Origin of the sequence: Pseudomonas sp. IPO3774, assembly GCF_013386835.1 — a bacterium.
Taxonomy (GTDB): domain Bacteria; phylum Pseudomonadota; class Gammaproteobacteria; order Pseudomonadales; family Pseudomonadaceae; genus Aquipseudomonas.
Map to the genome: position 1 here is coordinate 1 of NZ_JACAQY010000073.1, position 56,178 is coordinate 56,178.

The 56,178-nt window shown below is 62.7% G+C and carries 48 protein-coding genes; 31 read left to right on the forward strand and 17 right to left on the reverse strand.

The window, feature by feature from the left end; all coding sequences use genetic code 11:
• Positions 1-262: 262 nt before the first annotated feature.
• From HYE77_RS31600 to HYE77_RS31615, 4 genes are all read right to left on the reverse strand, one after another.
• The gene (locus HYE77_RS31600) at positions 263-1,771 is read right to left on the reverse strand and encodes an MDR family MFS transporter (protein ID WP_177070512.1); all 1,509 of its coding nucleotides are present in this window, start codon (positions 1,769-1,771) and stop codon (positions 263-265) included.
• The gene (locus HYE77_RS31605) at positions 1,761-2,891 is read right to left on the reverse strand and encodes an HlyD family secretion protein (protein ID WP_177070514.1); all 1,131 of its coding nucleotides are present in this window, start codon (positions 2,889-2,891) and stop codon (positions 1,761-1,763) included. Before HYE77_RS31605 ends, HYE77_RS31600 begins: the two co-directional genes overlap by 11 nt.
• Positions 2,888-4,336, reverse strand: coding sequence for an efflux transporter outer membrane subunit (locus tag HYE77_RS31610; protein WP_003208173.1), 1,449 nt, complete (start codon positions 4,334-4,336; stop codon positions 2,888-2,890). The genes HYE77_RS31605 and HYE77_RS31610 overlap by 4 nt, the downstream gene beginning before the upstream one ends.
• Positions 4,337-4,450: 114 nt before the next feature.
• Positions 4,451-5,194: a helix-turn-helix domain-containing protein gene (locus tag HYE77_RS31615; protein WP_003208174.1), complete on the reverse strand. Its 744-nt coding sequence runs from the start codon at positions 5,192-5,194 to the stop codon at positions 4,451-4,453.
• Positions 5,195-5,355: 161 nt separating this feature from the next.
• On the opposite strand from HYE77_RS31615, the gene HYE77_RS31620 reads away from it, so the two are divergent.
• The 3 genes from HYE77_RS31620 to HYE77_RS31630 all read left to right on the forward strand — a co-directional run bounded on the left by HYE77_RS31620 (position 5,356) and on the right by HYE77_RS31630 (position 8,573).
• On the forward strand, positions 5,356-6,156 hold the full coding sequence (locus tag HYE77_RS31620) for an SDR family oxidoreductase (RefSeq protein ID WP_134327033.1): 801 nt from the start codon (positions 5,356-5,358) through the stop codon (positions 6,154-6,156).
• Positions 6,149-7,975, forward strand: a complete 1,827-nt coding sequence (locus tag HYE77_RS31625) for a glycoside hydrolase family 15 protein (protein ID WP_177070516.1) — start codon at positions 6,149-6,151, stop codon at positions 7,973-7,975. Before HYE77_RS31620 ends, HYE77_RS31625 begins: the two co-directional genes overlap by 8 nt.
• A 136-nt stretch (positions 7,976-8,111) precedes the next feature.
• Entirely contained in the window at positions 8,112-8,573 is a 462-nt protein-coding gene (locus HYE77_RS31630) for a cysteine hydrolase family protein (protein ID WP_008434533.1), read from the forward strand.
• A 208-nt stretch (positions 8,574-8,781) separates the two neighbouring features.
• On the opposite strand, the gene HYE77_RS32795 is transcribed toward HYE77_RS31630, so the two are convergent.
• On the reverse strand, positions 8,782-8,916 hold the full coding sequence (locus tag HYE77_RS32795) for a hypothetical protein (RefSeq protein WP_256347623.1): 135 nt from the start codon (positions 8,914-8,916) through the stop codon (positions 8,782-8,784).
• Between the two features lie 113 nt (positions 8,917-9,029).
• Between HYE77_RS32795 and HYE77_RS31635 the strand changes: the two genes are divergently transcribed.
• Positions 9,030-9,938 (forward strand): alpha/beta fold hydrolase, encoded by a 909-nt coding sequence (locus tag HYE77_RS31635; RefSeq protein ID WP_177070518.1) that lies wholly within the window; start codon positions 9,030-9,032, stop codon positions 9,936-9,938.
• On the opposite strand, the gene HYE77_RS31640 is transcribed toward HYE77_RS31635, so the two are convergent.
• From HYE77_RS31640 to HYE77_RS31650, 3 genes are all read right to left on the reverse strand, one after another.
• Positions 9,916-12,111, reverse strand: a complete 2,196-nt coding sequence (locus tag HYE77_RS31640) for an ATP-binding protein (protein ID WP_177070524.1) — start codon at positions 12,109-12,111, stop codon at positions 9,916-9,918. The two genes, HYE77_RS31635 and HYE77_RS31640, sit on opposite strands and share 23 nt — an antisense overlap.
• Positions 12,108-12,695, reverse strand: a complete 588-nt coding sequence (locus tag HYE77_RS31645) for a biliverdin-producing heme oxygenase (RefSeq protein ID WP_087695343.1) — start codon at positions 12,693-12,695, stop codon at positions 12,108-12,110. The genes HYE77_RS31640 and HYE77_RS31645 overlap by 4 nt, the downstream gene beginning before the upstream one ends.
• 131 nt (positions 12,696-12,826) lie before the next feature.
• Positions 12,827-13,795, reverse strand: a complete 969-nt coding sequence (locus tag HYE77_RS31650; protein WP_177070525.1) for a GlxA family transcriptional regulator — start codon at positions 13,793-13,795, stop codon at positions 12,827-12,829.
• 90 nt (positions 13,796-13,885) lie between these two features.
• Here HYE77_RS31650 and inhA point away from each other — a divergent pair, with 90 nt between their 5' ends.
• Positions 13,886-14,566: an isonitrile hydratase gene (gene inhA / locus HYE77_RS31655; protein ID WP_177070526.1), complete on the forward strand. Its 681-nt coding sequence runs from the start codon at positions 13,886-13,888 to the stop codon at positions 14,564-14,566.
• On the opposite strand, the gene HYE77_RS31660 is transcribed toward inhA, so the two are convergent.
• Positions 14,563-14,904: an antibiotic biosynthesis monooxygenase gene (locus tag HYE77_RS31660; RefSeq protein WP_003208192.1), complete on the reverse strand. Its 342-nt coding sequence runs from the start codon at positions 14,902-14,904 to the stop codon at positions 14,563-14,565. The genes inhA and HYE77_RS31660 overlap by 4 nt on opposite strands.
• 27 nt (positions 14,905-14,931) lie before the next feature.
• Positions 14,932-15,561, reverse strand: coding sequence for a LysE family translocator (locus HYE77_RS31665; RefSeq protein WP_177070527.1), 630 nt, complete (start codon positions 15,559-15,561; stop codon positions 14,932-14,934).
• A gap of 94 nt (positions 15,562-15,655) precedes the next feature.
• On the opposite strand from HYE77_RS31665, the gene HYE77_RS31670 reads away from it, so the two are divergent.
• From HYE77_RS31670 to HYE77_RS31750, 17 genes are all read left to right on the forward strand, one after another.
• The gene (locus HYE77_RS31670) at positions 15,656-16,981 is read left to right on the forward strand and encodes a PLP-dependent aminotransferase family protein (RefSeq protein ID WP_008434545.1); all 1,326 of its coding nucleotides are present in this window, start codon (positions 15,656-15,658) and stop codon (positions 16,979-16,981) included.
• Positions 16,982-17,283: 302 nt separating this feature from the next.
• Entirely contained in the window at positions 17,284-17,586 is a 303-nt protein-coding gene (locus HYE77_RS31675; protein ID WP_003208197.1) for a DUF6124 family protein, read from the forward strand.
• A 129-nt stretch (positions 17,587-17,715) separates the two neighbouring features.
• Positions 17,716-18,231, forward strand: a complete 516-nt coding sequence (locus HYE77_RS31680) for a sigma-70 family RNA polymerase sigma factor (RefSeq protein WP_102369583.1) — start codon at positions 17,716-17,718, stop codon at positions 18,229-18,231.
• Positions 18,218-19,177, forward strand: coding sequence for a FecR domain-containing protein (locus tag HYE77_RS31685; protein ID WP_177040819.1), 960 nt, complete (start codon positions 18,218-18,220; stop codon positions 19,175-19,177). Before HYE77_RS31680 ends, HYE77_RS31685 begins: the two co-directional genes overlap by 14 nt.
• Positions 19,178-19,282: 105 nt before the next feature.
• Positions 19,283-21,769: a TonB-dependent receptor gene (locus HYE77_RS31690; protein ID WP_177070529.1), complete on the forward strand. Its 2,487-nt coding sequence runs from the start codon at positions 19,283-19,285 to the stop codon at positions 21,767-21,769.
• 444 nt (positions 21,770-22,213) lie between these two features.
• Complete coding sequence (locus tag HYE77_RS31695) at positions 22,214-23,653, forward strand: undecaprenyl-phosphate glucose phosphotransferase (RefSeq protein ID WP_003208206.1); 1,440 nt, start codon at positions 22,214-22,216, stop codon at positions 23,651-23,653.
• A complete protein-coding gene (locus HYE77_RS31700) occupies positions 23,653-25,113 on the forward strand; it encodes a mannose-1-phosphate guanylyltransferase/mannose-6-phosphate isomerase (RefSeq protein WP_003208208.1) in 1,461 nt (486 codons plus the stop codon). The genes HYE77_RS31695 and HYE77_RS31700 overlap by 1 nt, the downstream gene beginning before the upstream one ends.
• On the forward strand, positions 25,113-26,024 hold the full coding sequence (locus HYE77_RS31705) for a glycosyltransferase family 2 protein (RefSeq protein ID WP_003208209.1): 912 nt from the start codon (positions 25,113-25,115) through the stop codon (positions 26,022-26,024). The genes HYE77_RS31700 and HYE77_RS31705 overlap by 1 nt, the downstream gene beginning before the upstream one ends.
• A gap of 29 nt (positions 26,025-26,053) precedes the next feature.
• Positions 26,054-26,818, forward strand: a complete 765-nt coding sequence (locus tag HYE77_RS31710; RefSeq protein ID WP_177070531.1) for a polysaccharide biosynthesis/export family protein — start codon at positions 26,054-26,056, stop codon at positions 26,816-26,818.
• Positions 26,819-26,832: 14 nt separating this feature from the next.
• On the forward strand, positions 26,833-28,824 hold the full coding sequence (locus HYE77_RS31715) for an exopolysaccharide transport family protein (protein WP_003208213.1): 1,992 nt from the start codon (positions 26,833-26,835) through the stop codon (positions 28,822-28,824).
• Entirely contained in the window at positions 28,824-30,014 is a 1,191-nt protein-coding gene (locus tag HYE77_RS31720) for a glycosyltransferase (RefSeq protein WP_003208215.1), read from the forward strand. The genes HYE77_RS31715 and HYE77_RS31720 overlap by 1 nt, the downstream gene beginning before the upstream one ends.
• Entirely contained in the window at positions 30,004-31,332 is a 1,329-nt protein-coding gene (locus tag HYE77_RS31725; protein ID WP_008434562.1) for a cellulase family glycosylhydrolase, read from the forward strand. Before HYE77_RS31720 ends, HYE77_RS31725 begins: the two co-directional genes overlap by 11 nt.
• A gap of 8 nt (positions 31,333-31,340) precedes the next feature.
• Entirely contained in the window at positions 31,341-32,558 is a 1,218-nt protein-coding gene (locus HYE77_RS31730) for a glycosyltransferase family 4 protein (RefSeq protein WP_177067861.1), read from the forward strand.
• A complete protein-coding gene (locus tag HYE77_RS31735) occupies positions 32,549-33,652 on the forward strand; it encodes a glycosyltransferase family 1 protein (RefSeq protein WP_177070533.1) in 1,104 nt (367 codons plus the stop codon). Before HYE77_RS31730 ends, HYE77_RS31735 begins: the two co-directional genes overlap by 10 nt.
• Before the next feature lie 2 nt (positions 33,653-33,654).
• Positions 33,655-35,082, forward strand: a complete 1,428-nt coding sequence (locus tag HYE77_RS31740; RefSeq protein WP_032899307.1) for an O-antigen ligase — start codon at positions 33,655-33,657, stop codon at positions 35,080-35,082.
• A 2-nt stretch (positions 35,083-35,084) separates the two neighbouring features.
• A complete protein-coding gene (gene murJ, locus HYE77_RS31745) occupies positions 35,085-36,500 on the forward strand; it encodes a murein biosynthesis integral membrane protein MurJ (protein ID WP_087695333.1) in 1,416 nt (471 codons plus the stop codon).
• 15 nt (positions 36,501-36,515) lie between these two features.
• A complete protein-coding gene (locus HYE77_RS31750; RefSeq protein WP_168197518.1) occupies positions 36,516-37,580 on the forward strand; it encodes an acyltransferase family protein in 1,065 nt (354 codons plus the stop codon).
• 113 nt (positions 37,581-37,693) lie between these two features.
• Here the strand turns inward: HYE77_RS31750 and HYE77_RS31755 are convergent, their stop codons facing one another.
• Positions 37,694-38,275 carry a DUF4174 domain-containing protein gene (locus HYE77_RS31755; protein ID WP_003208227.1) on the reverse strand — a complete coding sequence of 194 codons (582 nt, stop codon included), beginning with the start codon at positions 38,273-38,275 and terminating at the stop codon, positions 37,694-37,696.
• Between the two features lie 164 nt (positions 38,276-38,439).
• Positions 38,440-39,060 carry a glutathione S-transferase gene (locus HYE77_RS31760; protein WP_177070535.1) on the reverse strand — a complete coding sequence of 207 codons (621 nt, stop codon included), beginning with the start codon at positions 39,058-39,060 and terminating at the stop codon, positions 38,440-38,442.
• A gap of 70 nt (positions 39,061-39,130) precedes the next feature.
• Between HYE77_RS31760 and HYE77_RS31765 the strand changes: the two genes are divergently transcribed.
• On the forward strand, positions 39,131-39,346 hold the full coding sequence (locus HYE77_RS31765; protein WP_003208231.1) for an AbrB/MazE/SpoVT family DNA-binding domain-containing protein: 216 nt from the start codon (positions 39,131-39,133) through the stop codon (positions 39,344-39,346).
• On the opposite strand, the gene HYE77_RS31770 is transcribed toward HYE77_RS31765, so the two are convergent.
• Positions 39,343-39,921, reverse strand: coding sequence for a GNAT family N-acetyltransferase (locus tag HYE77_RS31770; RefSeq protein ID WP_008434573.1), 579 nt, complete (start codon positions 39,919-39,921; stop codon positions 39,343-39,345). The two genes, HYE77_RS31765 and HYE77_RS31770, sit on opposite strands and share 4 nt — an antisense overlap.
• 72 nt (positions 39,922-39,993) lie before the next feature.
• Positions 39,994-42,351, reverse strand: a complete 2,358-nt coding sequence (locus HYE77_RS31775) for a DNA polymerase II (protein ID WP_003208233.1) — start codon at positions 42,349-42,351, stop codon at positions 39,994-39,996.
• A gap of 230 nt (positions 42,352-42,581) precedes the next feature.
• Between HYE77_RS31775 and HYE77_RS31780 the strand changes: the two genes are divergently transcribed.
• The 7 genes from HYE77_RS31780 to HYE77_RS31810 all read left to right on the forward strand — a co-directional run bounded on the left by HYE77_RS31780 (position 42,582) and on the right by HYE77_RS31810 (position 51,028).
• Positions 42,582-44,816 (forward strand): TonB-dependent siderophore receptor, encoded by a 2,235-nt coding sequence (locus tag HYE77_RS31780; protein ID WP_177070537.1) that lies wholly within the window; start codon positions 42,582-42,584, stop codon positions 44,814-44,816.
• Positions 44,817-45,010: 194 nt separating this feature from the next.
• Positions 45,011-45,892 (forward strand): LysR family transcriptional regulator, encoded by an 882-nt coding sequence (locus tag HYE77_RS31785; RefSeq protein WP_003208237.1) that lies wholly within the window; start codon positions 45,011-45,013, stop codon positions 45,890-45,892.
• A gap of 120 nt (positions 45,893-46,012) precedes the next feature.
• Positions 46,013-47,119 (forward strand): tartrate dehydrogenase, encoded by a 1,107-nt coding sequence (locus HYE77_RS31790; RefSeq protein WP_087695327.1) that lies wholly within the window; start codon positions 46,013-46,015, stop codon positions 47,117-47,119.
• A 2-nt stretch (positions 47,120-47,121) separates the two neighbouring features.
• Positions 47,122-48,570: an aldehyde dehydrogenase family protein gene (locus tag HYE77_RS31795; protein ID WP_177070538.1), complete on the forward strand. Its 1,449-nt coding sequence runs from the start codon at positions 47,122-47,124 to the stop codon at positions 48,568-48,570.
• A 32-nt stretch (positions 48,571-48,602) separates the two neighbouring features.
• Positions 48,603-49,361, forward strand: a complete 759-nt coding sequence (locus HYE77_RS31800) for an SDR family oxidoreductase (protein ID WP_008434578.1) — start codon at positions 48,603-48,605, stop codon at positions 49,359-49,361.
• Between the two features lie 27 nt (positions 49,362-49,388).
• Positions 49,389-50,360, forward strand: coding sequence for a cyclase family protein (locus HYE77_RS31805; protein ID WP_177070539.1), 972 nt, complete (start codon positions 49,389-49,391; stop codon positions 50,358-50,360).
• An 80-nt stretch (positions 50,361-50,440) separates the two neighbouring features.
• Complete coding sequence (locus tag HYE77_RS31810) at positions 50,441-51,028, forward strand: hypothetical protein (protein WP_102369595.1); 588 nt, start codon at positions 50,441-50,443, stop codon at positions 51,026-51,028.
• Between the two features lie 21 nt (positions 51,029-51,049).
• On the opposite strand, the gene HYE77_RS31815 is transcribed toward HYE77_RS31810, so the two are convergent.
• From HYE77_RS31815 to HYE77_RS31825, 3 genes are all read right to left on the reverse strand, one after another.
• Positions 51,050-51,517, reverse strand: a complete 468-nt coding sequence (locus HYE77_RS31815) for an SRPBCC family protein (protein WP_003208248.1) — start codon at positions 51,515-51,517, stop codon at positions 51,050-51,052.
• A 91-nt stretch (positions 51,518-51,608) separates the two neighbouring features.
• The gene (gene mrdA / locus HYE77_RS31820) at positions 51,609-53,501 is read right to left on the reverse strand and encodes a penicillin-binding protein 2 (protein ID WP_134327049.1); all 1,893 of its coding nucleotides are present in this window, start codon (positions 53,499-53,501) and stop codon (positions 51,609-51,611) included.
• A gap of 195 nt (positions 53,502-53,696) precedes the next feature.
• A complete protein-coding gene (locus HYE77_RS31825) occupies positions 53,697-55,112 on the reverse strand; it encodes an aldehyde dehydrogenase family protein (RefSeq protein WP_177070541.1) in 1,416 nt (471 codons plus the stop codon).
• Positions 55,113-55,213: 101 nt separating this feature from the next.
• Between HYE77_RS31825 and HYE77_RS31830 the strand changes: the two genes are divergently transcribed.
• On the forward strand, positions 55,214-56,104 hold the full coding sequence (locus tag HYE77_RS31830; protein ID WP_087695321.1) for a LysR family transcriptional regulator: 891 nt from the start codon (positions 55,214-55,216) through the stop codon (positions 56,102-56,104).
• The last annotated feature ends 74 nt before the right edge of the window (positions 56,105-56,178 follow it).

The window sequence follows — 56,178 nt, forward strand, 5'->3', positions numbered from 1 at the left end:
GTTAGCCGTCCTGGGCCAGGGATGGCCCATGACGGCGGCCCACGGTCCAAAGCCGGAGTGAGGGCACTCCGAGCCTAGGCGAGGAGCCGAGTGGTGGGGCAAGAGCGTTTTGCTTACTTTTGCGCTTTTCAAAAGTGAGCCGCTGTAAGAGCGGAACCATAAGCGGCCATCACCCAAATAACGGATATGTACCCAGCCCCCCAAAACCATAAAAAACACACCTGAACCATTGCGCTAACTTGAATCCCCCACAGCACTGCCCCTAGATCCGCCGCAACATCAACGCCGCCACCGCACACGCTGCCAACGCCACACACGCCAGAAAGAACGCATCACTGTAGGCCATCAAAAACGCCTGATGGCGCACACTCTGATCCAGCAGGTCCAACACCACCTGATGCTCCGGCAACTGCTCCTGCAGCACCCCGCCAGGCAAGCGCTGTTGCAGCACCGGGTCAAACAGCGTCACCGCCTCCCCGATCCGCGCCGAATGCACCCGCTCGCGCACCACCACCAATTGCGCCAGCAGCGCCGTGCCAACCGCGCCCCCCAGGTTGCGCAGCATCGAGAACACCGCCGACGCCGACCCCGCCTGCGCCTTGGCCAGGCCGTGCACCGCCAGCACCGACAACGCCACCATGATCAGCGGCTGGCCCATGCCGCGCACCACGATCGAGGGCACGATCACATTGCTGGCGCTGTCCGCCGACAAGTGCGCACCCATCCAGCAGCCCAAAGCCATGATCGCGAACCCCGAGGCCACCAGCATTTTGGCGCTGACCCACTTCATCAGGCGCGGCAAAAACGGCGCCATGATCAGTTGCACCAGACCATACGCGATCAGGCTCACGCCAATTTCGCTGGCGTTGTAGTGCTGCAATTGCGACAGGTAGTTGGGCACCAGGAACACCAGGCCATAGGTACTGGCGCCGAAGATAAACATCGCCACGCTGGCCACCCCAAAGTTGTAGTGGCCCAACAGTCGCAGGTTGATAAAGGCGTGCGCGCCCCATAATTGCCGGGCAACGAAGCCGATCAGGCCCACCACCGCCAGCAGTGTCATCCACACGATAAAGGGCGAGCCGAACCAGTCCTTGCGCCCGCCCTCCTCCAGCACGATCTGCAACGCACCCAGGCCCAGCACCATGCAGCCGATACCCAGCCAGTCGCCCTGGCGCAGCAGGCGCAGCTGCATCGGCTGGCGGTCAATGGACCAGGCCACCGCCGCCAGCAACGCGATCCCCGGGAACAGTTGCAGGTAGAAGATCCAGCGCCAGGAATACGCATCGGTCAGCCAGCCGCCAATCGACGGCCCGGCGGCCTGGGCCACACTGTTGGCCAGGCTGAACAAGGCCATGCCCAGCGGGATCTTGCTGGGCGGCAGCTCGGTGATGATCAGTTGGAATGACAAGGGAATCAGCACCGCCCCGGCCGCGCCCTGCACCACCCGGATCAGGATCATCACTTGCAGGTTGGGCGACAGCGAACACGCCACCGAGGCCACCAGGAATATCCCCGAGCCCCACAGCATCACCCGGCGCAGGGAAAACACCTGCACCAGCCACGCGGTGAGGGGAATCATGATGATCTCCGCCACCAGGTAAGCGGTGGAAATCCACGAACCCTCCTCAAACGTCGCGCCCAGTGCACCTTCGATTTCCGGCAGTGCGGCGCTGGTGACGTGCACGTTCATCCCGGCCATGAAGCAGCCGAACAGCCCGCCGATCACCGCGACCCAGGCGCGAAACGGCACACGCCCTTCAGCCTCCATGGACGTGCTCCTGGCTGGCGGCAGGGCGGGTATCAACCGTGGCAATCACCGACATGCCCGGCAGTACCCGCGACTCACCGGGTTCCAGGCGAATCTTTACCGGAAACCGCTGGACGATCTTGGTGAAGTTGCCGGTGGCGTTGTCCGGCGGCAACAGCGCGAACACCGCACCGGAGCCGGGGGCGATGCTTTCCACTTTGCCGTGCCAATGTGCGCCGGCAAAACTGTCCACCGCGATTTCCACCGACTGCCCCGGCGCCATGTGCTGCAACTGGGTTTCCTTGTAGTTGGCAATCACATAGGCCTGCTCCACCGGCACCACCGCTAACAGCGGCAGGCCGGGCATCACGTATTGCTGGCGCCGGACCTTGCGCTGGCCCACCACGCCGTCAAAAGGCGCGCGGATCTCGGTGTCCTTCAACGCATTGCGGGCCAGCGCGAGGTTGGCCTGGGCCTCGCCGATGCGTGCCTGATGCTCGACGATTTGCGCCTGCGCCTGTTGCCGGCGTGCCTGCAAGACCTGCAACTGCGCCTGCTGCCGCGCGACCTGGGCGCTGGCCTGGGCCAGGGCCGCCTGGGCCTTGGCCTGGCTGGCGCTGACGGTTTCCAGGTGCTGGGCGCTGGCCACCTGTTGCGCGACCAGTTCACGATAACGCTGGTAATCGAGCCGCGCGCGCCGGGCTTCGGCCTCGCCACTGCTCAGTTCCGCCCGGGCCTGGGCGATGCGTTGCTGTTGCTCGCCCATTTGCGCGTCGAGGGTTTGCACCGATGCCTGCTGTGCGCTCGCTGCTGCTTGCGCCTGTTGCAGTTGCGCCTGGGCGCTGTTCAGACGCTCGGTGAAATCCCGCTCATCGATACGCACCAGCACATCCCCGGCCTTGACCGGCTGGTTATCGTCCACCAGCACCTGGGCTACATACCCGGCAATGCGCGGGCTGATAGCGACCCAATCAGCGCGCACATAGGCATCGTCGGTTTCTTCAAGAAAACGCCCCCATTGCCACCAGTACCCGGCAAAGGTTGCCAGCCCCACCAGCGTCGCGAGGGAAGCCGTGGTCACCAGGGCGCGACGATGACGTTGCATAACGGTCAGGCGAATGGGTTCAACAGCCTGGTTCATGGTTTGGCTCCATTGACAGCGACAGATAAGGGGGCGGTTGGATCGTCACGCTGCCAGCCGCCACCGAGGGCCTGGAACAGGTCGATCTGGCGGTTGATCAAGCGCAGGTCGGACTCGGCCACGCGGGCTTCAAGGCCCACCAGGCTGCGTTCGCTGTCCAGCAGTTGCAGGGCATCCAGCGCGCCGGAATGGTAGCCGCGGGAGGCCAGGTCGAAGGCGCGGCGGTTGTTGTCCAGGGCGGCGGCCAGGGCCTGCCCACGCTGCTGTTCGCCCTGGTACAGGGCCATGGCCTGCTCCACCTGCTTCAGTGCGTTGAGCACCGTACCGTCAAACCGTGCCAGGGCCTGGCGCGCTTCGGCCTGGCTCTGCCTGACCCGCGCCTGGGCGACCTGCCGGTTGGGAAAGCGCCAGGACACCAGCGGCCCGACGGAATACACCGTGGCGTAGCGGTCCCCGAGTTTGCCCAGGCTGCTGGCGGACGAACCGAGCATCGCGCCGAAGGTGATCCGCGGGTAAAGCTCGGCGCGGGACAGGCCCACCGTCAAGGTGGCTGCGCGCAATTGCCCTTCGGCGCGGCGGATGTCCGGCCGCCGTTGCAGCAGTGCCCAACCCTCGCCCACCGGCAAAGGCGCCTGCAACTGCGGGGCCTGGGTACAGCTGCGTGGCGTGACCTGCTCCGGCGGCAACCCGCTGAGCACGGCCAACTCATACAGCGCGCTGCTGCGCCGGGCCGTGAACATCGGCAACGGTGCCCGGGTTTCTTCCAGCAACCCTTGCAGGCGCGCCAGGTCGAGTTGCGTGGCCGCGCCGGCCTTTTGCAGCTTCTGCGTGACCGCGACGCTCTGCTCCAGCAGCTGCACCGAGTGCGCCTGCACCTGTTCGCGCACACCATAGACGCAGGCCTGGGCATAGGCGCGGGCCGTCTGCGCGGCCACCGTCACCCGCAGCTCATCCTCCAGCGCCCGCGCCACCTGGGCATCCGCCCGTGCCGCAGCGATGCGATAACGCACCTCGCCCCACAAATCGAGGGTGTAGCTCAGGGAAAACTCAGGGGTGTGGCTCCATTCGGCACCGGCATGACGGTTAGTCGCCTGGGCCAGCGTCTGGTCATCGCGGCTGCGACCGTAGGCCAGGCCATAGTCCAGGGAAGTCGACGGCAGGCGCTCGCCGTCTGCCTGTTCCAGCTGCGCCAGCAACGCATCGACATGGGCGGCGGCGGCTTCGAGGTCTTTGTTCTGGTGCAGGGCCCGCGCCACCAGGGCGTCCAGTTGCGGGTCGCGGTACAGCTGCCACCAACGGGCGGGCAACGCCTCGGCCGACTCGGCGGAGAGCCGCGGTGCAGGCTGCGCCGTGACGGTCGACGGTTGACCGGGCACACCAGTGCACCCGGCCAGCACACTCAACAGGGCGATGGGCATCCATGGGTGAAAAGAAGGGCTGTGCATCACAAGGCTCGCTCAAGAAGGAGCCTTGCAGATTAGGCAGATGGCCTGTCCGATTCGCCCGCGTCAGGGCCATGTATCGTCGCTAAACGGACAATAGCGTTACCTGACGCAACACTAAACTCCGGGCCGAAAATGACTTGGCGGATAACCCAGCGACTTGCGAAACATCGCACTGAACGCACTCGGGCTCTGGTAACCATGCTCCAGCGCCACCTCCAGGATCGACACGCCCTGGGCCAGCAACTTCAAGCTCAGGGCCAACCGCGCACGCTTGCGCCATTCACCGAAACTCATGCCCAACTCCCGCTGGAACACCCGGCTCAGGGTGCGGGCGCTCATGTTCAGGCTGTCGGCCCAGGATTCCAGGCTGCTGTCGTCAGAAGGGTTGCGGATGAAATGCGTGCACAGCCTGGCCAGCCGTGCTTCGCCGGGCACCGGCACGTGCATCGCCACCACCGGCGCGGCGAGCAGTTCCATGCGGATCAACTCGATCATGGCCTGCAGACGCGGGCTGTGGTGCCCGGCAATCTGCGTGGCGGCGACGATCAGCTCCCGCAGCAATGCCGACACTTCAATCACCTGGCAGGTGCGCCCCAGCCCCGGCTCGGCCTCGGGCATGAGGAACAGCGTGCGCATATGCACTTCGCCGGCCATGCGGATCTCATGCGGGGTGCCGGCCGGCACCCACAGCGCATGCCCGGACGGCACCAGCCAACTGCCCTGGGCGGTGCTGACCACCATCACCCCGGACACGCCGTGGATCAATTGCGCCTGGGCGTGGCAATGGGGATGCACCACGTCATCGTTGCGGTAGTTGTCGGCGTAGGCTTCAAGCCACGGGCGGGGTGGGCTGTTCATCGGCTGAGGTCTCGCATCAATCAAGCGTCGATTCTAGCGAAAAGTCCTGTGGCAGAAACGATAGATATAGACAGCCATCGTCGCATTCCAGACAGCCGGTGAACTTGTGGGCCGCCCCGCCAGTCAGCTAGTTGGGCACTCTGAAAAAGGTTGGGTGGGCAATGCGCATTTCGTTGGAGCAACAAGTGGCGCTGGTGACTGGCGCCAGTTCCGGAATCGGCGCGGGGGCCGCCAAGGCCCTGGCCGAGGCCGGAGCCGCCGTGGTACTGAACTACAACGCCCAGGCGGCGCCCGCTGAAGCACTGGCGGCGCAGATCAACGCCAACGGCGGCCGGGCCATTGCGATTGGCGCCGACGTGTCGAAAGAGGTCGATGTGGAGCGCCTGTTTGCCCAGACCCTTGATGCCTTCGGGCACCTGGACATCCTGGTGGCCAACTCGGGCATGCAGAAAGACGCCGCTGCCGTGGACATGACCCTCGACGACTGGAACACCGTGATCGGCGTCAACCTCACCGGCCAGTTCCTCTGCGCCCGCGCCGCGTTGCGCATCTTCAACCGCCAGGGCATCCGCGAAGGTGTTTCCCGGGCTGCCGGGAAGATTATCCACATGAGTTCGGTGCACCAGGTGATTCCCTGGGCCGGGCACGTGAACTACGCCGCGTCCAAGGGCGGCGTGGAAATGCTGATGCGCACCCTGGCCCAGGAAGTCAGCCAGCAGCGCATCCGCATCAACGGCGTTGCGCCGGGAGCGATCCGCACGGCCATCAACCGCGCCGCCACCGAAGGCGCGGCCGAAGTGGAACTGCTCAAGTTGATTCCCTATGGCCGCGTGGGTGACGTCGAAGACGTGGCCAACGCGGTGGTGTGGCTGGCCAGTGATGCCTCCGACTACGTGGTGGGCAGCACCCTGTTCATTGATGGCGGCATGAGCCTTTATCCGGAGTTTCGTGGCAATGGTTGATCTGAAAAACGAACCACAAAGTGCCATTGATGCCCACGGCATCATCGGCGACATGCGCAGTGCAGCGCTGGTGAACGACAAAGGCAGCATCGATTTTTTCTGCTGGCCGGAGTTCGACAGCCCGTCCATCTTTTGCTCATTGCTGGACTCCCCCGCCGCCGGGATCTTCCAGCTCACGCCGGACCTGCCCGACGCCCGCCGCGAGCAGATTTACCTGCCGGACACCAACGTGCTGCAAACCCGCTGGTTGAGTAATGATGCGGTGGTGGAAATTACCGATTTCTTGACCGTCAGCGAAGAAGTCGACGACCTGCCGATCCTGATTCGCCGGGTGCGGGTGGTCAGCGGCAAGGCGAGCATCCATATGCGCTGCGCAGTGCGTCATGACTACGCCCGCGCCCAGACCCGGGCCACTCAAGATAATGGCGACGTGTTGTTTGAGGCCGCAGACCAACCCGGCCTGCGTCTGACCAGCAGCCACCCCCTGCAGCTGGATGGCGACGCTGCCGTAGCATCCTTTGAACTCGGCCAGGAAGAAGGCGCCGAGTTTGTCCTCGGCGGGCTGGACGATCTCCGAGTCAAAAACGACTGCACCGACCTGTGCCTGGAGCGCACCCTGAAGTTCTGGCGCGGCTGGATTTCCCAATCCAACTACCGTGGGCGCTGGCGCGAGATGGTCAATCGTTCGGCCCTGGCCTTGAAGCTTTTGACCTCGCGCAAACACGGTGCAATCCTCGCCGCCGCCACCTTCGGCCTGCCGGAAACACCCGGCGGCGAGCGCAACTGGGACTACCGCTACACCTGGATCCGCGACGCCTCGTTCACCGTCTACGCGTTCATGCGCCTGGGATTTATCGAGGAAGCCAACGGCTACATGCGCTGGTTGAAAGGCCGGGTGGGTGACTGCTGCGATCAGCCGATGAAAATCAACATCCTGTACGGCATCGACGGCCGCCAGGAACTGCCGGAAACCGAGCTGAGCCACCTCAGCGGCCACGGCGGCGCGCAACCGGTGCGCATCGGCAACGAGGCGTACGACCAGGTGCAACTGGATATCTACGGCGAGTTGATGGACGCGGTATACCTGGTCAACAAATACGGTGAGGCCATCTCCCACGAGGGCTGGAAACACACGGTGGAAGTAGCCGACCAGGTCTGCGAAACCTGGAACCACAAAGACGTCGGCATCTGGGAAATGCGCGGTGAGCAGCATCACTTCCTGCACTCAAGGCTGATGTGCTGGGTGGCCCTGGACCGGGCGATTCGACTGGCGTCCAAGCGCTCGCTGCCGGCGCCGTTTGCCCGTTGGGACCAGACTCGCCAGGCGATTTATGCCGATATCTGGAGCAACTTCTGGAACGAAGAACGCGGCCACTTCGTGCAGCATATCGGCAGCACCGCGCTGGATGGCTCGATGCTGTTGATGCCACTGGTGCGCTTCGTTGCGGCGACAGACCCGCGCTGGTTGTCGACACTGGAGGCGATCCAGAAAAGCCTGGTGCGTGACGGCATGGTCTACCGCTACCGCAACGACGACAGCCAGATTGATGGGCTACAAGGTACCGAGGGCGCGTTTGCAGCGTGCTCGTTCTGGTACGTGGAATGCCTGGCCCGAGCCGGGCAAGTGGAGAAGGCGCATCTGGAGTTTGAACAGTTGCTGCGCTATGCCAACCCGCTGGGGTTGTATGCCGAAGAATTTGATAACCAGGCACGGCATTTGGGCAATACACCGCAGGCGTTGAGCCATTTGGCGCTGATCAGCGCGGCAACGTTCCTGGACCGGAAGTTGAGTGGGGTGAAGACGGTTTGGCAGCCTTGAGCCCGAGCACAATCTGAAGGCGATTGAGTAACCTTGTGGGAGCTGGCTTGCCTGCTCCCACATGACCGCGCCAGACTTGGAGACGAGGTGTACCCGGTGCACAATGCATGGTCCTTCGATCTATACCAGGATGCCAATGCGCCAAGTCCTACTGATCATCGATGTACAACCCTCCTTCGCCCCGCCCGACTGGCTGGTAATCGGCATCAACGCCCTGCTGGGTCGCATGCCGTCAGTGGCCACCGTAGAGCGCCACGACGAAAACATAACCCCCTTCGCTCGCCAACTCGGCTGGCAACCGGCGCCCGACGACGACAGCCTGATCGCCGCTGACCATATCTTCATCAAACACGGCTATGCGCCCACGCCCGAGACCATCAGCCACCTGAAAAGCCTCGCGCCAGACCGGGTGTTGGTGTGTGGCATCCAGACTGACACCTGTGTGCTGGCGGCTGGGTTTGCGTTGTTTGATGCCGGATTACAGCCCACGCTGATCAGCGATTTGACTGTGGGTTCATCGCTGGATCGCTCGGGGAAACTGGGCGCGGATTTGTGGCGGCATCACTTTAAACACGTCATCACCCACGCAGAGATTTAAGTCAGCCCCTCACTGTGGCGAGGGAGCTTGCTCCCGCTGGGGCGCGAAGCGGCCCTAAAAAGCTCAACGCCATCTAACTAAAAGAACACAGTCAACAAAACCTGGGGCTGCTGCGCAGCCCAACGGGAGCAAGCTCCCTCGCCACAGGTTATTTGGCAAACATCATCGTTACCACAAGGCTCGTATTGATCGGCGCTCTGCCGACGCATTACTCGGCGTCACTGCCAGCCAGGTCGCCGACGGAAACATCAGTCACGTTAGGCGCCACGTTGTATCGCGGGCCAATGGAAGTCGAGGGCGGCGAGTGGATGTGCCAGGTGCGCGACCCTTGGGGTAATTGCATCGGCTTGCGCCAGGCCGGTCTAGACAAGTCAAGCAATTGCAGCCTTTCGAACCACACTCGGTAACCCGCTTGGTCTACAGTTCCAACACTTTCCCTCCACCCTCGGAGCCTCCATGCCTACCCTTCACATCCGCACGCCCATGCTCGATATCGCTTACGAAACCCATGGCCCGGAAGGCGGTGAGGTGGTGATCCTGCTGCATGGCTTCCCCTACGACCCTCGTGGCTATGACGAGATCGCCCCGGTGGTCGCCGCACGTGGCTACCGGGTATTGGTGCCATACCTGCGCGGCTATGGCCCGACGCGCTTTATCAACGATCAGGTGATGCGCTCCGGCCAACAAGCAGCGCTGGCCAAGGATTTGCTGGATTTCATGGATGCCCTGTCCATCGAAAAAGCCACGCTGGTGGGCTATGACTGGGGCGGACGCGCGGCGTGTATCGTTGCGGCGCTTTGGCCTGAACGGGTGCGCGGCCTGGTGACGGGCGATGGCTACAACATTCAGGATATCGCTGCGTCGACCAAGCCTCGGGCGCCGGAAACAGAACATCGGCTGTGGTATCAGTTTTACCTTCATACCCAGCGCGGCGTCGACGGCTTGACCGCCAATCGTCTCGAGTTCTGCCAGTTACTGTGGGCGCTCTGGTCGCCGTCCTGGGCCGAAGGGCCGAGCCTGTATGGCAAGACAGCGCCCTCGTTTGATAACCCGGATTTTGTCGAGGTGGTGGTCCATTCCTACCGGCACCGCTTCATGTACGCGCCGGGTGATCCGGCGCTGGAAAGCATCGAGCAGGCCCTGGTGCAGCCACCGCCGATTTCAGTACCGAGCATCTCGTTGTGCGGCGCTGATGACGGCGTAGGTCCGGCTCCGGTCGAAGATGACGACCTGGAAAATTTCAGCGGGTTTTATCGGCGCGAGGTGTTGGCCGGCGTGGGCCACAACATTCCCCAGGAGGCGCCCCAGGCAACCCTTGAGGCGATTTTCGAGCTGCTGAGCCTCAGCCCCCAGCCGAAATCCTGAAGCTGAACACGCTGCCCTGCCCCACCACGCTTTCAGCCCACAGGGTGCCGCCGTGGGCTTCGACGATGCCGTGGGAGATGTACAACCCCAGCCCGCTGCCGGTGGGGTTGCCCTCGCGTGAGGTCCAGTAGCGGTCGAAAATATACGGCAGTTGCGCCGGGTCGATGCCGATGCCGTTGTCGCATACCCGAAACAGCACTTCGTCCCCCGCCGCCTCGGCAATCACCTCGATCACTCCGCCCACCGGGGTGAATTTCAGGGCGTTGCCCAGCAGGTTGGAAAACACCTGGAACAAGCGCTCCGGGTCGGCCTGGGCACTCAGCCCGTCCACTGAGCGCCAAGTCAGGTCCAAACCCTTGGCAGCCGCCAGCGGTTGCCACATCGAACAGATCTGGTCCAGGGTTGCCGCCACATCGAGCCGTTGCAGCGAAACGCTGTAGCGCCCGGCCTCGATGCGCGAAATATCGATCAGGTCTTCCAGCAGCGTGTTCATGCGGGCGGTGGCGTTTTGCATGGTTTCAATCGCGGTGGAGAGGCGCCGGTTCGCCTTGTTGTCCTCGGCGGGCACCATGCTGCGCATCATGCCGCATTGCATCAGCAGGATGGTCAGCGGGCTGCGCAGGTCATGGGAGACCACCGCCACCAGCTCGTCACGCGCCCGCACCGCAGCATGTTCGCGTTGCACCTGGCGCGCCAGGTCATGCTCCAGGGCATTGCGCCGCAGGCTCTCCACCGCCTGTAGCTCCGACAGCGACCAATACAGCGCCTTGCCGTCGACCTGCTGCTTCCACAACTCAAACGACAGGCGCGGGCTCAAGGTCGTGTTGCCCGGTTCCTGATGTTTGACCGGCTGGCCGCTCCACTCCACCGAGGACTGCACCTCCGGGCGAAACCACATCACCGCGTTGTCCACCGGCTTGGGCAGGCAGAACGCCAACAGGCCGCTGGCATGGGCCTGGTAGGCCGCCGCCGGGGGAAAGTCCACCGACAATTGATGGCTGTGCACCACGCCTTTGCCCTGCCCGCGCACCCACTGGTACAAGGCGTGGATTTCAGCACGTGCAGGGCAAACGCCGAACACATGCAGGCGCTCTTCCACCCGTATCGCCAGGCCACCGGCTGCGGTCAGGTTCAGCAGCGTTTGCGCATAGGGCAACAGGCTTTCCATCACATCGCACTGGTCCGCGGTCATGGCGGCGACCAACTCTTCGACCATGGCGGCCTTGTCACGTTGTTGGCGGCGCTCCTGCTGCTCCTGGAGCAACGTGATCTGCATCGACAACAACTGGCCGATGCTGGTGCACGCCGTGCGCAGTTCATGGGGCACGCGCAACGGCTCACGGTGACCACAGGTGATCAGGCCCCAGAGCTGGTCGTCCTTGAGCAGCGAAATGCTCATGGAGGAACGCACGCCCATGTTCTTCAAATAATGGCAGTGCACCGGGGACACGCTGCGCAACACGGCGAAGCTGAGGTCCAGGGGCTGGCCGTTGTCGGGGCGCAGGGCCGGCAGGATCGGCACCGGCTGGTACTCGGCGTCGGGAATCGCGCGGATCCAGTTCAGCCGGTACAGCTCGCGTGCCTGGGGCGGGATGTCCGACGCGGGAAAACATAATCCCAGGTACGGCTGCATGCCGTCGCTGAGGGCCTCGCCAATCACTTTGCCGTGGCCTTCCTGCTCGAAGCGGTACAAGGTGACCCGGTCATAACCGGTGAGGCTACGAATCTCGGTCACGCTGATCTGGTACAAGCTGTCGAGCGTCTTGGCCGACTGCAAGCGGCGCAGCGTTCGGGACAGCTGCTTCACAGCGCTGTGCTCAAGCGTGAGGCTCCGCTCCAGTTCGAGAAACAGCAGGCCTTGATGACGATGCAGCAGGATGTCGTAGGCGTAGCCATCCAGCGTCAGTTGATGCACGTCCTCCTCAAAGGCGTCCAGGTCTGCCAGGGCACGACTCACCTGTACTGCCGCTTCGCTGCCCAGCACACTGGCTAGCGCCTGGCCCGACAGGCGTTGCGCGTCCAGGCCCAGCGCGACGCTCAGGTTGCTGCTGGCTTGCAGCACCTCAAGCGCCGATTCGCTCAGCGTCAACAACAACCCGTGAGGCTGGATCGAGCCGGGGATATGGATGGGCTCGCTGGCGCAATCGTCGATCAGCGTATCGACCGTGGTCATCGCAGCACCCCGCAGCGGTCCAGCCACTGCTCGAAACACAGGAAGGTCGACTCGGCGACCTTCACCGCCTCCACGCGCTCGTACGCGGTTCGCAGCGGGTAAAGGCACGCCAGAAAACGCTGCCACAGGGCGCTGGTCTCGGCCCCGTACACATTCATGAACGCGCCGCCATTGGTGGAGCCCACGCCAATCTTGATCTCGATAAGGTCGCGCAACACCTGGCCGCCGAGGGTGGCGCCTTCCAGCACATAGAGGGCGCCCAAGGCCTGGGCCACGTTGGTGATGGCGGGCAGTTCGGGACATATCGGCAAGGCATCGATCTGCAGGTTTTCCAGGCCCAGCGCCCGCAAATCCGCCTGCAAGTACGGAGTTTTGCTGCGCCGCCCCCACTCCAGGTCCGGGATGATCTCGCCCCACGGCGCCAGGGCGCGCTCCAGCGGCTGATAGAAGCCGTAGTAGGCGCTCATCAACTCGCGGTACAGCGCCAGGTCCATGCGGGAAAAAGGCAGCCGAGTGTCGAGACGTCGATGCAGTGCAGCGGTCGCCGCGCGTAGTTCGACAAGGACAGGAGGTAGTGAATTCATGAGCTGTGCGCACGCCGGGAAGGTTCAAAACCGCGACGTAGAGGCCTGGGATCAAGACACTGCGCAATGGACTGTGAGTAACATAGCACCTTGATACAAAAACGTACCTATTCGTTCAAACAGGCTCGACCTCAACCGGGTGAGGAAAACCGTTCACGGTAGGCCTGGGGCGTGATCGATACCGCTCGCAGGAAGCTGCGGCGCATGGTTTCTTCGCAGCCAAAGCCGCAGTGCACGGCGATGCGCTTGATCGACGCGCTGCTGTCCGCCAGTTGCCGGCGGGCGGTCTCCACGCGAATCAACTCGACCGCCCGCGCGGGGGTCTGGCCGGTCTCGCTGCGGTAGTGGCGCACGAAGCTGCGCTCGCTCATGCCCGCCTGGGCGGCCAGTGTGGCAACGTTCAAATCGAGGGTCAGGTGTTCGGCGATCCAGGCGTGCAGCTCCGCAAAACGGCTACCGCCCTTTTGCAGGGACAACGTCACGCTGAACTGCGATTGCCCACCGGGGCGCTTGAGAAACACCACCAGGTGCCGCGCCACTTCCAGGGCCACGGCGCGACCCAGGTCCTCCTCCACCAGCGCCAGGCACAAGTCGATACCGGCGGTCACGCCGGCGGAGGTCCACAGGTTGCCCTGCTGGATGAAAATCGGATTGGCCTCCACCGTCAGATGTGGGTACTTGCGCGCGAGTTCTTCGCAGCGCGTCCAGTGGGTCACCACGCGGCAGCCGTCGAGCAAACCGCTGGCGGCCAGCAGAAAGGCGCCGGTGCACACCGAAGTCATGCGTCGGGCCTGGGTGGCTTTTTGCCGAACCCAGTCCACCAGCGCCGGGTCTTCGGCGGCACCGTACACCCCCCAGCCGCCGGCAATCACCAGTGTGTCGCACGGAGCATCGGCAGGCGGCAGTGGCTCGGCCACCAGGGCCAGGCCCGCCGAGGTCATCACCGGCTCGGCCTGCGCGGCGATCACACTGACCGCATAGGGCAACGGCAAGCCCTGCTGGCGCGCCAGGTCATTGGCCGAGGCAAACACTTGCAAGGGCCCGGTGACGTCGAGCACCTGCACATTGGGAAAGGCGAGCACGTTGATGATTCTGGGCATGTTGGCGTAATTCGTGGGCTCAATGGCGTATGCGCCAAAGCCTAGGTGACTAGAGTGAAGCCGTCCATCCCTTTATCAGGAGCAGTCCCCATGACCTTGCAGATCGGCTTTTTGTTGTTCCCCGGCATCCAGCAACTGGACCTCACCGGGCCCTACGACGTGTTGGGATCGCTGCCGGATGTGAAGCTGCATCTGGTGTGGAAGGACATCGCGCCGGTCACCTCCAGCACCGGCTTGGTATTTACCCCCAGCACCACTTATGACGAGTGCCCGACGCTGGACGTGATTTGCGTGCCCGGCGGTTCTGGCGTCGGGGCATTGATGGAGGATGAGCAGACCCTGGCGTTTCTCAAGACACAGGCCCAGACCGCGCGCTATGTGACATCGGTGTGCACCGGCTCCCTGGTGCTGGGTGCCGCGGGCTTGCTGCGCGGGCGTCGCGCGACCACTCACTGGGCCTACCACGACCTGCTCGCACCGCTCGGTGCGATCCCGGTGCAGGAGCGCGTGGTGCGTGACGGCAACCTGTTGACCGGTGGCGGGATTACCGCCGGGATCGACTTTGCCCTGACCCTGGCCGCCGAGCTGTACAGCGAGGCGGCAGCGCAACTGGTGCAGTTGCAGATTGAGTACGCCCCGGCGCCGCCGCTCAATGCTGGCCGGCCGGAAACCGCACCGTCGCATGTACTGGAAGAAGCCCGCAAGCGCACCGCCGAGTCGCGCAAGACCCGGGGTGAAATCGTGGCACGGGCGGCGGCCAAGTTGGGTTAAGCGTTCGCCCGTCCGTGGCGGTCGGCGGGCACCAGATGCCCGATGGTGCCGTCCCCATACGCCCGCTCCACTTTGGAAATCACCACGTGATAACCGCCGTACCAGCGGCGGTATAGGCGCTTGGCTTCCAGGTGGGTCGGGTGGCTGGCAAAGGCGCGAATGGAGGCCTCGTCACGCCAGTAATAACTGGCGTTGATCAACCCGCCATCCGCCGAACGCCACGACTCGGCCCCCACGTATCCCGGCAACCTTGCTGCCAGTGCGTCGATCAGATTCGTGAGGCGCTGGAACTCGTCATCCCGTTCGCCGGGCTTGTAGATAAAGGCTGCGATGTACATGGGTAACGTCCTTTTATGAGTGATGTTTCACGTCGGGCGAGACATCAATGCCAAGCGCACGGCCAGCACCATCAGCACGGTTGCCAGGCCCCATTTCTGTAAGCCTGCGCTCCCCGGTTTGCCGGCAAAAAACCGGCTAACCGCCCCGCCAAAAATCCCCAGCACGGCATGAAACACACCGCTGATCAGCGTCAGGATGATCCCCAGTTGCACCAGTTGCAGCGCGATGGGGCCCGCCTCGGGGCTGACGAATTGCGGCAGGAACACCATGAAAAACAGCAGCGCCTTGGGATTGAGCAAACTGTTAAGCATTGCCCGCACAAACACCCGGCCCAGCGGCACGCGGCTGACGTGGGCCGTGTCCAGGGCGGGCGTTTTCTGCAGGGTCTTGAACACCAGCCACAGCAGGTACAACACCCCGGCGTAGCGAATCAGGTCGAAGGCCGGCGGCCAGCTGGCGACCAGAGCGGTCACGCCGGTTGCGGTCAGTGCCGTGAGCAGCAGGTCCGCCACGCTGATGCCCAACCCGGATGCCAGCCCGCCACGCCAGCCATAGGTCACACCGTGGCTGATGACGAAGGCCATGTTCGGGCCCGGGGATAACAACAGCAGCAGGACTGCGCCAGAGAACACAGCCAGGGTTGCGAGGTCGATCATGCTCAAGCCATCCACCGGGAAAGCCTGTAGATTAATCAGCCCACCTGATACAAACAAAAAATTGATCTAGATACACTTTGCACAGGAACGCACCATGGCTCAGGTTCGCTACAAACTGATCGTCGATGAACTGGCCACGCGGATTCGCGCCGGCCAGTTGCCGCCGGGCACCCAGTTGCCGACCCTGCGTAGCCTGATGAACAGCCATCGCATCGCCCTCGCCACTGCCTTGCGGGTGTACAGCGAACTGGAGGCCAGCGGCCTGGTGGTGGGTGAACCGGGACGCGGGACGTTTGTGCGCGACACCACGTTGCTGCGGGGCATGGGCCTGGTGCAACAACCGCTGCAACCGGGCACCGTGGACCTGAGCCTCAACTACCCCTCGTTGCCGGGCCAGGCCGAGATGCTGCGCGACGGTTTGCGTGCCATTGCCGCCTCGGGCGACCTCGATGCGCTGCTGCATTCCGCGCCGCAAGGTGGCCGCGCCCATGAACGACAGACCGCCGCGCGGCACCTGCGCAATCGGCAGATTCGCGTGAGTGGCGAGCAAGTGCTGATCGTCAACGGTGCGCAACAAGGCCTCGCCGTCAGCCTGATGGCGCTGCTGCAACCGGGGGATGTATTGGCGGTGGATGCGCTGACGTATCCCGGGTTGAAAACCCTGGCCCAGTCCCAGCGCATCGACCTGGAGCCGCTGCCGCAACCGGCTGGGCATACGGATCTGGATGCGCTGGAGGCTTTGTGCAAACGGCGCCCGGTGCGGGCTTTTTATTGCATGCCCACGTTGCACAATCCGCTGGGCACAGTGATGGGTGAAGCCGACCGCGAGCGCCTTGCAGCGTTGGCTGAACGCTACGATTTTCTACTGATCGAAGACGGCGCCTACGCCTTTCTCGCCGAGCCCGCACCGAAGCCGTTGTTTACTTATGCGCCGCTGCGCACGGTGTATGTGTCTGGCCTTTCGAAGAGTGTGGCGTCGGGGTTGCGGGTGGGGTTTATCGTCGCGCCCAAGGCGTGGGTGCCGGCGCTGGAGCAAGCGATCCGTGTCTCGACCTGGAGCACGCCGACGCTCACGGTGAACCTGGCGTGCCGCTGGATAGAATCCGGCGCAGTGGATGCACTGGAAGAGCACAAGCGCCAGGATGCGCGCCAACGCCAGGCGCTGGCCCGGGAGGTCTTGCGAGGGTGTGAGGTGATTGCGCATCCGGCGTCGTATTACCTGTGGCTGGTGTTGCCGGAAGGTCTGCGGGCGGATGCAGTGGTGGCTGCGCTTGAGGGCCAGGGTGTGCGGGTCACCAGTGCCGAGCCGTTTGCCTGTACGGCCCATGTGCCGCATGCGTTGCGGGTGGCGCTGGGGTCGATTGATTTGGCGACGTTAAGAATAGCCTTGGGGAAAATTCGCGAGGCAATTCGGATATGAATAAAGGGCCAGCAGGGTAAATCCCTTTGATTTGCGGGACATTTCCGAGACAATCTTTCGGCCTTGTGCCTGCCGGAACCGGTGGCTAGTCTTCGCCCCGTCACTGCTCATCAGTGATCGGGTTTAGTCGCCCGGATCCGAAAAGGCGCATGTCCCATCATGAGGTTTTATGGTGGCTGTGCGCAGGGCACCTTCGGGTGCGCCGGTTTTTCCTTTTCGGCCGGTCGACTAACCTGCGTACAGCCGCCACCCTACGTTTAGTCGCGAAGGGGTCGGCTCCTTAACCGAAAAGGAGTTACACCATGAATAAACCCGTCCCCGACCCACCCATCGACCTGCTCAAAAACCGCGCTGCCTTCAATCGCGCCCTCGAACATTACCTGCCCTCCCAGGGCTTCCATACCGTCAACGAAGACCTGAGCTTCGAAGACTCCCTGCTCTACACTGCCAGCCTGCTCAGCAGCGCCTCGGCCACCGCCCTCGACTGCGGCGAACTGCTGCAAAGCCCCGAGCGGGCAAAGTTGCTGGCGGTGTGGCATTTGCTGGAAATTGCCAAGACCACCGTCGACCGCTCGATTGAGTGTTTGCACCTGCGCAAGGCTTAGCCGCAACCCCGTCAAGCCTGTGTGGGTTTGTGCATCCGGCCAAATCCACACGGCAACGATTGCCCAATCCTCTGGCCAACGCATAGAATGCGAACCGTTATCAATTAAGACGCCCGCGCCAGGATGCCCATGTCGAGCGACCACCCACTGGATCATGCCGCCATCGGCCAGCTCTACCATGCCCATCATTCCTGGCTGCGCGGCTGGTTGAGCCGGCGTACGGGCTGCCGTGAGCACGCCGCCGACCTGGCGCAGGAAACCTTCGTGCGCCTGCTCAATGCGCGCAAGCAGCAAGCCTTGCTGCAACCCCGGGCCTACCTGAGCAGCATCGCCCGCAGCCTGATGATCGACCAGTATCGCCGCCGCGAACTGGAGCGTGCCTATCTGGAGAGTCTCGCGCATTTCCCGCAAGTCGAGGTGCCGTCGGAAGAAACCCGCCTGCTGATCCTCGACAGCCTGGAGCGCATCGACCGCCTGCTGGACCAACTCAAGCCACGGGTGCGCGAAGCGTTTTTGCTGGCGCAACTGGACGGCTTGACCTGCCAACAGATCGCCCTGCGCCTGGGGGTGTCCAAGGCCACCGTGGAGCGCGACCTGGCCAAGGCACTGCATGCCTGTTATCGGTTGCGTTATGCCGAAGGCTAATCCGCCATTGGTGGACCAGGCGATCCAGTGGATGATCAAGCTGCGGTTCAATATTGCCGATGACGCCACCACCGCTGCCTTCGAACGCTGGCTTGAAACCAGTGGCGATCACCAGCAGGCCTGGCAACGGGTCTCGTCGATGAGTGACGAGTTTGCGCAGTTGCCTGCACAGGTCGGCCGCCATGCCTTGCAAGGTGCCCGCCAACGCATCAGCCGCCGTGAAGGGTTGAAGTTGCTCGGGCTGTTCGCCGGTGCCGCAGGGCTGACATGGTTCGGCCGCGACTACACGCCATTGCCCGGCCTGCTGGCCGACTACCGCACCGCCACCGGAGAGCGGCGTTGGGTCGCCCTCGACGATGGCAGCCGTATCCAGCTCAACAGTGCCAGCGCCATCGACACAGTCTTCAACACCGAAAGGCGTCTGGTGCAGTTGCGCCAGGGTGAAATCCTGATCGACATGGGCGCCGACGGTAGCGCGCCACGGCCCTTCTGGGTGCAAACCCGCGACGGTTATCTGCGCGCCTTGGGCACCCGGTTCATGGTGCGCGAGGAGCCCCACGGCACCTTGCTCGCCGTGCAAAAAGGCAGCGTCGCGGTATTCGCCGACAGCCATCAGGCCAGCGCACGTGGGGTGATACAGCCCGGCGAGCAGGTGCTGTTTGATCGAAACGGCTTGCGTCCACCCGCCACCACGGGCCTGGATCCCTGGGCCTGGAGCGACGGTGTGATCAGCGCTCACAACATGCGTCTGGACGATTTCCTCGCGGAGCTGAGCCGTTACCGCACTGGGCTGGTGCGCTGCAGCGAAGCGGTCGCCGGCCTGCGTGTGTCCGGGACTTACCAGTTGGACGATACCGATCAGGTCCTGACCCTGGTGGCACAGGCACTGTCGGTGAACATCACCTATCGCAGCCGTTATTGGGTGACCGTCGCAGCTCGTGCATGACCTTCCGAAAATAAATGAGGTGAATTCTCATCTTCGCTCGACCTGTAAGGAAAGGCCGATCAACAGGCCGATTCTGTCCACTTCCTTCAGGAGCATTCCGCGGTCATGCAAGCGTTCCCCTCCAAGCGTTCTCCCCTCAAGCATGCGGTGCACGCCGCCCTGCTCGGTGCCTGCCTGAACGGCAGCGCCCTGCCCCTGGCGGTCATGGCGCAAACGCCTGTCAGCGACACCCAGGCCCGTGACTGGAACATTGCACCCGGCCCATTGGCCACCGTGCTCGACCAGTTTGCGCGCCAGGCGAGTATCAGCCTGTCCTATGACGCCACCAGCGTCGCCGGCAAGACCAGCCCCGGCCTCAACGGCGCACTGGACAGCCAACAGGCCTTGAGCCAATTGATCCAGGGCCAGGGTTTGCAAGCCCAACGCCAGAGCAACAACACCTGGCTGCTGTTGCCGCAAGTCGCGGACACCGGCGCGCTGAACCTGAGCGCCACCACCGTGACCGGCGAACACCTCGGCGTCACCACTGACGGCAGCGGTTCCTACACCACCGGCGCGGTGACCATCGGCAAGGGCGCCCACAGCCTGCGGGAAACACCGCAATCGGTCAGCGTCATGACCCGCAAGCTGATCGACGACCAGAACATCACCACCATCGATCAATTACTGGAACACACCCCGGGTATCACCACCTACGACTCACCTATGGGTGGCAAGTATTTCTATTCCCGTGGTTTCAAGATGCTCGGCCAATACCAGTTCGACGGTGTGCCGTTGGACATCGGCAAAGACTACGTACAGGCCGACAGCTTCACCGCCAACATGGCGATCTATGACCGGGTGGAAGTGCTCAAGGGCGCGGCCGGCATGCTCAAGGGCGCCGGCACCGCCAGTGGTGCGGTGAACTTCGTGCGCAAGCGGCCACAAGACAAACCCACCACCAGCCTGTCGCTGTCTGCCGGCACCTGGGACAACTACCGCGCCGACGTCGATACCGGCGGCCCGCTCAATGACAGCGGCACCGTACGCGGGCGCGCCGTGGTCAGCCAACAGAATCGTGGCTCGTACATGGACGTCTCCAAGCGCCAGGACCAAGCTGTTTACCTCGCACTGGATGTTGACCTCTCGCCCGACACCACCCTGGGCATCGGTGCCAGCTACGAAGATGTCGATGCAACGCCCTGCTGGGGCGGTGTGCCGCGCTACAGCGACGGCAAGAGCATCGGCCTGAGCCGATCCACCTGCCTGGGCCAGGCCTGGAACGACTGGCAGAGCCAACGCACTACGCTGTTTGCCGACCTCACCCACCACTTCAACGACGACTGGCAACTCAAGGTCACGGCGGTGAACAGCCGCAACCTGCAAGACATCAAATACGCCGCCAGCCAAGGCACCGTGAAGTACGGTGATCCGGCGCCAACCGCCGAGATGTACGCCGCGCTGTTTGACTACGACCACCGGGATTTCGGACTGGATGCCTACCTGGACGGTAAGTTCGAAGCGTTCGGTTTGCAGCATGAACTCATCATCGGCGCCAATGGCAGCCGTGGCACCCAGGACGATGTCTACGCGATCCGGAGCCTGCCCGACCGGCAAAGTATCTTCCTGCCCAACCACCACTTCCCGCAGCCCGCCAACGATACCTTCTGGCCCAACATGTACCGGGGCGGCACCGTCAAGGAAACCGCCACCCAGTACGGTACCTACGCCACTTTGCGCCTGAGGCTGGCCGAGCCATTGATGGTGGTGCTCGGCAGTCGCGTCAGTTGGTTCGAAAACCGCCGCCAGTCGAATAACCTCGCCTGGGGCGAATGGGCCCTGCAGGATGCACGCACCAAGGAAACCGGTGAAGTCACGCCGTTCGCCGCGGTGATCTATGACCTCGACGACAACCTTTCGGTGTACGCCAGCTACGCCGATATCTTCCAGCCACAAAGCTCCAACGCCACGGTGACCGGCGCCGCCCTCAAGCCCAAAATCGGCGAAAACTACGAACTGGGCATCAAGGGAGAATGGTTTGAGGGGCGCCTCAACAGCTCGCTGGCATTGTTCCGCGCTATCGAGAAAAACGCCGCCGAAACCGACTACACCACCCAGTGCGGTACCTCGGCAGACGGCTATTGCTACACCGACAATGGCAAGGTTCGCGCACAGGGTGTCGAAGCCGAGTTGAGTGGCGAGTTGCTGGAACGCTTGCAAGTGGCGGGCGGCTATACCTACACCCAGACCAAGAACCTCAACAACATCAACAGCGCCGCCATTGGCGCGGTTGCAAACAGCTACGTGCCGCGACACATGCTGCGCTTGTGGGGCGATTATCAGTTGGACGGCACACTGTCGAAATGGAGCGTCGGCACCGGCGTCAACGCCCAGAGCAGCAACTACCGAATTCAAGGCATCAAACTGGAACAAGCCGGTTATGCGGTATGGAATGCGCGGTTGGCGTACCGGGTTGATGACACATGGACGGTGGCGCTGAACGGTAACAATCTCTTCGACAAAAATTACTATCAGACGGTGGGTACGGCCGACTGGGGTAATTTCTACGGCGAACCGCGCAACTTTACCGTCAGTTTGAAAGGCAATTTTTAAGGTTAGTACCGCCTCAATGTGGTGACGGACTCACGTCCTCACCACTCGTCGCTTGTCCCCGAAAAGCCCCGCATCCGACCTCCGTCAAAAAAAGGTTTTCCTCAGCCGCAGGAAATTTCCCAAATTTGTTCCTACACTCCAAAACGCCAGCATTTTGTTCCGGGAAAACCCGGAAATCCGACCAAGACAGTCAACAAACTGTCACGCGGAAGAGCACCTGACGTGTCTAGACCGAAGGTCTTATAAAAAAGTCAAAACCTTGACGAGCAACGAAAAGGGAACCATCATTTAGCCATTACCCCGCAAATTCCCTGCAGATAGATAGGTAATTGCGTATTACCCAGCGAAGTAACCGTTCGTCTGGCGCCACTTATAAAGCAAGCCCTGCCTTTATGGATGAGCAGCCGAACAAGGAAGCCCTGGTGTGCAATGAGGGATGTTTTTATGCGCGAGAAGTCGTCAGTCGACAGCCTGTTTTTGACCCGGGCCGGTTTCATTGAGTTCTTTGTTGTTTTCGTAAAATTGATGCACGGCCTCACCGCCGTTTTTCCAGCACTGATCCTGCTGTTTTATCCTGACCCGATGGCCCCCGAACTGCGCGCGCACTTTCTCGGCTTGCTGCTGTTTTTCGCGATCCTGACGATCATTCTGTTCCAGGCCATGGGGGTTTACTCCGAGGAGCTGTTCAGCAATCGCCTGCGGTTTCGCACCATGCTGGTGGCCTGGTCCGCGGCCTTTTGCATCCTGCTGTTCATGTACCAGATTCTGCTGATGTTCCCGCAGTTGAGCCCGCGCAACCTGGCGTTCTGGTTTATCACCAGCCTTGCGTTGTTCGGGCTGGAGCGGATCGTGATGCTGCGCCTGTTCCGCAACCTGATGGCCAGCGGCAAATACCTGCAACGCACGGTGATCCTCGGCTTCACCGACACCGCCGTGCACGTGGCCGACCACTTGCAGCGCAACGGCGATATCCGTTCCGGACTGATCGGTTTTATCGACGACCGCACCGAGCGCATCCCCAAGGAACTGAGCAACCTGCCGCTGCTGGGCAACACGCGCGACCTGGAAAAGCTGATCCGCTCCGAGCAGGTCAACCAGGTGATGATTACCCTGCCCTGGGCCGCCGAACAGCGGATCAACGGGCTGGTGAAGCGCCTGCGGCAGATGTCGGTCAACGTCATGCTGGTGCCCGACATGGCGGCCCTGCGCTATGGCCACAGCCGCATCACCGATGTCGGCGGCATCCTGATGTTCAACACCTCCCACGTGCCGCTGCGGGGCTGGTCGCCGTTTATCAAGCGCTGTGAAGACCTGATCCTGGCAACCCTGGGCCTGGTGGCACTGTCGCCGATCATGCTGATCACGGCGATTGCCATCAAGCTCGACTCCAAGGGCCCGGTGCTGTTTCGCCAGAACCGGTTTGGCTACAACGACAACGTGATCCGGGTGTTCAAGTTCCGCTCGATGTACGCCGAGATGAGCGACTTCAACGCCGACCGCCAGACCACCCGCGGCGACCCGCGCATCACCCGCGTGGGCCGGATCATTCGCAAGACCAGCATCGATGAGCTGCCGCAGCTGTTCAACGTGCTGCTGGGCAACATGTCGATGGTCGGCCCGCGCCCGCATGCCACCGCGACCAAGGCCGCCGGCGTGCCCTACGAAGTTGCCGTGAGCGAGTACAGCTCGCGCCACCGGGTAAAACCGGGCATCACTGGCTGGGCGCAAATCAACGGCTATCGTGGTGAAACCGACACCCTGTTCAAAATCCAGAAACGCGTTGAGTACGACCTGGAGTACATCTCGAAGTGGTCGGTGTGGTTCGACTTGTACATCGTTTTCATGACGGTCCCGGCCGTCCTTTCGACCAAGGAAGTCTATTGATGAACACCCTCAACGGCTTGATTCCCTGCATCATTTCCGGTGGTTCGGGCACCCGGCTGTGGCCGGTGTCGCGGCAGAACATGCCCAAGCCTTTCATGCGCATGCGTGATGACCAGAGCCTGCTGCAGAAGACGTTCCTGCGGGCCAGTCACCTGCCGGGCGTAGAAAGCGTGCTGACGGTGACCAACCGCGACCTGCTGTTTCGCACCCTCGATGACTACCGCGTGGTCAACAAGGCCCATCTGGCCCTTGACCTGTTGCTGGAGCCGTTCGGGCGCAACACCGCCGCCGCCATCGCCGTGGCCGCCCTGCATGTACAGGAAAACTTCGGCAGCGAGGCGCAGTTGCTGATCCTGCCCGCCGACCATCTGATTCTTGATGAAAGCGCCTTCGCCGATGCCGTCACCCAGGCCCGCGAACTGGCGGAAGCCGGCTACCTTGTGACCTTCGGCATCCAGCCCGACCACCCGGAAACCGGCTTCGGCTATATCGAACAAGGCGAGGCGCTGGGCCAGGGGTTCCGGGTCAAGCGCTTCGTCGAGAAGCCCGACCTGGCCACCGCCCAGGGCTACCTGGACGGCGGCAAGCACCTGTGGAATGCCGGGATGTTCTGCTTCAAGGCCGGTACATTGCTGGAGGAACTGGCGCTGCACGCCCCCGCCGTGCTGGACGCCGCCAAGGCCGCCCTCGAGCACGGCCACAGCCTGAACAACAACAGTTGCCGTCAGCGCGAGCTGAACGCTGAAGGTTTCGGCGCGGCGCCCGACATCTCGATCGACGTGGCGCTGATGGAAAAATCCGCGCAAGTGGCGGTGGTGCCCTGCGACATCGGCTGGAGTGATATCGGTTCCTGGGACGCGGTGCGCCAACTCACCCCCAGCGACGCCAACGGCAACCAGGTCAATGGCCAGGCGATCCTGCATGACGTGCACAACTGCTACATCGACTCGCCCAAGCGCGTGTTGGGCGCAGTGGGCGTGCGCGACCTGATCGTCGTCGACACCCCGGATGCGATCCTGATTGCCGACGCCAAGCGCAGCCAGGACGTGCGCTACATCGTCGCCGAGCTCAAGCGCCAGGACCATCCGGCATTCAGCCTGCACCGCACCGTCACCCGGCCGTGGGGCACCTACACCGTGCTGGAAGAAAGCAGCCGCTTCAAGATCAAGCGCATCGTGGTCAAGCCCCAGGCCTCGCTGTCCCTGCAAATGCACCATCACCGCAGCGAGCACTGGGTGGTAGTCAGCGGCGCGGCGATGATTACCAACGGCGACCGTGAATTCCTGATCAACGCCAACGAGTCCACCTACATTCCGGCCGGGCACAAGCACCGCCTGACCAACCCCGGCATCATCGACCTGGTGATGATCGAGGTGCAGAGCGGCGAGTACCTGGGCGAAGACGACATTGTGCGTTTTGACGACATCTACGGCCGGGCTCCGGCCGAAGTGAAGAAGTGATGCGTACCGCCCTGATCATCCCGACCCGCAACGCTTCCAGCCACCTCGACCGGCTGCTGCCGGCGCTGCGCATGCAAACCCTGCAACCGGACGAAACCCTGGTGGTCGACAGCGCTTCCAGCGATGACACCGTGGCGCGTTTTCGCGAGTTCGGCGTACGGGTCGAAGTGATCGATGCCAAGGACTTCAACCATGGCGGCACCCGCCGCTGGGCCAGCGAGCAAGTCGACGGCGACGCGCTGATCGTGATGACCCAGGACGCGATCCCCGCCGAACCCGAGACGTTCGCCAACCTGGTGGGCGAACTGGAACTGGACCCGCTCAACGGCGTCGCTTACGGCCGCCAGTTGCCGCACCCGGATGCCGGCGTGCTGGGCGCCCAGTCACGCCACTTCAATTACCCGCCGCAAAGCCGCAGCAAAAGCCTGGCGGATGCGCCGGAGCTGGGGATCAAGACCTGCTTCAGCTCGGATTCGTTTTCGGTGTACCGGCGCAGCGCCCTGCAAGCCGTCGGTGGCTTCCCCGCGGATGTGATCGGCAGCGAGGACGCCTACGTCGCCGCCCGCATGCTGCTGGAAGGCTACAAGGTGCGCTACGCCGCCACCGCCCTGGTCTATCACTCCCACGATTACCGTCTCATGGATGAGTTTCACCGCTACTTCGACATTGGCGTTTTCTACGGCCGCGAGCCGTGGATCCGCCAGGCTTTTGGCGATGCCGGCGGTGAAGGTAAACGCTATGTACTGGCCGAGCTTCGAGCGTTACGCGAAGCCGGTGCATTGCACCGCGTACCCGAAGTACTGGTGCGCAGCGCGTTCAAATTGCTCGGCTACCGGCTGGGCCATCTGGAGCGCCAGCTCCCCCTCGCCCTCAAGCGGCGCATCAGCATGTTCCCCGGTTATTGGAGGTGAGCATCATGACCTACAGGAAGACCCCTTTGATGAAACGAACCTTGCTCGTCCTGGCCATGATGGCATTGGCCGCCTGCAATACGCCCGCGCGGATCGTCGCGCCCGATGGCAAGACGGTGGACGAGGGCAAGCAGGCCCTCGATCGCATGGCCCAACTGCCACCGGCGGTGGAGCGGATCCGCATCGGCGACCAGTTGCGGATTGTCCGCGATGCCGGGGAAATGCCAACCCTGTCGGCGTTCAACGTCAGCACGATTTACGAGCTGACGCTGTACACCGTGCAGAACGACGGCAAGATCAACTATCCCTTCCTGGGGCCGATCCAGGTGGCGCGGCGCACGCCGGCGGAAGTCGCCGCCGAGCTGAGCCAGAAACTCGCACCGGTGTATCGCGAGCCTCGGGTGACGGTGAACATCAACCAGGCGCCGGGCAACACGGTGATCGTCGGCGGCGCGGTATTAAACCCGTCGGCTATCTCCATCGCCACGGCCCCGACCATGGAGCAGGCGATTCTCGGTGCCGGCGGCGTGAGCTCGGTGGGCAACGCGAGCATGGTCGCTCTGCTGCGTGAAGATGGCCAAGGCGTCTACCACGCCTACTTCCTCGATTTCAGCCAGTACCTGAAGAACGGCGCAATGGGCCGCAAGCCCGTGGCGCTGCAACGCGGTGACGTGGTGTTTGTACCCAAGTCCAACGTCGGCGAACGGATCCAAGGCGTGGACACTTACCTGAACCAGCTGATTCCCTTCACCAAATCCATTGGTGTGGGCTACAGCTACACCACGAACCACTAAAGGAGCGACATCCCATGATCGAGATCCGTTCTTTTCGTGATCTTCTGCGTCTGTTCTTCATCTTCAAGCACGAGTTCAAACTGGCGGCGATTGCCGCGCTGGTGATCATTTTGCTGGGGGCGTTCCTGCTGCCGGCCAAGTATGAATCCACCGCGCGATTGCTGGTAAAACCAGGCCGTGACTCGACGATGCCGATCGAGGTCGACAACCGTCAGCCAATCGTCATGCCGAGCACCCAGCGCGACCCGATTGTCGACGAAGAGCGCCTGCTGACCGGCCGCCCTATCGTGCGTGCAGTGGCCGAGCATTACCTCGACGTGATGGACAAGATGCAGCCGCCGGAAGGCGTGTGGAAGCGCACCAAGTGGTACGTCAAGAAAGGCATCAGTGCCGTATTTGACGGTGTGCGAGTGGTACTGGAAACCGTTGGCATCGTCGAAGAAACCACCCCGGTGGAACGCCTGGCGAAAAGCCTGGAGAAAAACTTCGAAGTGACCCACGCCATCGGCTCTACGGTGATGGACATCAGCTTCCGCTGGGATGACCCGCAAATCGCCCAGGCGGTGGTCAAGGATTGGGTCGAGACCTACATCGACGAGCGCACCCAGGCGTTGGGCCGCAAGAGCCTGTATGCGTTCTATGAAGGCCAGGTGTCTTCCAGCGCTGCGCAGATCAAGAGCTACAAGGAGCAGATCCTCGCGCACTTGAACGACATCGGCGCCTCGAGCATCACCGATCGCCTGGAAGACTTGTCCGAGCGGATCAACGTGCTGCGTGGCGAGGTGTTCAACTCCACTCGGCTGATCGCTTCCTCCGACGTGGCGTTGCAGAGCACCCGTGACCAACTCAAGGGGCAGCCCAAAGAGGTAACCACGGTTCGCCAGATCGCGTTGAACCCGCAGCAACAAGACTTGCGTCGCCTGCTGAACCAGAAGCTCCTGGAAAAAGCCGACATGATGCGTACCTATACGGATAACGCGCCGCCGGTCAAAGCCCTGGACGCTTCGATCCGTGCCATGCAGGCCCAGGTCGCCGGTGAAAGCGACACGGTGCAAAGCTCCGAGAACCGCGCGCCGAACACCCTGGAAATCCACCTGCAACGGGTACTGCTGGATGAGACCAGCCGCAACCAGTCGCTGCGTACACAGTTGGTGCAACAGCAGAAGCAACTGACTGAACTGGAAGCCCAGCGCAAGGACGCCCTGGCCATCGAGCCGGAACTGGCGCGCCTGGCCCGTGAGTTGAACGGCACCGAGAAAAACTACGCGCTGTATGTCGACAGCCTGGAAAAATCGCGGATCGACCGTGAACTGGACAAGAGCCAGATCAGTAACATCGCGGTGATCGAAGAAGCTACCCTGAACCCTGGGCGCGTCTTCCCGAAAACCCTGCTGATGCTGCTGCTGGCGATCCCGTTCTCCATCGTGGTCGGCCTGCTGGTGATCTACCTGTGCTACCTGCTGGATCAACGGATCCACGACGGCGGCCTGGTGGAAGGCAAATTCGGCCTGCCACTGTGGACCACGCTGCCGGAGCTGGACACCAGCACCGCGCAAAGCACCAACGCCTTCAACGCGAGCATCTATCGCCTGTATGGGTTGCTGCCGCTGGAGCGTATTGCCGAACAGGGCCTGACCCTGGGGCTGACCTCGGCACGGCACGGTGAAGGCGTGAGCTTTATCGTCGAGCAGTTGCGCCAGTTGCTGGAAGAGAACGGCGTGCGGGTGCGGATCGGCGGGGTTGAGCCGGCGATTCCGGGCCAGGTGGTACTGCTGGATGCTTCGGCGCTGCTGGACAATCGTGATGCGTTCATCAACCTGCGCCGTGCCGACCTGATTGCGCTGGTAGTGGAAGCGCAAAAAAGCACGGTACCGGTGGTGGAACACGCACTGTCGATCCTCACCACGGCGTTCGGCAAGGTCGATGGCATTATCATCAACCGCCGCAAGTTCGAGGTACCGGTCAAGGTGCTGAAAACCATCGCCAAATACCGGGGTTCGTTCTGATGCGCATCGCCCTGCTCGCTCCCCTGCCGCCGGAAAAGAACGGGATCGCCGACTACGCGAACCACTTCAAGACGGCACTGGAGCAACTGGGCGTCGAGGTGGCTACGCCCTTGACGGGCGTGGTCGGCAGCACGGCAGCGATCAAGCAAGCCATTGCCGGTTTCGACTGGCAGGGTGTTGACCTGGTCCACGCCGAGCTGGGCGGCGGGCGGCTGGGGGAGTTCCTGGCCCTGCGCGAATTGCGCAAGGCCTACCCCGCCCTGCCGTTGACCGCCACGGTGCATGACCCGGAACGCATGGTCTGGCGGCGCGAACAATTGCCCTTTCCGCTGAACCTGCTGGAATCCTTGCCCAGCCCATTGCCCCAGGCGGCAGTGGTGCTGGCCGATCCCTTGACCCTGCGCGAAGAACGTCACGTCGCCCAGGGCCTGACCCGGCTGGTGACCCTCACCCGCCTGGGCGCCGACTGCCTGACGGCGCGCATGCAATTGCCCGCCGGCAAGGTGGCGGTGATCAACCACGCCAACCTGGATATCCCGCCGGTGGCCTTGCCGCCGCTGGATACGCTGCACCTGTTGTATTTCGGTTTTATCTACCGTGGCAAAGGCATCGAAGATCTGTTGCAGGCCCTGGCCGCCGCCTTCGAAAAAGCCCCCGAATTGCGTGACCGTGTGCGCCTGACCCTGGCCGGTGGCACTGCCGCCGAAATGGCGTTTGGCACAGGCGGCAATTACCTGGAGCAGTTGAACAGCCAGATTGCCGAACTCGGCCTGGCAGGCTCCATCGACTGGCGGCTGAATTTGCCGGCCAGCGAGATCCCGCAGACGATCCAGGCGCACCATGTGATGGTGCTGCCGTATCGCGAATCGAAAAAGCTCGGCCTGCTGGGCCGCCAGCGCGGCACCAGCGGCGCATTGTCCTGGGCTGCCGCCTGCGGGCGCGGCGCGATCACCTCCGATGCCAGGGCGTTTGCCGAGGAAGTCGCCAGCGGCAATGGCGCCATCTATCCACAAGGCGATGTAGCCGCCTTGAGCGAACAACTGCTGCGGCTCGCACGCAACCCGCACATGGCCACGGACTGGGCCGCACGCGCCGCCGCCATAGGCCGCGAACGGTTGTGGCCAGTGACCGCGCAGAAGTTCGCGAGCCTGTTTGAGCAAACCGTTGCAGGAGGCAACCATGGCGCGTAAACGGACTTACCTCGCTACCCTCGCAGTCGTCGCTGCGCTGGGTTTGACCGCCTTTCTCTGGGGCCGCCCGGCCGATGCCGAGAGCCATGTGCTCAAGGGCAGCAAAGAGGTCGTGTGGAAGGACTTCCTGGGGGTGAACGCGCAGTTCCTGTGGTTCAGCCCCGAGCGTTATCAGAAGCAGATCGACCGCCTCAAGGCCCTGGGCCTGGAGTGGGTGCGCCTGGACCTGCACTGGGACCAGCTGGAAACCGCCGAGAACCAGTACAACGTCGCGACCCTCGACGAACTGGTGAACAAGCTGCAGCAGAACCAGATCAAGTCGGTGTTCTACCTGGTGGGCTCGGCGAAGTTCGCCACCACCGCGCCCGCCTCCTCGCCGTACCAGGACCAGTTCCCGCCCAAGGACCCGAATATCTTCGCCAACCGCATGGCATTGCTGGAACAGCGTTACCCCAGCGTGGACGCGTGGCAGGTGTGGAACGAACCGAACCTGCTGGGGTTCTGGCGCCCCGCCGCCGACCCGGCCGGCTATGCGAACCTGTTGCAAGTCACCGCCGCCGCGTTGCGGGTGGTGAACCCGAACAAACCGGTGGTGGCCGCCGGCATGGCATTCTTCAGCGAAATGCCCAACGGCCAGAACATGCTCGACGGGCTGCTGCAACTGGGCGTGCCGAGCCTGAATACCATCATGTCCTATCACCCCTACACCCAATTGCCCGAAGGCAACACGCCGTCGAACCTCGACTTTGTCGAAAAAACCAGCGCCCTCAACCAGAAACTGCGGGCGGCCGGGGTGAATACCCTGTGGAGCACCGAGTGGGGCTGGTCGACCTACAAAGGCCCGAAAGAGGTGCAGGACTTCATCACCACCCAGGGCCAGGCCGACTACATCGTGCGCCGCGTCGCGCTGATGAGCGCGCTGGATTTCGACAAGATCTTCCTGTTCACCCTGAGCGACCTGGACCAGCGCGCCAGCGTGCGCGACCAGAGTTATGGCTTGCTCGACATCGACGCCAACCCCAAGCCGTCGTACACCGCGCTGCAGAATTTCCTGCAGGTGAGCGGGCCCAAATTGACCCCCGGCGACCCACCCACCGCCGATCAGTTGCCCGATGGCCTGTTCAGCATCGGCTGGTCCCGTGCCGACGGGCGCAAGGTGTGGTTTTTCTGGTCGGCCCGTGGCGGCAGCGCGCACTTGCCGGGCATGACCACCGCCACCTTGTATGACCCGTTGCGCGGCACCGAAACACCCTTGAGTGGCACCAATGGACTGGACGTACCGGTCAAGCCGAACCTGCAAATTCTGTTATGGGATTGAAGCCACCCATGCGCATCCTCTGGATCCTGCCCTACTCGCCTTGGCCCGCTACCAGCGGCGGCAAGACGCGCCAGTTTCATTTGCTGCGCAGCCTGGCTGCGCGCGGGCACCGGATCACCTTGCTGCTGCATGACAAACATGCGGTATCGCTGACGGATCGCCAGGTGCTGGAAGCCTTTCTGGAACAGGTGATCATCCTCCCCCGCCGCCCGCTGCGCAGCCTGAAGACCCTGCTGGCCGGGCTGTTTGCGCCGTACCCGTTGCTGGCCAGTGTGAATGGCCTGTCGGGTGAACTGCAGGACACCTTCGAGCGCTTGCTGACCGAGCATTGGGACGTGGTGCAGATCGAACATACCTACACCTTCCAGCCTTACGAAGCTGCATTGGCCCGTCGCTCCCAGCCGTTTGTGCTGACCGAGCACAATGTCGAATCGTCCCTCGGCGCCGCGACTTACGACCGCCTGCCCGGCTGGGCGTTGCCGTTCATACGCTACGATCAATGGCGCTACGGCCGCTGGGAACACCGGGTGATGCGCCAGGCCGCGCAAGTGGTCGCCGTGACCGACGCCGACGCCCAGACCCTGGCGCAGATTGCCGGCAAGCCGGTACCGGTGGTGGTCAACGGGGTGGATTGCGCGCACTTCGCTGCTGCCCGACCCGACCCGACGACCCGCCGCGTGCTGTTTCTGGGCAACTACGAATACGCGCCCAACGTCGATGCCATCGAGTGGGCACTGGATGAGATCCTGCCGAAAGTGTGGGCCCGCTGCCCCGACGCACGCATGAGCGTCTGCGGTTTCGGCATGCCGGAAAGCTGGCGCGAACGCTGGAAGGACGGACGCATCGAATGGCAGGGCTTTGTCCCCAACCTGCTGGCCCTGCAATCGAGTTGCTCGGTGTTTCTGGCGCCGTTGCGCCATGGCGGCGGCTCCAAGCTCAAGGTGCTTGAAGCCCTGGCCGCCGGCCTGCCGCTGGCGAGTACCGACCAGGGCGTGTCCGGCCTGGACCTGGTGGAAGGCCTGGATTACCTCGGCGGCCAGACCGCTGAAAGCCTGGCCGACGCCGTGGTGCGCCTGCTGCAACAGCCTGAAGTCGCTGCTCCCATGGGCGAAGCCGGTCGCGCCTATGTGCGCCGTGCCCATGACTGGAGCGTCGCCGCCAGCCAGCTGGAGCAGGTGTACGCGCAACTGTCGCCCCAGAGCCAAAAGGAGCCGGCATGCGCATAGGCCTCGATTACCGCACCGTCGGCACCTCGCCGCAATCAGGCATCAGTCGCCAGGTGTACGCCCTGGAAGATGCCCTGCGCACCCTGCCCGGCATCGAGCTCGAACGCTTCAGCGTCGCGCCGCTGGGGGATGAGCTGCGCCTGAACGTGCATTGCCCGGACTGGGGCTGCGCCAAGACCGCCATGCACCAGCCGCACCAGCGCCTGCGTTTCGAGGCGGGCTACCTGCCCAAGGCGCTGCGCAATGAGCATATCGATGTGTACATCAGCACCTTCAATATGGGCCTGCCGCTGCCGCCCAAACCCCCGGGCCTGCGCACCGTGGTGCTGCTGCATGACCTGTTTCAGATCACCCTGGACAACTATCACGCCAACCGCCTGAAGGCGCTGATCTACAAGGCCAGTGATCGGCTGTCGATCACCTATGCGGTGCACACGGCAGACCGGGTGTGGACGCCTTCGCAGTACAGTGCCGACGAAACCGCGCGGCTGTTTCCCAAGGCGGCAGGCAAGATTCGCGTGTTGCCCAACCAAGTGGTGGGTTTTGTCGGACTGCCGGCGGACCTCTCGGCCCGGCAACTGCCCGAGCGCTACTGGCTGCTGGTGGGTACCCGGGAATTGCGCAAGAACGTGCCGTTCCTGGTGGACGCCTGGCAGCAAGCGCGCAGCCAGTCGCCGAGCGTGCCGGAACTGGTGCTGGTGGGCAGCCTGGAGCATTTGCCCGAAGCACAACGCAACTACCCGGGGATACGCGCCTTGAGCGGCGTATCCGACGCTGAATTGCACGGGCTCTACCGCAAGGCCTTGCGCCTGTGGCAGCCTTCCTACGCGGAAGGCTTTGGCTTGCCGGTAATCGAAGCCCTGAGCGTCGGCACTCCGGTGGCGGTGGCCAGCGGTACCTCGCTGGACGAAATCACCCCGCCGCTGGCACCGCGGTTTTCACCCACGGACGGCGCGGCGCTGGTGCAATTGATGCTGCACCTGGCCGACCAACCCGTCGAACAACCACCTGAACAGTTACGCAGCTGGGCCGAACGCTTCAACCACCAGGCCTACCGTCGGCGCCTGGCCGAACTGATCGAGGAATTGAATTGAGAATCTCACTGGGTAGCCTCGTCGCCATCGTCTTCGGCCTGCTGTTTGGTGGGTTGATCCTGTTTCTTTCCCCGGTCAAGGCCGTGCTGGCAGTGATCGGCCTGGCCGCTGCCGTGACGATTCTGCGGTTCCCGTTCTGGGGGCTGCTGCTGTTCGCCCTGGTGGCGACGTTCATGCCCTACTCCACCCTCAACCTGGGGATTCGCAGTACGGTCAGTGAGGCGCTGATCGCCCTGACCTGGGCGGCGGTGATCTGGCACGGTTTCCTCTCGCGCCTGCCGGCCGCCCCACCGCTGTCGCGGCGCCCTACCGACCGCATGTTGATGTGGCTGATGATCTTCACAGTGGTGCCGTTTATCGTCGGCCAGGTGAGCATTACCGCCGAGGCCAGCGGCGTGGCGAACTGGTTGCGTTGGCTGCTGAACCTGTCGGTGCTGTTCCTCGCCGCCAAGCTGCTGGTTGAACAGAAGAACCGCGAAGCCCTGGTGATCGCCTTGTTGCTGGGCACACTGGCGATGCTGGTGATGTCCATCGGTGTATTTATCCGCTCGCGCTCGGCCTCGGGCATGTTGCCGATCCTGACCCTGATGAACTACGGCAGCCTCGACACCCTGTCCCTGGGCCTGGGTGCCATGGCCTCGCGGATGGGTTCGCCATGGATGCACCCGAATGCCACCGGCGGGATCATGGCGCTGCTGCTGCCATTGGCGTTCTGCTACGGCATCACCAACACCGGCTGGAAACGCGGTCTCGGCCTGGGCGTTGCCTGCCTGGGTGCGGCGGCCCTGCTGTTGGCCAGTAGCCGGGGGGCGATGGTCAGCCTGGCGCTGGTGCTGATCTGGATGGCGTCGCGGCGGGTGCCGTACACCGGGCGTTTGCTGATGATCGGCGTGGCGTTGGCGGCGGCGCTGGTAGTGTCGTATCCACCGCTGCAGGAACGCCTGGCGACGATCTTTTCGGCGCAGAACGCGAGTACGGAAGTGCGCTTTGACGAATACCGCATGTTCCCCCAGGCCGTGGCCAGTTACCCGCTGGGCATTGGCTTCAAGGTTGACCCTCCAGTGCCGGGTACGCACCTGCTGGGGATTTCCAACCTGTGGCTGAATTTCGTCTACAAGACCGGGGTGATCAGCATGCTGCTGTTTATCGCAGTGACCTGGCGCTGGTGGCGCGAGTCCCGTCCGGAAATCGGCCCGATCCGCCTGACCAAGGACAATGCGATCTGGCTGGGCAGCACGGCGGGGATTCTGTCGGCGCTGGTCAGCGGCTTTTTCGACCACTACTTCAGCTTCGCCCTGGTGATGATTGCGCTGTTCTGGCTGATGGTGGGGATCAACGTGCTGGAGGCGCGGCGGCTGTTTCCGGCGCGTCTGCCAAAGGTCAAGACCGTGGCGCATCGCAAGCCTGTGTTCAATAGCGTCGGGCCCTAGGCATGCTCGGATCGGCGTTCTGGTTGACCCTGGCAACCTTGCTGGGGTTGTGCCTCGGGTTTGCCCGTGAGTGGTTGCTGGTGGCGGCGTGGGGTGCGGGCGAGCGCAGCGATGCGTTCCTGATCGCGCTGTTCTTGCCCGAAGCGTTACGCATGTCCCTGGCCGGCGGTGTGCTGAGTGCCGCCGCCCTGCCGCTGTACCTGCAACGCAAGGACGGCGAGCGCCTGGACTGGCTGGCGGTGTTGTTCCCGGCGCTGTTGCTGATCGCCCTGGTGACCAGCCTGCTGCTGACGTTGCTGGCGCCATGGCTGGTGCAACTGCTCGGCCCGGGGCTGGCGGCGACGGCCACCAGCCTCGCCAGCAGCAACTTGCAGATTCTCGCCTGGAGTGTGCCGGGGCTGATGCTGCATGCGCTGTTCAGTATTCCGCTGCAGGCCAGCGAGCGCTTTGTGGTCGCGGGGCTCGGCTCGTTGTTGTTCAACCTGCCGCCGGTGACCTACCTCGCCCTCGCCGGCACCGCCACGCAACCGCACTCGCTGGCGTTGGCCTGCCTCACCGGCAGCCTGCTGATGCCCCTGGCGCTGTTGCCGTCGATGCTGCGCCTGGGCTGGCGGCCGTGGCGGCTGCGGGCTTCGACATTGGAATTGCGCGAGCTGGGCGCACGCATAGGCCCGCTGCTTTTAAGCAACGGTGCCAGCCAGGGTTTGGCGCTGATTGAACGGCTGGTGGCGTCCTTGCTGGGTGAAGGTGCGGTGACCTGGGTCAACCTGGCCCGCAAGCTGATGAACTTGCCGTTGATTGCCCTGATGAGCCTCAACCAGGTGCTGCTGGGCATGATGAGCCGGCGCCAGGGCGACGAGCGCCTGGCCCTGCTCAAGCGCGGCCTGGAAACCGCCAGCCTGCTGACCCTGCCCGCAGGCGTCGGCCTGGTGGCGGCGGCGCCGAGCCTGGTGGCGTTGCTGCTGCCCAAGCAGTCGGTGGATTCGCCGTTGCCGCTGCTGCTGGCCTGGTTTGCCGTGCCGCTGGTGTTCGGCGCCTGGAACGCCCTGCTGGCGCGTTATGCCTATGCCGCCGGCGACACCCGCCAGCCGCTGCGTTGCGAGTTGCTGGGCAGCCTGGTGAACGTGTTGCTGCTGGGTGTGCTGCCGTTTGTGTTTGGCCTGGCGGGTATCCCGCTGGCCGCCCTCGCCGGCGTGCTGTGCACGGCGTTGCTGCTGATGCAACGCCAGGCCTTGCTCGGCGCCCTGCCCTGGAAGGGGCACTGGTTGCTGAGTGGGCTGGTGATGGGCTTGGCGGCGTTGGTGTTGTTTCGGGTTCAAGGTATTTGGCTTCAGCTGGGGTTGAGCACCCTGGCGGGGGCCGTGGTGTTGCTGGGCATGGGCCTGTGGCTCAGGCCGTGGCGCAAGGCAGATTTATAGAGTGGGAGCAGTCAGGTGAAAAAACGCTGGATTCAAATGGATATTGCCAAGGGCATTGGCATCCTGATCATCGTGTTCGGGCACAGCTGGTTTGTCGCCAGTTCCCTGGACTTGCTGTACCCGCTGCTGGCGGTATTTATCCTGCCGTTGTTCTTCTTTCTCTCCGGGGTGTTCTTCAAGCCTGAACAACCCTTTGTCGAGATGGCGGTGCGCAAGGCCGATGCACTGCTCAAGCCGTTCTTCTTCACCATGCTGGTGTACATCCTGATCCGCGACCTGCTGCGCGGCCAGGCACTGCTGCCGGACATCGGCGGCGTGCTGTATGCCTCGGTGGACACCATTCCATGGCAGGCGCTGTGGTTCCTGCCGCACTTCTGGGTGGCGATTCTGTTCGGCTGGGTGATGTTGCGGCTGATGCAGCGCCTGGGCTTGTCGCTGGCCATGAGCTGCGTGGTGATCACCCTGCAATTGATGCTCGGGATCTGGACCCTGCCGTGGTTCTGGCAGGTGCCGGTGACCGTCGGCGGGCAGACCTGGACGATGCCGGGGCTGCCGTTCAGCATTGATGTGACGTTGATCAGCAGTACCTATTTTATCTTTGGTTACTTGCTGCGGGACGTGCTGCGTCGCCACCAGAGTTCGTTGCTGACGCTACTGGGCGCCATGGCGTTGTTTGCGGTGGTGTTCATCTACAGCTGGGACACCATGGACCTGGCACAGCGGCGTTACGACCACTGGCTGTGGACCAGTTTGCTGGCGGTGATCGGCGTATATGTATGCTGGGCCCTGGCCGGGGTGATGATGGTCTCGGGGCTGCTGACGCGGGCGATGACGTACATCGGGCAGTCGACGTTGATTCTGTTGATCTTCCACGGGGAAATTCAACACAAGACGGTGGACTTGATGGAACGGTTCGGGCTGCATCCGCTGCTGTCGGCGAGCATCGGGCTGGTGGTGGCGGTGGTGGTGCCGTTGATGATCGGCGAAGTGATCAAGCGGGTAGCGTTCCTGCGGTTTTTCTACTTCCCCTTCCCGATACGCAAGGCACCGGCGGTGGCCGGTGAAAAGCCTGGAGCTTGAGGCGTGATGTGGGAGCTGTCGAGCTTTAGCGAGGCTGCGATGGCATCACCGCGGTGTGCCTGAATTACCGAGGTGATGCTATCGCAGGCAAGCCAGCTCCTACAGAAAAACGCTCAATCATCCAGTGCCGGTTGTGGCGCTGGATGCTTGGTGTTTTTGCCCGCCTTGGCTCCAGGCTTGCCTGCTGCAGGGGCAGCGGGCTCAGGTTCGGCCGGCGCGGCAAGGTCCTTTTCAGCCTGGGGCATCTGATCAATCGCGCTGAAGAAATCCGCCAGGCTGAGGGTGTCGGGTGGCACGGTCTTCTCGAGTTTTTTCTCGCCGTCCTTGCCCACCAGGATCACTTTGGTGCCACTGCCGGCACCCAGCTTGAGTGCGCGGATCAGCGCGTTGGTTTCAGGCGGTGCGAGCTTCTTGTTGTCCTTCGCGTCCTTGGCGAACTTCTCGCCTTCAGCGCCGATGCTGCCAAAGGACACGGTGTACAGCACCATGTTGCGCTCTTCAAAGGACTGCTTGTTGGCAGGCTCGTCCAGCTGTTTCTTGAGGGTGGCCAACGTCGGGTTGCCGGAGTCGAGCTCCACCACCACCAACGGGCGTGACTTGCCCAGGTCCTGCTTGAGCGGATTGAGATCATCCGCGGCCAGCAGCGGCCCCGTAAAAGCCATCAAGGTAGCCAGGGTCAGCGACCGGATGAGCATGCACACCTCCTTTGAATTCCATGCAGGGTTCTTGAGTTTCATGTCTGCGACAGTCAAATTCAAGGATGATTCCTACGACAACTTCAGAAAGCGTAGGTCAGGACGCCCGCGACGCAAGGCGTTTAGCCACCTTACGCCTCATTGTTTCTTTTGATTGCGGATGCTCACGACGGCCAATGCCGGGCAAATACCGGCGCTACGTTTGGGTGGGCATCCACCTGCGCCAGCACCCGGGCAAACTCAGGCCGCGACTGTTGCAGCGCGTCCCGCCCGCCTGCCCAACGCGACACCGCCGCAGCCATGATCGCCAGTGCATTCGGAACCTGCGCCGGGGTGAACAGTAGCTCGGCAAATTGATCGGCAAACACCTCCCAGGCCCTATGCAGGCGGCGACGGGTGCCGCTGATCAACTGTTCATGCTGCTGCGCATCGGGGCTGTCGGTCCAGCGTTCCGGATAGTCGATGATGCCAATCGCCGAGTAACAGTTGGCGGCGATGTACACCAGGCCGCGAATGACTTGGGCGGGCTCCTCGGGCAGCAGCCCTGAGGCGGGAAACTGCAGGCCCAGGTGAATCAGGATCGCCGCGCTTTCCGTCAACACGCTGCCATTGGGCAGTTGCAGGGTGGGGATTTGCTTGAGCGGGTTGATCCGCGCCAACGCCTCGTTGCCCACGCGGTCTTCCCAAGAGCAGGCGTCGACCTGGCACCACTCGACACCGCAACGCTGCAGGGCAATTTCGATGATGCACGAGCCGGTGCCTTGGGTTCCGTAAAGGGTGTACACAGTGCCAAGCCTCCTGGCAGTGGATTGAGGTGTTAGGCTAGGCCGTTCATTCGTTCAACGGGAAGCCATCATGCACAGCAAACGCGTCACGATCGAAGACTGGGACGGCGACGGCGCCATCCGCCTGCCAGACGAAGCCTTGCAGGAACTGGGGCTGGATGTGGGCGACACGCTGTACATCGTCGAGACCTATGTGGGCACGCAAAAAGGCTTTGTGCTGTCGACCACGCCGAAAATTGCCGACCGGATGGATGAGTTGGTGGAAGAGCTGAGCCATAAGCCCTAGCGAGCCAGCCTGGCTTGCAACCCCGCCTTCACCTGTGGCCATTCCGGATCAATGATGCTGAAGCGCACCGAGTTGCGCTTGCGGCCATCGGGCATGATGCGCTCGTGGCGCACGATCCCTTCCTGTACCGCGCCGAGGCGCAGGATCGCGGCCCGGGATTTTTCGTTGAGTTCATCGGTGGTGAACTGCACCCGCACGCACTCCATCACTTCAAACGCGTGGGTCAGCAGCAACAGCTTGGCCTCGGTGTTGACCCCGGATTTCTGCACCGACTGGCTGATAAACGTGTGGCCGATCTCCAGCTTGCGGTTGACCCGGTCGACTTTCCAGAACCGGGTGCTGCCCACCACTTCACCGGTGTCGCGGCGCACGATGACAAACGGCATCACGGTGCCCGCCTCACGCCCGGCCAGGGCAATGTCCACGTACTTTTCGACGGTGTCGGGCCCCGGCACGTTGGTGACCTTGAGGTTCCACAACTGCCCGTCGGCAGCAGCCTGTACCAGGGCGGTGGCGTGTTCGCGTTGCAGGGGCCGGAGTTCGACCGTGGTGCCGGTCAGGGTGATTTCAGTCATGGGAGGGCTGCGCTGTATGGTGGTCGTCAGTGGCCAAGATTGCAGGCTCTCGCCACCTCAAGGCAAGCCGTTTCAGAACAAGCCCATCTGGCCGCCCACCAGGGTGCCGAAGTCATCGTTTACAAACGGCAGGATCGCGTCCGCCACCGGTTGCAGTTGCCGGGTGACGTAGTGGTCGTAGTCGATCGGTGCCTGGCGCACTTCCAGCGGCTCGGGGCCGTTGACGCTGATCACGTAGCTGATCCAGCCACCGTTCTGGTACTGGCGCGGGCGGCCCTGGCGGTCGTTGTATTCGTCGGCCAGCCGCGCGGCGCGCACGTGGGGCGGTACGTTGCGCTCGTAGTCACCCAGTTGCCGGCGCAGGCGCTTGCGGTAGATCAGCAGGTCGTCGAGCTCGCCGCTCAAGGTGCGACGTACGTAGTCGCGCACATAATCCTGGTGGGGCTGGCGGTGGAAGATGCGCTGGTAGAGTTCCTGCTGGAATTGCCGGGCCAGGGGCGACCAGTCGCTGCGTACGGTTTCCAGGCCCTTGTAGACCATTTCTTCGCTGCCGTCGGCACGGGTGACCAGCCCGGCGTAGCGCTTTTTGCTGCCCTCTTCCGCACCACGAATGGTCGGCATCAGGAAGCGGCTGAAGTGGGTTTCGTATTGCAGTTCCAGGGCGCTTTGCAGGCCGAACTCACTCTGCAGGCGCTCGCGCCACCAGGTGTTGACGTGCTGCACCAGGTCCAGGCCGATGCGCGTCGCGTCTTCCTGGGAATGGGGGCTGCCGAGCCAGACAAAAGTCGAGTCGGTATCGCCGTAGATCACCTCATAACCCCGGGCTTCGACCAGCTCGCGGGTCTGGCGCATGATCTGGTGGCCGCGCAGGGTGATGGACGATGCCAGTCGCGTGTCGAAGAAGCGGCAACCACTGGAGCCGAGTACGCCGTAGAAGGCGTTCATGATGATCTTCAGCGCCTGTGACAGCGGCGCGTTGTGTTCGCGCTTGGCCACTTCGCGGCCCTCGGAAACCCGCGCGACAATCGACGGCAGGCAATGCCGGGTGCGGGAAAACCGCGCACCGCGAAAGCCTTCCACCGACTCGCTGTCTTCGGGGTGACGCAGGCCTTCGATCAGGCCCACCGGGTCGATCAGAAAGCTGCGGATGATCGACGGGTAAAGGCTTTTGTAGTCAAGCACCAGCACCGACTCGTAGAGGCCCGGGCGCGAATCCATGACAAACCCGCCGGGGCTGGCCTGGGGTGGTTTGTCTCCCAGGTTCGGCGCGACGAAACCCTGGCGGTGCATCAGCGGCATGTACAGGTGGGTGAACGCTGCCACCGAACCGCCGTTGCGGTCTGCCGGCAAGCCGGTGACGCTGGCTCGTTCGAGGAGGAATTTCAGCAGCTCGGTCTTCTCGAAAATCCGCGTGACCAGCTCGCAGTCCTTGAGGTTGTAGCGTGCCAGCGCGGGCTTGTCCTCGGCGAACATGCGGTTGATTTCGTCCATGCGCTGGTACGGCGTGGAGATCGATTTACCTTCGCCGAGCAAGGTCTGGGCGACGTTTTCCAGGCTGAAGGATTCGAAACTCCAGGTGGCCGAGCGCAAGGCTTCGATGCCATCGATGATCAACCGCCCGGCCGCTGCCGCGAAGTAGTGATTGCGGCTGCCGTGCTCGCGCCAGCCCATGGCATCGCCGCCACGGCCCAGCAGCAGCGGCACGTTCAGGCGTTGCGCATGTTCGTGCAGCACGCGCAGGTCGAACTGCACCAGGTTCCAGCCGATGATCGCGTCGGGGTCATGGGTGGCGAGCCACACATTCAGGCGTTCGAGGAGTTCGGCGCGGGTATCGCAGTAGTCGAGCTTGAAGTCCACCGCATCGGTGTTGTTGGGCGGCCCGAGCATGTACACCTGGCGCTCGCCGCAACCTTCCAGGGCGATGGAATACAGGTCGCCCTGGGCGGTGGTCTCGATGTCCAGCGACACCAGCTTGAGGGGCGGGCGGTAATCCGGCGCGGGTTTCATCTGCGCCTCCACCAGCATGCCGCCCTCGCCCGCTTTGCCGCCGAACAACACCGGCGCGGTGATGAAGCGCTCCATCATGTAGCGATCGGGCGGGCGCACATCGCCTTCGTAGACGTCGATGCCGGCTCGACGCAGGCGCTTTTCCAGGTCCATCAATTGGCGATGCTGTTTGGTGTAGAGGCCCAGCACCGGGCGATGGTGGAAGTCGCAGAGCGCCAGGTCACGCAACTCGATACCGCGCTCGCCCTTGAGCTGCAGCTCGGCGGGCTTGCGATGGGCTTGCGGGATGAACATCACGGAGGTCTGCACCGGCAAGCGCACGAACCTGGGGCCTTGATCGGTAGCCAGCCAAAAGCTGACCTCCGTGCCCGCCGGGGTGTCGCGCCAATGCCGGGTCAGGACAAACCCCTGCTGTAAATCCACCTTGCCACACCTCAAGAATCACTTTCAGGGCGTGATTCTACTCGGCCTGTGCCACGGCGCGGCGATTTAACCGAAATGGCCTACGTATACGGAGAGAGTAATCTCACAAACTTGTTGCAGAACATTAATGACAATTACTATCATTCGCACCGGAGTCGTATCCGCGCAGCGAGGACGCGCAACGTTGTTGCCCTTTTCCTCACATTGACGGTTCGCCGTCAGGATCGACCATGCCCACTTCCACCCGTTTGGCTGTGCCGTTTCGCCCTACCCTGCTCGCCCTTTGCTGCTCCCTGAGCCTCGCCGCTCACGCCGCCACTCCAGAAACCCCGCAGGATGCGAACAACAGTCAGGACGGCAAGGCTCTGGAACTGGGTGCTACCACCATCAGCGCCGACGCGGCCACGCCCAACGCCCTGCCCCCGGTGTACGCCGGCGGCCAGGTCGCCCGCGGCGGGCAACTGGGGGTACTGGGCAACCAGGACATCATGGACGTGCCCTTCAGCATGTCTTCCTACACCGAAAAATTGATCCGTGACCAGCAGGCCGAGAACGTCGGCGATGTGCTGCTCAACGATTCGTCCGTGCGCCAGGCGTCGGGGTACGCGAACCAGGCCCAGGCCTTTGTGATCCGTGGCCTGCCGCTGAACGGCGATGACATTTCGTTCAACGGTCTGTACGGCATCCTGCCGCGCCAGATCATGTCCACCGACGCCCTGGAGCGGGTTGAAGTGTTCAAGGGCCCCAACGCCTTTATCAATGGCGTGACGCCCGGCGGTTCCGGGATTGGCGGCGGCGTGAACCTGCAACCCAAGCGCGCCGATGATGTGCCGTTGCGGCGTTTCAGCACCGACATCAGCAGCGATGGCCGGGTCGGCGAGCACCTGGATATCGGGCAACGTTTTGGCGAGGACAATCGTTTTGGCGCACGGGTGAATATTTCCCAGCGCGAAGGCGACACCGGGATCGATGACGAGAGCCAGCGTTCGAAGCTGTTTGCGGTTGGCCTGGACTATCGCGGTGATGCGCTGCGTTTGTCGGGAGACTTTGTCTACTCGAAACAGCAGATCAATGGCGGGCGCAACACCGTGTTGCTCGGCCAGAACCTGACCCATATCCCCAACGCGCCTTCGGCCGACACCAACTACGCGCCGAGCTGGGGCACCAGCAGCCTGGAAGACACTTTCGGCATGTTGCGCGCCGAGTACGACCTGAATGACAACTGGACCGCCTACATCGCAGGCGGCGCCAAGCACACCAACGAGATTGGCCGTTACTCCTCGGTCACGTTGAATGACACCCTGGGCAATGCCACCGTCAGCGGCTCGCGCATCGCCCACCAGGAAGACAACACCAGCCTGATGGCGGGCTTGAATGGCAAGTTCCAGACCGGCGCTGTCAGCCACAAACTGAACTTCGGGTTGACCGGGATCTGGGCCCAGACGCGCAACGCCTATGACTTCGACCTCAACGGCCACGCCAGCAATATCTATAACCCGGTGGACGTTGCCGAACCGGTCAAGGGCAGTTTCGTCGGCGGCGACCTGAACGATCCGGGCATCACCGCCAAGACCTTCGCCCGCAGTGCAGCGGTCTCGGACACCCTGGGCTTTATGGATGATCGCTTGCTGGTGACCGCCGGGTTGCGCCGCCAGGAACTGGTGGTCCAAGGGTATGCCTACGGGTCGGGCCCACGTAACGCCAATTACGACAAGTCGATCACCACACCGGTGTACGGCTTGGTGTTCAAGCCGTGGGACCACGTGTCGTTCTATGCCAACCATATCGAAGGCCTGGCCCAGGGCCCGACCGCACCTCAGAACGCCGGCACCGCGCCCATCACCAATGCCGGCCAGGCCTATGCCCCGGCGCGCTCGAAACAGACCGAAGCCGGGGTCAAGCTCGACATGGGTACCTATGGCGCAACCCTGGGTGTGTATCGCATCGAGCAACCAACTGACGGTTACTCACAACTCAGCGCCGACGGCTTGAGCGCCACCTATGTTCGCCAGGGCGAGCAAGTCAACAAAGGCGTTGAGCTCAACGTGTTCGGTGAACCGATCGCCGGCCTGCGCCTGCTGGGCGGCGCAACCATCATCCACACCGAAGTCCACGGCACCCAGAACGGCGCCAACGACGGCAACCGCGCCATCGGCGTACCGACCTTCCAACTGAATGCCGGCGTGGACTGGGATGTACCAGGCCTGCAAGGCGTGACAGTCAACGCCCGGATGCTGCGCACCGGCGGCCAATATGCCGACGCGGCCAACAACCTCAGCCTGCCCGCCTGGAACCGCTTCGACGTGGGCGCCCGCTACACCTTCAAGGTGGAACAGCGTGACGTCACCCTCGGCGCCACTGTGGAGAACGTCGCCAATACCAAGTACTGGGAATCGGCACTCGGCGGCTACCTGACCCAAGGTGACCCGCGCGTGGCCAAGCTGTCGGCCAGTATCGACTTCTAACCCCTGTCAATGTGGGCGCTGGCTTGCCTGCGATGCGGGCACCTCGGTGTGTCAGATGCACCTCGGTGATGCTATCGCAGGCAAGCCAGCTCCTACAGAAAGCAGATCTGCCTGCACCCGGGTTGTTTGCCGGACATTGGACAGCCGAACGCCAACTGCGTAGTTTCCCAACCACTGCGCACAAGGACCCCGGCATGTCCCCCGACCTCACTTCCATCGAGCTGTTCCTCAAGGCGGTCAAGCTGGGCAACCTGTCCCGGGCGGCCGAGCAATCCCATCTCTCCCTCTCTGCCGCCAGCCGACGCCTGTCGCTGCTGGAGCAGCACTTCAAGGTCGCCCTGCTGACCCGCACCTCCACCGGCGTTTCACCGACGGCAGCCGGGGAAGTATTGGCCCAGCATGCACAATCGATCCTGCGGGCCGTGGACGGCATGCACGCCGATCTCGCCGATTACGCCAAGGGCGCCACCGGCCGGGTTTGCCTGTACGCCAACAGTTCGGCGATGAGCCAGGAACTGCCGCGCCAACTGACCCAGTGGAACACCTTGCACCCGGGCATCCGCCTGGATATTCGCGAGGAGCGCAGCCGGGAGATCCTCCAGGCCGTGCGCGAGGGCGTGGCGGATGTCGGTATCGTCACCACCCGCCCCAGCGAAGAGCTGCGGTTCGAGCCCTACTGCCAGGACCGCCTGTGCCTGCTCGTGCCCAATGACCACCCACTGAAAATGCGCCATGCGCGCTTCGAGGATTTGCTCGGCTACGACTTCGTCGGCCTGGAAGACAACGCCGCCATCACCCCGTTGATTACCGAGGCCGCCGCGGCGATCGGCATGCCGTTGCGGCTGCGGGTGCAGGTGCGCAGTTTCGAAGCAGTGTGCCGCTTGATCGCCGCCGGCCAGGGTGTGGGCGTGTTGCCACAGGGCGCGGTGCAGATCTTCCGCAAGGAGATGGCCTTGCGCTTTATCGAAATCGACGACAGCTGGGCCGACCGGCAGATGTACCTGTGCATGCGCAAGGAACAGCCGTCGCTGACGAGCCTGGCACTGTTCGACTACTTGAGTGCCAACCCTGCGTAAACCTTTGGCCTTCGAATTTTGCGAAGGCCGATTCCACAATTAGCAATTCCCCTGTTGTCACAGCTGTGCCAAGAATGCCCCCGCCAGACCTTCCTATAAAAACAAGACAGGAGACACGGCGTGTCCCAATCCCACACCCGCCCCACCCACCGCATCGCCGTGATTCCCGGCGACGGCATCGGCCGCGAAGTGGTGCCCGAAGGCCTGCGGGTACTGGACGCTGTCAGCCGGCGCTTCGGTATTCACTTTCACTTCGACCACTTTGCCTGGTGCAGCGAACACTACCTGGCCCACGGCACGATGATGCCCGACGACTGGGCCGAACAGATCGGCAGCCATGACGCGATCTTCTTCGGCGCGGTGGGTGCGCCCGACATCATTGCCGACCACACTGCGGTGTGGGAGTCGCTGCTGAAGATCCGCCGCCAGTTCGATCAATACGTGAATATCCGCCCGGTGCGCCTGATGCCCGGCGTGCCCTGCCCGCTGGCCGGCCGCGTACCGGGGGACATCGACTTTATCGTGGTGCGGGAAAATACCGAAGGCGAATACTCCAGCGTTGGCGGCCGCATGTGGGAAGGCACGGCGCGGGAAATCGCGGTGCAGGAGTCGATCTTCTCCCGCGAAGGCGTGGACCGCGTGGTGGACTACGCCTTCAAACTGGCGCAACAGCGCCCGCGGAAAAACCTGGTGGCGGCGACCAAATCCAATGGTATCTCGATCACCATGCCGTTCTGGGACGAGCGGGTCAACGAAATTGCCCGGCGCTACCCGGACGTGAAGACCGCCAAGTTCCACATCGACATTCTGTGCGCGCACTTCGTGCAGCATCCCGACTGGTTCGATGTGGTAGTGGCCTCCAACCTGTTCGGCGACATCCTTTCCGACCTCGGCCCGGCGTGCACCGGCACCATCGGCATTGCGCCGTCGGCCAACCTCAATCCGGAGCGGCGCTACCCGTCGCTGTTCGAGCCGGTGCACGGTTCCGCGCCAGATATTGCCGGGCTCGGTGTCGCCAATCCCATCGGGCAGATCTGGTCGGCCGCGCTGATGATCGAGCACCTGGGCGACGGTGATCCGTTTTATCAGGAAGCGGCGGCAGCCATCGTGTCCGCCATCGAAACGGTGCTTGCCGAAGGCCCGCGAACCCGGGAAATGGGCGGCAGCGCCAGCACTGTCGAAGTGGGTCGCGCCATCGCCGAATGCGTCGCAGGGAACAGGAGCTGAACATGACCAACGCACATTACATCGCCAACCAATGGCTGGCGTCGACCTCGCTGGAAGACATTCCGGTGATCGACCCCAGCACCGGCGAAACCTATTCGAGCATCGCCCGTGGCACGGCCGCCGATATCGAGGCGGCGATCAGCGCGGCGCGCCTGGCACTCGGCGAAACCTTCGACGGCCCGTGGGGCCGGTTGTCGGCCGTGGAGCGCAGCCGTTTGCTGGCCAAGCTTGGCGTGGCAGTGCTGGAACATCATGAAGAGCTGGCGCAGATCGAGGCGCGGGACACCGGCAAGGCGCTGAAAGTCGCCCGCGCCGATGCCACCGCCCTTGCCCGCTATTTCGAATACTACGCGGGTGCCGCCGACAAACTGCACGGCGAAACCCTGCCGTACCAGGCCGGCTACACGGTGTTGACGGTGCGCGAACCCCACGGGGTGACCGGGCATATCATCCCGTGGAATTACCCGATGCAGATTTTCGGGCGCAGCGTCGGCGCCTCGTTGGCGGCGGGCAATGTGTGCGTGGTCAAGCCGGCGGAAGATGCCAGCCTGTCGTTGCTGCGCCTGGCGGAAATCGCTGCCGAGGTTGGTTTTCCAGCCGGCGCGATCAACGTAGTCACCGGTTACGGCTACGAAGCCGGCGCGGCGTTGTGTGCACACCCGGGCATCGATCACATTTCGTTCACCGGCTCCACCGCCACCGGTACTGCTGTGTCGAAAGCCGCTGCCGAACGCCACTGCCCGGTCACCCTGGAGTTGGGCGGCAAGTCGCCGCAACTGGTGTTCGCCGATGCCGACCTGGATGAAGCGTTGCCGGTGCTGGTCAACGCCATCATTCAGAACTGCGGGCAAACCTGCTCCGCCGGCAGCCGTTTGCTGGTGGAACGCAGCATTTACGAAACCCTGCTCGCACGCCTCAGCCAACGTTTCAGCGAACTGCGCGCCGGGCCTTCGGCGCTGGACCTGGACATGGGCCCGCTGATCAATCAGAAGCAGCTGCGCCTGGTGCGCGAGTTTATTCGTCAAGCCGAACAGGAAGGGATCACCGTCGCCGCGCGCGGAACGGTGGTGGCCGAGGCCGGCAGCGGCGGGTATTTCCAGGAGGCGGTGCTGTTTCGCGATGTGCCGCCTGACAGTCGCCTGGCGCAACAGGAAGTGTTCGGCCCGGTGCTGGCCGTGATGCCCTTCGACGATGAAGCCGAAGCGATTCGCCTGGCCAACGGCACCGAGTTCGGCCTGGTGGCCGGCGTGTGGACCCGCGATGGCGCGCGGCAAATGCGCCTGGCGCGCACCCTGCGTTGTGGCCAGGTGTTCATCAATAACTATGGCGCCGGTGGCGGCGTTGAATTGCCATTCGGCGGCGTGAAGGCCAGCGGGTATGGACGGGAAAAAGGCTTCGAGGCGCTGCTGGGCTTTACCACCTTGAAGACCATTGCGATCAAACACGGTTGATTCCTCACAACAACAAGAACGGAGAACACACCATGCGTTTAGCCAATAAAGTCGCGATCGTCACCGGCGCCGGTTCGGGGTTTGGCGAGGGCATCGCCAAGACTTTCGCGCGCCAGGGCGCCAAGGTCATCGTCGCCGACATGAACGCCGTCGGCGGTCAGCGGGTGGTCAATGAAATCGCCGAAAGCGGCGGCCATGCGCATTTCATCGAGGTCAACGTGGCCAACGATGAAAGCATGGGCGCCCTGCTGCGTGGCACTTTGGAGCAGTTCGGCGGCCTCGATATCGTCATCAACAACGCCGGTACCACCCACCGCAACCGGCCGATGCTGGAAGTCGACGAAGCCGAATTCGACCGGGTGTTTGCGGTCAACGTCAAAAGCATCTTCTTGAGCGCCAAGCATTTTGTGCCGCATTTTCGCGGCCAGGGCGGCGGCGTGTTCGTCAATATTGCCTCGACGGCGGCGATCCGCCCGCGTCCGGGACTGGTCTGGTATAACGGCAGCAAGGGCGCAGTGGTGGTCATGAGCAAGACCATGGCGGCGGAGCTGGGGCCGGACAATATCCGCGTCAACTGCGTGAACCCGGTAGTGGGTGCCACGGCGTTGCTCAGCGAATTCATGGGCGTACCGGACACCCCGGAAAACCGCCAGAAATTCATGGCGACCATTCCCCTGGGGCGCTTTTCCACCCCGCAAGATGTGGCCAACGCCTGCCTGTACCTGGCGTCGGACGAAGCGGCGTTCATCACCGGCACTTGCCTTGAAGTCGATGGCGGGCGCTGCGTGTAACTCACTTTCACAGGGACCGGAATTGCTATGTGTGATCTTCATAATAAGAACGAGCCGAACACCCGCGAATTGCTTGAAGGCCTGCCAAAGAACTGGGGTAAATGGGGCCCGGACGACGAAGTCGGCGCCCTCAATTACCTGACTGAAGCCGAAGTACTGCGGGGCGTGGCCTCGGTGCGCCAGGGCAAGACCTTTACCCTGCAAGTGCAGATCGGCCACCCCGACGGCGACCCGATGTGGCCGGCGCGCAACCCGTCGATGCGCTTCAATACCCTCGACCACAGCCATTACCACTTCGGCAAACAACCGCACATGACCGGTGGTGCGGCGTATTCCGACGACGTGATCTTCATGCAGCTGCAAGGCTCGACCCAATACGACGCCCTCGGCCACGCCTGGTACGACAATCAACTGTGGAACGGCTACGACGCCGAGACCACCGTTGGCGGCATGGCCAAGGCCAGCGTGCTGGCGATTGCCGAACGCGGCGTGGTGGGCCGTGCGGTGCTGATCGACATAGCCCGCCATCGCGGCAAGAAGTGCCTGGGCCGGGGCGAAACCTTCAACCACCTGGACCTGCTCGACGCCGCCAAAGCCCAGGGCGTGACCATTGAAAAACGTGACATCCTGATCATCCGCACCGGGTCCATGGGGGCGTTTTATGAGCTGGGCAAGACCGAGTTCTTCAAGGACCTGATGGAGCCGGGGCTGACCTACAGCCGGGAGCTGGTGGAGTGGTTCCACGAGATGGAAATCCCTAATCTGGTGACCGACACCATCGCCAACGAAGTGATCACCGACCCGGTGTCCGGGGTGCAGATTCCGCTGCATTGCGCGCTGATGCGCAACCTGGGGATCGCCTTCACCGAAATCGTGTTGCTGGAGGAACTGGCCGCCGATTGTGCGGACGACGGCCAGTGGAAATTCCTCTACACCGCCGCCCCGCTGAAGATTGTCGGGGGCAGTGGCGCACCGGTGAATCCGGTGGTGATCAAGTAGCCGTTCCGTCTCAGTGGCGAATTTGCGAATCGCGAACGCGCCACTAGACTCAAGGCTCCTCTCACATGGAAGTCCACTCAATGAATGTATTGCGCCCTCTTCGCCAGGCAATTGCCCTGGCAACCCTGCTGTCTGCTGGTGCCCTGACGGCACATGCTGCCGATATCCCGTTGTCCAAGTCGCTGGAAGCCGATGAGGTGACCACCAAGGTGCTGGAGGTGGATGCCGCCAACCATCAGGTGGTGCTCGAAGGTGCCGAAGGCCGCAAGGTGCATGTGCAGCTCAGCGACCAGGCCAAGGACCTGGGCAATCTCAAGGCAGGTGATCAGGTCAAGGTGCTGGTGACCCATTCGGTCGCCGCCGTGCTGGACACCGACATCGACAAGAGCGCACCGGACGCCACCGAGAAGACTGGCGTCTTGCGCGCCACCGCGGATAACCCGAACCCGGGCGGTGCGGCCTTCCGCCAGGTACAGGTGCAGTTGAAGATCACCCACATTGACCTGGCGAAAAACCAGGTAACCCTGGAAAACCCGGCGGGCCAGAGCAAAGTGCTGACCGTGGAGAAACCGGAAATTCGCGCCGGCCTCAAAGACCTCAAGGTCGGCCAAAGCGTGTTGGTGACCTACACCGATACCCTGGAAATCAGCACCGCCCACGAGGGCTGATGAATGCGGCGCCCCATCAGCTCACGGCTGATGGGATTTCGCCAGATAGTCTTCGATGTTGTTCATCTGATCATCCCAGCCTCGGGAATTCTTCTTGTAGGCCTTCTGGCGGCGAACGTCCGGGATCCCGTCAAAACCTGACTCCACCACGCGCAACAAGATGCCTTCGGCGTGATCCTCAAGGGTGAACTCCACCAGCGTGGGGGTTTCCGCGTCGTAATCCACATCCTTGTCTACGGCGTAGGGATGCCAGCTGAAAGAGAACCGCGTCTGTGGTTCAAGCCGCTCGATCCTTGCCTTCCACACCACGTGCTCGTAACCGGGATAGGTGATCGGGGCTTCAATGGCCCGGCCCTGGGCGAACTGTTTGCCCTTGAGGGCGATGCCAAACCAGCTGCCGAATTGCTCGGCGTCGGTCAGTGCTTCCCAGACTCGCTGGCGTGGAGCGTTGAGCAGGACTTTACGTTTGATTTCATTTGATTCGTGCATGAGACACCTCCTGTATTGACAGTAGGCGACATCGACCAATGCGCAACCTTTGAAAAGGGATAGGGCATGACGGTGTCATGCCCTTGTGGCGTCAAACGTGGGGATCACCCGGTGCCTTGCTGGGGGTCGCGTATTGCGGCTTCAAGTGGCCTTCCTGATCGAGCAGCCAGGCGTCCATGATCTGGCGCACCACCGGCCCCGCCACTCGGCCACCGGCCTCGCCGTTTTCGATCATCACCGAAATCACGATCCGCGGGTGCTCCGCCGGGGCAAAGCCGACGAACAAGGCGTTGTCGCGGTTGCGCTCCAGGGTCTTGAGACGGTTGTAACGCTCGCCCTGCTTGATCGCCACTACCTGCGCAGTACCAGACTTGCCAGCAATCCGGTACTGCGCACCGGCTGCAGCCGCCCGGGCGATACCGCGTGGATCGTGCATTACCAATTGCATGCCGTGGTTGACCTGCTCCCAGTCGCGTGGGTCTTTGAGCACCACGTTGGGCATCGGGTTTTCATCCACCGGCGGCACGCCATTGATGGTCTTGGCCAGGTGCGGTCGGTTCCACACGCCCTTGTTGGCGATCAGCGCAGTGGCCTGGGCCAGCTGCAACGGGGTGACCTGCATGTAACCCTGGCCGATGCCGAGGATCACGGTTTCACCCGGGAACCAAGGCTGGCGCCGGGTAGCGCGCTTCCAGGCTTGGGACGGCATCAGGCCGGCTGACTCTTCGAACATGTCGAGGGAGACTTTCTGGCCAAGGCCGAACTCGGCCAGGTAGTCGTGCAGGCGGTCGATACCCAGCTTGTGGGCCAGGTCGTAGAAGTAGGTGTCGTTGGAGCGCATGATGGCTGCGTCCATGTCCACCCAACCATCACCGCTGTGGTTCCAGTTGCGGTATTTGTGGTCGAAATCCGGGAGTTGGTAATAGCCCGGGTCGAACACCCGGGTCTGGGCGGTAACCACGCCGCTGTCGAGGCCAGCGATGGCGACTTCCGGCTTGATCGTCGAACCCGGCGCGTAGAGCCCGCGCAGCACGCGGTTGAACAGCGGACGGTCGAGGGAGTCGTGCAGCGCGGCGTATTCCTTGAAGCTGATGCCGGTGACAAACAGGTTCGGGTCGAAACTTGGCTTGCTGACCATCGCCAGCACTTCGCCAGTTGCCGGGTCGAGAGCAACCACCGAACCACGGCGGTCGCCGAGGGCTTCTTCGGCAGCTTCCTGGAGTTTGACGTCCAGGCTCAGCACGATGTTTTTGCCGGGGATCGGGTCGGTGTGCTTGAGCACCCGCAGGACGCGGCCCTGGGCGTTGGTTTCAACCTCTTCATAGCCGACGTGGCCATGCAACTCGGACTCGTAGAAACGCTCGATCCCGGTTTTACCAATGGACTGCGTGCCCCGGTACTCCACTGAGTCGAGGGCTTTGGATTCTTTTTCGTTGATCCGGCCTACGTAGCCAATGGAGTGGGCAAAGTGCGCACCCAGGGGGTAATGGCGGACGAATTGCGGCTCGACATCCACGCCCGGCAGGCGGAATTCGTTGACGGCCAGCACGGCTATCTGCTCTTCGGTCAGCTCGTAGAACAGGGTGACGGGCACGAAGGGATGACGGGCTTGCTTGAGCGCCTTATCAAATACGCCGCGATCCTCGGCGGGCAGATGCAGGAGGCTGACGATAGCGTCCAGCTCTCCTTTGAGATCGGTGGTGCGCTCGCGGGTGATGGTCAGGTTGTAGCTGGGACGGTTGTCGGCAAGTACTACGCCGTTGCGGTCATAGATCAGGCCGCGGGTCGGTGTGATCGGCAGGACGTGGACGCGATTGTTTTCGGAAATGGTGGAGTGGTAGTCGTACTGCACCACCTGCAGGAAGTACATCCGACCTACCAGGGCGCAGGTAATGCCGATTACCAGCAGCGCGCAGGCCAGCAGCCGCTTGTTGACCAGGCGGTTTTCTTTTTCGTGATCCTTGATCGGTATTGGTTCAGGCATTTCTACAGCATCTCGTTGAATAAGGTCGACGCCGCTTCCTGCGGAGGAAAAATCAGTCCTTGTGAAAATGTGCTGCACCATACCAAAAATGCAGAAACACTTTGCATCGATTTCCCTGAACGGTGTGCTAATGGAGCCTGTTCATGCACTTTGGTTTGAGCCGTTGACCTTATTCATGCGTTTTTATGCTGACGATCAGCTCAGGATCGACTTGGGCTCCAGGAAGGCTTCGAGGCCGAATGTGCCGTACTCGCGGCCGATACCCGATTGCTTGAAGCCACCAAACGGCGCTAGAGGTTCATGGGCCAGGGTATTGATCAGCACTCGGCCAGCGTCTATACGGCTGGCCAGCCTGCGGGCGCGTTCGGGATTTGAAGACAGGATGTATGCCTGGAGGCCGTAGGGTGTGTCGTTGGCGATGGTCAGGGCCTCTTCCTCGGTTGCGTAGGTAATGATCGAGAGCACTGGGCCGAAAATCTCCTCGCGGGCGATGGCCATTTGGTTGGTCACCCGGCTGAATACGGTTGGTTTTACGAACCACCCGGCTTTGATGCCCTCAGGCAAACCGCGACCTCCTGCCAATAGGTGAGCGCCCTCCTCGATCCCGATCTGAATGTAGCGCTGTACGCGCTCCCACTGTTTTTGGCTGACCATGGGGCCGACCGCAGTGGCTGGGTCACGAGGGTCGCCGGCTTGCACGTTGCCCACCTCGTCGATCATCAGCGCTTCGATTTCTTCCAAACGACTTTCGGGTACCAGGATTCGAGTGCCGGCGATACAGGCCTGGCCGCTGTTCATGAAACCGGCCTGAAGGGCCATGGGCACGGCCGTCTTGAGGTCCGCATCATCGAGAATCAGCACCGGTGATTTGCCGCCCAGCTCTAGGGTCACGCGCTTCAGGGTCTCGGCGCCGGTCCGCAGGATTGTTTTGCCGACAGCGGTTGAACCCGTGAAGGACACTTTTGCGATGTCGGGATGGGCGCTCAACACGGCGCCTACGGTTTCGCCACGGCCAGTGACGATGTTGAATACACCGGGAGGCAAGCCTGCGTCATGCAGGGCGCGGGTGACTAGCGAGGTCTGGATTGCGCTCATTTCACTGGGTTTGATCACGGCGGTACAGCCGGCGGCCAACGCCGCAGCGAGCTTGCCGCAGATAAAACCGGCGTTGCTGTTCCAGGGTGTGATCAAGCCGGCCACACCCAGCGGCTGCATGACCACCTCGGCGATGCCAATGCGTCGGGAGAAGTTGTAGCTCTCCAGTACTGAAGCGGCATCTTGCAGGACGCTGGCTGCATGCTTGGCCATCCACCGCGCACGGGATATTGGGGCGCCGTACTCCTCGATAATCGCGTCGGTAAGTGCGTCCTCAATGGATTCAACTGCGGCGTGAAGGCGTTTGAGATAGTCGATGCGCACATCTTTAGAGCTGTGGGAGAACGCGGTAAAAGCTCGCTTGGCGGCAGCGATGGCATCCAGGGCGTCTTGTTCATTTGCCAATCGAACCTGGCCGATACGCTGACCTGTTGCAGGGTTGAACAGGTCAAAAAGCTCTTCGCCATGGGGCGTCACAAAGTCGCCGTTGATGTAAATCTGGTTGATGTATTGCATAGGTCCTCCGGGACGCTGAGCTAGTGCGTCCTACGGTAAGTCACTATGATTAAGCTGATAAGCCGTACAAATCGGCATGAGTTGATGAGTGACTCAGGACAATGAATACATCCGGGCTGAATGAGTTGGAAGCGGTGCTGGCAGTGGCTCGGCATCGCAGTTTTCGTGCAGCGGCGACCGAGTTGAATGTGTCGACATCGGCGTTGAGCCACTCTATCGCGGGGCTTGAAGCGCGGATGGGGGTGAGGCTGTTCAATCGCACCACGCGCAGCGTGTCGTTATCTGAAGTGGGCGCGGAGTTTGTCGAAACCATTACCCCTGCACTGTTGAGCATTCGCACGGCCTTGGAACAGGCAGGAAATCGCAGCGCGGAACCCAGCGGTACCTTGCGCCTGAATACCTCGGCGGGGGCGGCAAAGCAGGTGATGCCGTTGCTGCTGGAGTACCTGCGACGTTATCCACGGATGAAATTGGATATCGTCACTGAGGGGCGGCTGGTGGATATCGTCGCGCAGGGGTTTGATGCGGGGATTCGGCTCGGGGATACGGTTCCTCAAGACATGATCGCAGTCGATATCAGTCCGGCCCAGCGTTTTTCGGTATTGGGCAGCCCGGACTATTTTGCTCTCAACCCAGTTCCCGTCAGCCCCATGGATCTGCGGGCCCACCAGTGTATTCGCAGCCGGATGCCCAGCGGGGCGATCTATCACTGGGAGTTTGAGCGACATGGCGAAGCGCTTGCTGTCGAGGTGCAAGGGGTTTTGACCCTGGATAATCCGACTCTGATGCTTGAGGCTGCCAGGGCGGGACTAGGCTTGACCTATCTTACGGAATGGAATGCCGCTGCCGATTTAGCGAACGGGACGTTAGTGCGCGTACTGGAGGAATGGACGCCGTCTTTTGACTGCTTGCGCCTCTATTACCCAGGTAGGCGCCATGTGCCGGCCGGGTTAAGGGCACTGATTGAGTTGATCAGGGAGCAAGGCTTTTAACCAGGCTGGATCTTTTTTACGGCCAACAGCTCTCTCCCCGTTTTCAGACCGCCCAAAACAAAACCCCTGACTGC

What these genes read in the sequence shown, in the direction of transcription:
- HYE77_RS31705 (WP_003208209.1), top strand. Translation starts at nt 25,113, where the DNA reads ATGCGTACCGCCCTGATCATCCCGACCCGCAACGCTTCCAGCCACCTC.
- HYE77_RS31695 (WP_003208206.1), top strand. Translation starts at nt 22,214, where the DNA reads ATGCGCGAGAAGTCGTCAGTCGACAGCCTGTTTTTGACCCGGGCCGGT.
- HYE77_RS31690 (WP_177070529.1), top strand. Translation starts at nt 19,283, where the DNA reads ATGCAAGCGTTCCCCTCCAAGCGTTCTCCCCTCAAGCATGCGGTGCAC.
- HYE77_RS31645 (WP_087695343.1), bottom strand. Translation starts at nt 12,695, where the DNA reads ATGAATTCACTACCTCCTGTCCTTGTCGAACTACGCGCGGCGACCGCT.
- HYE77_RS31680 (WP_102369583.1), top strand. Translation starts at nt 17,716, where the DNA reads ATGTCGAGCGACCACCCACTGGATCATGCCGCCATCGGCCAGCTCTAC.
- HYE77_RS31630 (WP_008434533.1), top strand. Translation starts at nt 8,112, where the DNA reads ATGCGCCAAGTCCTACTGATCATCGATGTACAACCCTCCTTCGCCCCG.
- HYE77_RS31610 (WP_003208173.1), bottom strand. Translation starts at nt 4,336, where the DNA reads ATGCACAGCCCTTCTTTTCACCCATGGATGCCCATCGCCCTGTTGAGT.
- HYE77_RS31725 (WP_008434562.1), top strand. Translation starts at nt 30,004, where the DNA reads ATGGCGCGTAAACGGACTTACCTCGCTACCCTCGCAGTCGTCGCTGCG.
- HYE77_RS31810 (WP_102369595.1), top strand. Translation starts at nt 50,441, where the DNA reads ATGAATGTATTGCGCCCTCTTCGCCAGGCAATTGCCCTGGCAACCCTG.
- HYE77_RS31800 (WP_008434578.1), top strand. Translation starts at nt 48,603, where the DNA reads ATGCGTTTAGCCAATAAAGTCGCGATCGTCACCGGCGCCGGTTCGGGG.
- HYE77_RS31765 (WP_003208231.1), top strand. Translation starts at nt 39,131, where the DNA reads ATGCACAGCAAACGCGTCACGATCGAAGACTGGGACGGCGACGGCGCC.
- HYE77_RS31700 (WP_003208208.1), top strand. Translation starts at nt 23,653, where the DNA reads ATGAACACCCTCAACGGCTTGATTCCCTGCATCATTTCCGGTGGTTCG.
- HYE77_RS32795 (WP_256347623.1), bottom strand. Translation starts at nt 8,916, where the DNA reads ATGCAATTACCCCAAGGGTCGCGCACCTGGCACATCCACTCGCCGCCC.
- HYE77_RS31795 (WP_177070538.1), top strand. Translation starts at nt 47,122, where the DNA reads ATGACCAACGCACATTACATCGCCAACCAATGGCTGGCGTCGACCTCG.
- HYE77_RS31605 (WP_177070514.1), bottom strand. Translation starts at nt 2,891, where the DNA reads ATGAACCAGGCTGTTGAACCCATTCGCCTGACCGTTATGCAACGTCAT.
- HYE77_RS31635 (WP_177070518.1), top strand. Translation starts at nt 9,030, where the DNA reads ATGCCTACCCTTCACATCCGCACGCCCATGCTCGATATCGCTTACGAA.
- murJ (WP_087695333.1), top strand. Translation starts at nt 35,085, where the DNA reads ATGCTCGGATCGGCGTTCTGGTTGACCCTGGCAACCTTGCTGGGGTTG.
- HYE77_RS31675 (WP_003208197.1), top strand. Translation starts at nt 17,284, where the DNA reads ATGAATAAACCCGTCCCCGACCCACCCATCGACCTGCTCAAAAACCGC.
- HYE77_RS31715 (WP_003208213.1), top strand. Translation starts at nt 26,833, where the DNA reads ATGATCGAGATCCGTTCTTTTCGTGATCTTCTGCGTCTGTTCTTCATC.
- inhA (WP_177070526.1), top strand. Translation starts at nt 13,886, where the DNA reads ATGACCTTGCAGATCGGCTTTTTGTTGTTCCCCGGCATCCAGCAACTG.
- mrdA (WP_134327049.1), bottom strand. Translation starts at nt 53,501, where the DNA reads ATGCCTGAACCAATACCGATCAAGGATCACGAAAAAGAAAACCGCCTG.
- HYE77_RS31815 (WP_003208248.1), bottom strand. Translation starts at nt 51,517, where the DNA reads ATGCACGAATCAAATGAAATCAAACGTAAAGTCCTGCTCAACGCTCCA.
- HYE77_RS31825 (WP_177070541.1), bottom strand. Translation starts at nt 55,112, where the DNA reads ATGCAATACATCAACCAGATTTACATCAACGGCGACTTTGTGACGCCC.
- HYE77_RS31785 (WP_003208237.1), top strand. Translation starts at nt 45,011, where the DNA reads ATGTCCCCCGACCTCACTTCCATCGAGCTGTTCCTCAAGGCGGTCAAG.
- HYE77_RS31665 (WP_177070527.1), bottom strand. Translation starts at nt 15,561, where the DNA reads ATGATCGACCTCGCAACCCTGGCTGTGTTCTCTGGCGCAGTCCTGCTG.
- HYE77_RS31830 (WP_087695321.1), top strand. Translation starts at nt 55,214, where the DNA reads ATGAATACATCCGGGCTGAATGAGTTGGAAGCGGTGCTGGCAGTGGCT.
- HYE77_RS31685 (WP_177040819.1), top strand. Translation starts at nt 18,218, where the DNA reads ATGCCGAAGGCTAATCCGCCATTGGTGGACCAGGCGATCCAGTGGATG.
- HYE77_RS31755 (WP_003208227.1), bottom strand. Translation starts at nt 38,275, where the DNA reads ATGCTCATCCGGTCGCTGACCCTGGCTACCTTGATGGCTTTTACGGGG.
- HYE77_RS31805 (WP_177070539.1), top strand. Translation starts at nt 49,389, where the DNA reads ATGTGTGATCTTCATAATAAGAACGAGCCGAACACCCGCGAATTGCTT.
- HYE77_RS31615 (WP_003208174.1), bottom strand. Translation starts at nt 5,194, where the DNA reads ATGAACAGCCCACCCCGCCCGTGGCTTGAAGCCTACGCCGACAACTAC.
- HYE77_RS31600 (WP_177070512.1), bottom strand. Translation starts at nt 1,771, where the DNA reads ATGGAGGCTGAAGGGCGTGTGCCGTTTCGCGCCTGGGTCGCGGTGATC.
- HYE77_RS31770 (WP_008434573.1), bottom strand. Translation starts at nt 39,921, where the DNA reads ATGACTGAAATCACCCTGACCGGCACCACGGTCGAACTCCGGCCCCTG.
- HYE77_RS31660 (WP_003208192.1), bottom strand. Translation starts at nt 14,904, where the DNA reads ATGTACATCGCAGCCTTTATCTACAAGCCCGGCGAACGGGATGACGAG.
- HYE77_RS31735 (WP_177070533.1), top strand. Translation starts at nt 32,549, where the DNA reads ATGCGCATAGGCCTCGATTACCGCACCGTCGGCACCTCGCCGCAATCA.
- HYE77_RS31650 (WP_177070525.1), bottom strand. Translation starts at nt 13,795, where the DNA reads ATGCCCAGAATCATCAACGTGCTCGCCTTTCCCAATGTGCAGGTGCTC.
- HYE77_RS31670 (WP_008434545.1), top strand. Translation starts at nt 15,656, where the DNA reads ATGGCTCAGGTTCGCTACAAACTGATCGTCGATGAACTGGCCACGCGG.
- HYE77_RS31620 (WP_134327033.1), top strand. Translation starts at nt 5,356, where the DNA reads ATGCGCATTTCGTTGGAGCAACAAGTGGCGCTGGTGACTGGCGCCAGT.
- HYE77_RS31730 (WP_177067861.1), top strand. Translation starts at nt 31,341, where the DNA reads ATGCGCATCCTCTGGATCCTGCCCTACTCGCCTTGGCCCGCTACCAGC.
- HYE77_RS31780 (WP_177070537.1), top strand. Translation starts at nt 42,582, where the DNA reads ATGCCCACTTCCACCCGTTTGGCTGTGCCGTTTCGCCCTACCCTGCTC.
- HYE77_RS31640 (WP_177070524.1), bottom strand. Translation starts at nt 12,111, where the DNA reads ATGACCACGGTCGATACGCTGATCGACGATTGCGCCAGCGAGCCCATC.
- HYE77_RS31710 (WP_177070531.1), top strand. Translation starts at nt 26,054, where the DNA reads ATGAAACGAACCTTGCTCGTCCTGGCCATGATGGCATTGGCCGCCTGC.
- HYE77_RS31625 (WP_177070516.1), top strand. Translation starts at nt 6,149, where the DNA reads ATGGTTGATCTGAAAAACGAACCACAAAGTGCCATTGATGCCCACGGC.
- HYE77_RS31720 (WP_003208215.1), top strand. Translation starts at nt 28,824, where the DNA reads ATGCGCATCGCCCTGCTCGCTCCCCTGCCGCCGGAAAAGAACGGGATC.